Annotated in this window: 53 protein-coding genes, 1 tRNA gene and 1 pseudogene (2 of these 55 only partly in view); 37 read left to right on the plus strand and 18 right to left on the minus strand. The window is 71.0% G+C overall.

From position 1 onward, the window contains the following. The 3 genes in view from EDF50_RS06415 to EDF50_RS06425 are tightly spaced (each overlapping or abutting the next) and all read left to right on the plus strand, a layout consistent with a single transcriptional unit that may run on beyond the window. Positions 1-650: the 3' portion of a type III polyketide synthase gene (locus EDF50_RS06415; protein ID WP_123518730.1), read on the plus strand. The gene continues 469 nt to the left of window position 1, outside the view; the window shows 650 of its 1,119 coding nt (coding positions 470-1,119); its start codon lies off the left edge, out of view; it ends in the stop codon at positions 648-650. After that, the gene (locus tag EDF50_RS06420) at positions 647-1,438 is read left to right on the plus strand and encodes a class I SAM-dependent methyltransferase (RefSeq protein ID WP_233570381.1); all 792 of its coding nucleotides are present in this window, start codon (positions 647-649) and stop codon (positions 1,436-1,438) included. The genes EDF50_RS06415 and EDF50_RS06420 overlap by 4 nt, the downstream gene beginning before the upstream one ends. Beyond that, a complete protein-coding gene (locus EDF50_RS06425) occupies positions 1,425-2,588 on the plus strand; it encodes an NAD(P)/FAD-dependent oxidoreductase (protein ID WP_123518985.1) in 1,164 nt (387 codons plus the stop codon). The genes EDF50_RS06420 and EDF50_RS06425 overlap by 14 nt, the downstream gene beginning before the upstream one ends. 68 nt (positions 2,589-2,656) lie before the next feature. Here EDF50_RS06425 and EDF50_RS06430 read toward each other — a convergent pair whose 3' ends face one another. Then, the gene (locus tag EDF50_RS06430; protein ID WP_233570425.1) at positions 2,657-3,505 is read right to left on the minus strand and encodes a UbiA family prenyltransferase; all 849 of its coding nucleotides are present in this window, start codon (positions 3,503-3,505) and stop codon (positions 2,657-2,659) included. A gap of 352 nt (positions 3,506-3,857) precedes the next feature. Then, positions 3,858-4,073: pseudogene (locus EDF50_RS16935) on the minus strand (DUF3072 domain-containing protein); the annotation flags it as partial. Between the two features lie 218 nt (positions 4,074-4,291). On the opposite strand from EDF50_RS16935, the gene EDF50_RS06440 reads away from it, so the two are divergent. The 3 genes from EDF50_RS06440 to EDF50_RS06450 are packed head-to-tail and all read left to right on the plus strand — an operon-like array spanning position 4,292 to position 6,266. Next, positions 4,292-4,750: a MaoC family dehydratase N-terminal domain-containing protein gene (locus tag EDF50_RS06440; protein ID WP_123518733.1), complete on the plus strand. Its 459-nt coding sequence runs from the start codon at positions 4,292-4,294 to the stop codon at positions 4,748-4,750. Further along, entirely contained in the window at positions 4,747-5,178 is a 432-nt protein-coding gene (locus EDF50_RS06445) for a MaoC/PaaZ C-terminal domain-containing protein (protein ID WP_123518734.1), read from the plus strand. Before EDF50_RS06440 ends, EDF50_RS06445 begins: the two co-directional genes overlap by 4 nt. Continuing rightward, complete coding sequence (locus tag EDF50_RS06450; protein ID WP_255410048.1) at positions 5,175-6,266, plus strand: UDP-N-acetylmuramate dehydrogenase; 1,092 nt, start codon at positions 5,175-5,177, stop codon at positions 6,264-6,266. Before EDF50_RS06445 ends, EDF50_RS06450 begins: the two co-directional genes overlap by 4 nt. Before the next feature lie 87 nt (positions 6,267-6,353). On the opposite strand, the gene EDF50_RS06455 is transcribed toward EDF50_RS06450, so the two are convergent. The 5 genes from EDF50_RS06455 to EDF50_RS06475 all read right to left on the minus strand — a co-directional run bounded on the left by EDF50_RS06455 (position 6,354) and on the right by EDF50_RS06475 (position 11,364). After that, positions 6,354-7,007, minus strand: coding sequence for a response regulator transcription factor (locus EDF50_RS06455; protein WP_123518987.1), 654 nt, complete (start codon positions 7,005-7,007; stop codon positions 6,354-6,356). A 53-nt stretch (positions 7,008-7,060) separates the two neighbouring features. Beyond that, positions 7,061-8,278 (minus strand): sensor histidine kinase, encoded by a 1,218-nt coding sequence (locus EDF50_RS06460; protein WP_148076773.1) that lies wholly within the window; start codon positions 8,276-8,278, stop codon positions 7,061-7,063. Between the two features lie 56 nt (positions 8,279-8,334). Further along, positions 8,335-9,144: an ABC transporter permease gene (locus EDF50_RS06465; protein WP_123518736.1), complete on the minus strand. Its 810-nt coding sequence runs from the start codon at positions 9,142-9,144 to the stop codon at positions 8,335-8,337. Then, complete coding sequence (locus EDF50_RS06470) at positions 9,141-10,061, minus strand: ABC transporter ATP-binding protein (protein WP_123518737.1); 921 nt, start codon at positions 10,059-10,061, stop codon at positions 9,141-9,143. Before EDF50_RS06470 ends, EDF50_RS06465 begins: the two co-directional genes overlap by 4 nt. A gap of 100 nt (positions 10,062-10,161) precedes the next feature. Then, positions 10,162-11,364, minus strand: coding sequence for a pyridoxal phosphate-dependent aminotransferase (locus EDF50_RS06475; protein ID WP_233570383.1), 1,203 nt, complete (start codon positions 11,362-11,364; stop codon positions 10,162-10,164). A 233-nt stretch (positions 11,365-11,597) separates the two neighbouring features. Here EDF50_RS06475 and EDF50_RS06480 point away from each other — a divergent pair. The 6 genes from EDF50_RS06480 to EDF50_RS06505 all read left to right on the plus strand — a co-directional run bounded on the left by EDF50_RS06480 (position 11,598) and on the right by EDF50_RS06505 (position 15,211). Next, positions 11,598-11,670: transfer RNA gene (locus EDF50_RS06480), tRNA-Trp, on the plus strand. 84 nt (positions 11,671-11,754) lie between these two features. After that, a complete protein-coding gene (gene secE, locus EDF50_RS06485; RefSeq protein WP_043592949.1) occupies positions 11,755-12,036 on the plus strand; it encodes a preprotein translocase subunit SecE in 282 nt (93 codons plus the stop codon). 95 nt (positions 12,037-12,131) lie between these two features. After that, positions 12,132-13,226, plus strand: a complete 1,095-nt coding sequence (gene nusG / locus EDF50_RS06490; protein ID WP_123518738.1) for a transcription termination/antitermination protein NusG — start codon at positions 12,132-12,134, stop codon at positions 13,224-13,226. Positions 13,227-13,331: 105 nt separating this feature from the next. Beyond that, positions 13,332-13,763 (plus strand): 50S ribosomal protein L11, encoded by a 432-nt coding sequence (gene rplK, locus EDF50_RS06495; protein ID WP_043592945.1) that lies wholly within the window; start codon positions 13,332-13,334, stop codon positions 13,761-13,763. A 100-nt stretch (positions 13,764-13,863) separates the two neighbouring features. Continuing rightward, positions 13,864-14,553: a 50S ribosomal protein L1 gene (rplA, locus tag EDF50_RS06500; protein ID WP_043592944.1), complete on the plus strand. Its 690-nt coding sequence runs from the start codon at positions 13,864-13,866 to the stop codon at positions 14,551-14,553. Positions 14,554-14,674: 121 nt separating this feature from the next. Continuing rightward, positions 14,675-15,211, plus strand: a complete 537-nt coding sequence (locus tag EDF50_RS06505) for an N-acetyltransferase (RefSeq protein ID WP_123518739.1) — start codon at positions 14,675-14,677, stop codon at positions 15,209-15,211. Between the two features lie 47 nt (positions 15,212-15,258). Here the strand turns inward: EDF50_RS06505 and EDF50_RS06510 are convergent, their stop codons facing one another. Beyond that, the gene (locus tag EDF50_RS06510) at positions 15,259-16,212 is read right to left on the minus strand and encodes an NADP-dependent oxidoreductase (RefSeq protein WP_370453976.1); all 954 of its coding nucleotides are present in this window, start codon (positions 16,210-16,212) and stop codon (positions 15,259-15,261) included. Positions 16,213-16,371: 159 nt separating this feature from the next. Here EDF50_RS06510 and EDF50_RS06515 point away from each other — a divergent pair, with 159 nt between their 5' ends. Further along, positions 16,372-17,013, plus strand: a complete 642-nt coding sequence (locus tag EDF50_RS06515) for a Pr6Pr family membrane protein (protein WP_123518740.1) — start codon at positions 16,372-16,374, stop codon at positions 17,011-17,013. On the opposite strand, the gene EDF50_RS06520 is transcribed toward EDF50_RS06515, so the two are convergent. Further along, positions 16,995-17,729 carry a YqaJ viral recombinase family protein gene (locus EDF50_RS06520; RefSeq protein ID WP_370453977.1) on the minus strand — a complete coding sequence of 245 codons (735 nt, stop codon included), beginning with the start codon at positions 17,727-17,729 and terminating at the stop codon, positions 16,995-16,997. The two genes, EDF50_RS06515 and EDF50_RS06520, sit on opposite strands and share 19 nt — an antisense overlap. A gap of 88 nt (positions 17,730-17,817) precedes the next feature. Next, complete coding sequence (locus EDF50_RS06525; protein WP_123518741.1) at positions 17,818-19,008, minus strand: ROK family transcriptional regulator; 1,191 nt, start codon at positions 19,006-19,008, stop codon at positions 17,818-17,820. Positions 19,009-19,225: 217 nt separating this feature from the next. On the opposite strand from EDF50_RS06525, the gene EDF50_RS06530 reads away from it, so the two are divergent. The 8 genes from EDF50_RS06530 (at position 19,226) to EDF50_RS06565 (ending at position 27,753) form a co-directional block, all read left to right on the plus strand. Next, positions 19,226-19,969: a sugar phosphate isomerase/epimerase gene (locus EDF50_RS06530; protein WP_123518742.1), complete on the plus strand. Its 744-nt coding sequence runs from the start codon at positions 19,226-19,228 to the stop codon at positions 19,967-19,969. Then, positions 19,966-21,114, plus strand: a complete 1,149-nt coding sequence (locus tag EDF50_RS06535) for a Gfo/Idh/MocA family protein (protein WP_123518743.1) — start codon at positions 19,966-19,968, stop codon at positions 21,112-21,114. Before EDF50_RS06530 ends, EDF50_RS06535 begins: the two co-directional genes overlap by 4 nt. Before the next feature lie 123 nt (positions 21,115-21,237). Further along, positions 21,238-22,602, plus strand: coding sequence for a sugar ABC transporter substrate-binding protein (locus tag EDF50_RS06540; RefSeq protein ID WP_233570385.1), 1,365 nt, complete (start codon positions 21,238-21,240; stop codon positions 22,600-22,602). A 76-nt stretch (positions 22,603-22,678) separates the two neighbouring features. Then, complete coding sequence (locus tag EDF50_RS06545; RefSeq protein WP_123518745.1) at positions 22,679-23,674, plus strand: carbohydrate ABC transporter permease; 996 nt, start codon at positions 22,679-22,681, stop codon at positions 23,672-23,674. Beyond that, positions 23,667-24,506: a carbohydrate ABC transporter permease gene (locus tag EDF50_RS06550; RefSeq protein ID WP_123518746.1), complete on the plus strand. Its 840-nt coding sequence runs from the start codon at positions 23,667-23,669 to the stop codon at positions 24,504-24,506. The genes EDF50_RS06545 and EDF50_RS06550 overlap by 8 nt, the downstream gene beginning before the upstream one ends. An 86-nt stretch (positions 24,507-24,592) precedes the next feature. Continuing rightward, the gene (locus EDF50_RS06555; RefSeq protein ID WP_370453980.1) at positions 24,593-25,675 is read left to right on the plus strand and encodes a Gfo/Idh/MocA family protein; all 1,083 of its coding nucleotides are present in this window, start codon (positions 24,593-24,595) and stop codon (positions 25,673-25,675) included. An 83-nt stretch (positions 25,676-25,758) separates the two neighbouring features. Continuing rightward, positions 25,759-26,772, plus strand: coding sequence for a sugar phosphate isomerase/epimerase (locus EDF50_RS06560; RefSeq protein ID WP_123518747.1), 1,014 nt, complete (start codon positions 25,759-25,761; stop codon positions 26,770-26,772). Between the two features lie 15 nt (positions 26,773-26,787). Continuing rightward, on the plus strand, positions 26,788-27,753 hold the full coding sequence (locus EDF50_RS06565) for a PD40 domain-containing protein (RefSeq protein ID WP_123518748.1): 966 nt from the start codon (positions 26,788-26,790) through the stop codon (positions 27,751-27,753). 48 nt (positions 27,754-27,801) lie between these two features. Here the strand turns inward: EDF50_RS06565 and EDF50_RS06570 are convergent, their stop codons facing one another. Beyond that, positions 27,802-28,470 (minus strand): ABC transporter ATP-binding protein, encoded by a 669-nt coding sequence (locus tag EDF50_RS06570; RefSeq protein WP_123518992.1) that lies wholly within the window; start codon positions 28,468-28,470, stop codon positions 27,802-27,804. 110 nt (positions 28,471-28,580) lie between these two features. Continuing rightward, on the minus strand, positions 28,581-30,140 hold the full coding sequence (locus EDF50_RS06575) for an FtsX-like permease family protein (RefSeq protein WP_123518749.1): 1,560 nt from the start codon (positions 30,138-30,140) through the stop codon (positions 28,581-28,583). A 166-nt stretch (positions 30,141-30,306) separates the two neighbouring features. Here EDF50_RS06575 and EDF50_RS06580 point away from each other — a divergent pair, with 166 nt between their 5' ends. The 4 genes from EDF50_RS06580 to rplL all read left to right on the plus strand — a co-directional run bounded on the left by EDF50_RS06580 (position 30,307) and on the right by rplL (position 33,863). After that, positions 30,307-31,065, plus strand: coding sequence for a response regulator transcription factor (locus EDF50_RS06580; protein ID WP_370453981.1), 759 nt, complete (start codon positions 30,307-30,309; stop codon positions 31,063-31,065). Continuing rightward, positions 31,062-32,669: a HAMP domain-containing sensor histidine kinase gene (locus EDF50_RS06585; protein WP_123518751.1), complete on the plus strand. Its 1,608-nt coding sequence runs from the start codon at positions 31,062-31,064 to the stop codon at positions 32,667-32,669. The genes EDF50_RS06580 and EDF50_RS06585 overlap by 4 nt, the downstream gene beginning before the upstream one ends. A 246-nt stretch (positions 32,670-32,915) precedes the next feature. Further along, entirely contained in the window at positions 32,916-33,431 is a 516-nt protein-coding gene (rplJ, locus tag EDF50_RS06590) for a 50S ribosomal protein L10 (protein ID WP_123518752.1), read from the plus strand. 48 nt (positions 33,432-33,479) lie between these two features. Further along, positions 33,480-33,863 (plus strand): 50S ribosomal protein L7/L12, encoded by a 384-nt coding sequence (gene rplL, locus EDF50_RS06595; RefSeq protein ID WP_123518753.1) that lies wholly within the window; start codon positions 33,480-33,482, stop codon positions 33,861-33,863. Between the two features lie 238 nt (positions 33,864-34,101). On the opposite strand, the gene EDF50_RS06600 is transcribed toward rplL, so the two are convergent. Both EDF50_RS06600 and EDF50_RS06605 read right to left on the minus strand, forming a co-directional pair. Continuing rightward, complete coding sequence (locus EDF50_RS06600; protein ID WP_123518754.1) at positions 34,102-35,544, minus strand: APC family permease; 1,443 nt, start codon at positions 35,542-35,544, stop codon at positions 34,102-34,104. A 42-nt stretch (positions 35,545-35,586) separates the two neighbouring features. Further along, on the minus strand, positions 35,587-37,182 hold the full coding sequence (locus EDF50_RS06605) for a LuxR C-terminal-related transcriptional regulator (protein WP_123518755.1): 1,596 nt from the start codon (positions 37,180-37,182) through the stop codon (positions 35,587-35,589). A gap of 268 nt (positions 37,183-37,450) precedes the next feature. Here EDF50_RS06605 and EDF50_RS06610 point away from each other — a divergent pair, with 268 nt between their 5' ends. Next, the gene (locus EDF50_RS06610) at positions 37,451-39,325 is read left to right on the plus strand and encodes an ABC transporter ATP-binding protein (RefSeq protein WP_370453978.1); all 1,875 of its coding nucleotides are present in this window, start codon (positions 37,451-37,453) and stop codon (positions 39,323-39,325) included. A 17-nt stretch (positions 39,326-39,342) separates the two neighbouring features. On the opposite strand, the gene EDF50_RS06615 is transcribed toward EDF50_RS06610, so the two are convergent. Both EDF50_RS06615 and EDF50_RS06620 read right to left on the minus strand, forming a co-directional pair. After that, entirely contained in the window at positions 39,343-40,080 is a 738-nt protein-coding gene (locus tag EDF50_RS06615) for a DUF305 domain-containing protein (protein WP_233570391.1), read from the minus strand. Next, on the minus strand, positions 40,077-40,751 hold the full coding sequence (locus EDF50_RS06620) for a DUF3105 domain-containing protein (RefSeq protein ID WP_199738659.1): 675 nt from the start codon (positions 40,749-40,751) through the stop codon (positions 40,077-40,079). The genes EDF50_RS06615 and EDF50_RS06620 overlap by 4 nt, the downstream gene beginning before the upstream one ends. 245 nt (positions 40,752-40,996) lie before the next feature. Here EDF50_RS06620 and EDF50_RS06625 point away from each other — a divergent pair, with 245 nt between their 5' ends. The 7 genes from EDF50_RS06625 to EDF50_RS06655 all read left to right on the plus strand — a co-directional run bounded on the left by EDF50_RS06625 (position 40,997) and on the right by EDF50_RS06655 (position 50,756). Further along, positions 40,997-42,361 (plus strand): cystathionine beta-synthase, encoded by a 1,365-nt coding sequence (locus tag EDF50_RS06625; protein WP_123518757.1) that lies wholly within the window; start codon positions 40,997-40,999, stop codon positions 42,359-42,361. A gap of 95 nt (positions 42,362-42,456) precedes the next feature. After that, positions 42,457-43,611 carry a cystathionine gamma-synthase gene (locus EDF50_RS06630; RefSeq protein WP_123518758.1) on the plus strand — a complete coding sequence of 385 codons (1,155 nt, stop codon included), beginning with the start codon at positions 42,457-42,459 and terminating at the stop codon, positions 43,609-43,611. 109 nt (positions 43,612-43,720) lie between these two features. Continuing rightward, the gene (locus EDF50_RS06635; protein ID WP_123518759.1) at positions 43,721-45,100 is read left to right on the plus strand and encodes an MFS transporter; all 1,380 of its coding nucleotides are present in this window, start codon (positions 43,721-43,723) and stop codon (positions 45,098-45,100) included. Between the two features lie 178 nt (positions 45,101-45,278). Next, entirely contained in the window at positions 45,279-46,298 is a 1,020-nt protein-coding gene (locus EDF50_RS06640; protein ID WP_233570393.1) for a LacI family DNA-binding transcriptional regulator, read from the plus strand. Positions 46,299-46,633: 335 nt separating this feature from the next. Continuing rightward, positions 46,634-48,184 (plus strand): multiple monosaccharide ABC transporter ATP-binding protein, encoded by a 1,551-nt coding sequence (mmsA, locus tag EDF50_RS06645; RefSeq protein WP_123518760.1) that lies wholly within the window; start codon positions 46,634-46,636, stop codon positions 48,182-48,184. A gap of 5 nt (positions 48,185-48,189) precedes the next feature. Beyond that, positions 48,190-49,548: a multiple monosaccharide ABC transporter permease gene (gene mmsB / locus EDF50_RS06650; RefSeq protein WP_199738673.1), complete on the plus strand. Its 1,359-nt coding sequence runs from the start codon at positions 48,190-48,192 to the stop codon at positions 49,546-49,548. A 110-nt stretch (positions 49,549-49,658) separates the two neighbouring features. Beyond that, positions 49,659-50,756 carry a sugar-binding protein gene (locus EDF50_RS06655; protein WP_123518762.1) on the plus strand — a complete coding sequence of 366 codons (1,098 nt, stop codon included), beginning with the start codon at positions 49,659-49,661 and terminating at the stop codon, positions 50,754-50,756. A 95-nt stretch (positions 50,757-50,851) separates the two neighbouring features. Here the strand turns inward: EDF50_RS06655 and EDF50_RS06660 are convergent, their stop codons facing one another. Continuing rightward, on the minus strand, positions 50,852-51,262 hold the full coding sequence (locus EDF50_RS06660) for a hypothetical protein (protein ID WP_148076774.1): 411 nt from the start codon (positions 51,260-51,262) through the stop codon (positions 50,852-50,854). A 175-nt stretch (positions 51,263-51,437) separates the two neighbouring features. Here EDF50_RS06660 and EDF50_RS06665 point away from each other — a divergent pair, with 175 nt between their 5' ends. Next, positions 51,438-51,992: an MOSC domain-containing protein gene (locus EDF50_RS06665; RefSeq protein WP_233570395.1), complete on the plus strand. Its 555-nt coding sequence runs from the start codon at positions 51,438-51,440 to the stop codon at positions 51,990-51,992. A 40-nt stretch (positions 51,993-52,032) separates the two neighbouring features. Here the strand turns inward: EDF50_RS06665 and EDF50_RS06670 are convergent, their stop codons facing one another. Beyond that, a complete protein-coding gene (locus EDF50_RS06670) occupies positions 52,033-52,599 on the minus strand; it encodes a TetR/AcrR family transcriptional regulator (RefSeq protein WP_123518765.1) in 567 nt (188 codons plus the stop codon). 310 nt (positions 52,600-52,909) lie between these two features. On the opposite strand from EDF50_RS06670, the gene EDF50_RS06675 reads away from it, so the two are divergent. The 3 genes from EDF50_RS06675 to EDF50_RS06685 all read left to right on the plus strand — a co-directional run. Continuing rightward, positions 52,910-54,139 (plus strand): multidrug effflux MFS transporter, encoded by a 1,230-nt coding sequence (locus EDF50_RS06675; RefSeq protein WP_123518766.1) that lies wholly within the window; start codon positions 52,910-52,912, stop codon positions 54,137-54,139. Positions 54,140-54,165: 26 nt separating this feature from the next. Next, complete coding sequence (locus EDF50_RS06680; protein WP_123518767.1) at positions 54,166-54,876, plus strand: phosphatase PAP2 family protein; 711 nt, start codon at positions 54,166-54,168, stop codon at positions 54,874-54,876. Positions 54,877-54,991: 115 nt separating this feature from the next. Continuing rightward, positions 54,992-56,959, plus strand: partial view of a helicase HerA-like domain-containing protein gene (locus EDF50_RS06685; protein WP_123518768.1) — the 5' portion only. Its footprint extends 54 nt past the window's final position; 1,968 of the gene's 2,022 nt are visible here — the first part of the coding sequence; it begins with the start codon at positions 54,992-54,994; its stop codon lies beyond the right edge, outside the window.

A 56,959-nucleotide genomic window follows, 5' to 3' on the forward strand; every position in this document is an offset into this window, starting at 1 on the left:
GTTACGGGGCCTTCCCCGCCCTCGCGGCGGCCCGGGACTTCTGCCTCGCCGACCCGGACGCGGTCGTGCTCGTCGTCTGCGCCGAACTCTGCACGCTGCACCTGCGGAGCTCCGACGACCCCGACTCGATCGTGGCCTCGTCCGTGTTCGCCGACGGAGCGGCCGCCGCGGTGGTGACCGCCCGTCCGGCACCGTCGGGTTCCGTGGTGCTCGACCTCGACGTGCTCGAGACGGTCCTCACCCCGGTCGGCGAGACCGACATGGCGTGGACCATCGGCGACCTGGGCTTCGACATGGTGCTGAGCAGCTACGTGCCGCAGATCATCGAGCTGCACATCGACTCGGCCCTGGCGCCGCTCCTCGAGGCCGGCGGCGTCGGCGTGGGTGACGTCGACCTCTGGGCCGTGCACCCGGGCGGGCGCAGCATCCTCGACCGGGTGCAACAACAACTCGGGCTCACCGACGCCCAGCTCGCGCCCTCGCGCGGGGTGCTGCGCGACTACGGCAACATGTCGAGCGCGACCGTCCTCTTCATCCTCGGCGAACTGCTCTCCGGACCCGCCGCCGCACCCCGACGTGTGGGCGCCATGGCGTTCGGCCCCGGGTTGACCGTCGAGACCGCGCTGATGACGCGACGCGCGGTCTCGTGAGCACGACCCGCGCCTCCTCGGCTCCGTCGATCGCGGCGCGGCCGCCCTGGTGGCCCGACCTGTCGCGACGGGGTGTCGACCTCGTCGAGCTGATGGACGACCCGGGGTGCGACCTCGGGCTCCTGAACGCCACCTACCGGGCGTTCCCCGTCGTGAACGGTCTCGTCGCGGGGTGGCGTCGGGTGTACCTCCGCCGCCTGCGCCCGCTGCTGTCGGCGGAGAGCATGACGCGGCTGCTCGACGTCGGGTCGGGCGGCGGCGACCTGGCCCGGGCGATGGCGGGCTGGGCGCGTGGCGACGGTCTGCTGCTCGAGGTGGTGGCCGTCGACCCCGACGAGCGGGCCCACGACTTCGCGGCGTCGCGTCCCGCTCCGGCCGGTGTGGAGTTCCGACGGGCGTCGAGCGCAGAGCTCGTCGCGGCCGGTGAGACCTTCGACGTGGTCGTGTCGAACCACGTTCTGCACCACCTCGACGACCGGTCCCGGGAGGCCTTTCTCGACGACAGCGCCCGACTGGCCACGCGTCTCGTGCTCCACGCCGACATCGAGCGGGCCCGCGGGGCGTACCTCGCCTACCGGGCGTCGACCTGGCCGTGGCGGACCCGCTCGTTCGTCCACGTCGACGGGCTGCTGTCGATCCGTCGCAGCTTCACGCCGGCGGAGCTGATCGACGTGGCCCCCCGCGGCTGGCGCGTCGTGCGGCAGTGGCCGTTCCGCCTGCTGCTCGTCCGCGAGGTGGGCGCCGGCCCCGTCGACGCCCCCGGAGGCGGTGGCCGTGCGGACGCATGACGTCCTGATCGTGGGCGGCGGACCGGTCGGCGTGATGCTCGCCGCGGCGCTGGCCGACCGTGGCCTCGACGCCGTCGTCTGGGAGGCGCGGGTCGACGATCCGGCGCACTCTCGCGCCCTCGGCGTGCACCCGCCCTCGATGGACCTTTTCGACCGTCTCGGGCTCGCGGACGAGCTGCTGGCCGACGCCGTCCGCATCAGACGCGGGATCGCCCGGCGGGGCACCCGGACGGTCGGCGTCGTGCCGTTCGACCGGGCGTCGTCCCGGTGGCCGTTCGTCGTCGCCGTGCCGCAGGACCGCACCGAGGCCGTGTTGCGAGCGGGGCTCGCGGCGCGGCGGGACGACGCGTTGCGCCGGGGCGTGCGGTTCGTCGGGCTCGAGCAACGCGACGAGGACGTGGTCGTCCGGGGGGCCGACGACGAGGGCCCGGTGGTCGTCGCCGCCCGGTTCGTCGTCGGGGCCGACGGCACGCGCAGCGCCGTCCGTGCCGCCCTGGGCGTCGACACCAGGGCGCTTGACCTGCCCGACCGCTACGTGATGGGTGACTTCACGGACGCCACAGACCACGGGTCCGACGCCGTGATCCACCTGGAGCGCACCGGGGTGGTCGAATCGTTCCCCCTGCCCGCCGGGCGACGTCGGTTCGTGGTGCACGCCGGTTCGGCGCGCGGGCCGGCCGCCACCGTGACCGCGGACGACGTGGCCGGGCTCGTGTCCGACCGCACCGGGTCGCCCGTCGACCCGACGACCTCGACCATGACGAGCGCGTTCGGCGTCCGGCGCCGACTGGCCACCCGGACGGTCGTCGGCCGCGTCGTGCTGATCGGTGACGCCGCCCACGAGATCAGCCCCATCGGGGGCCAGGGCATGAACCTCGGCTGGCTCGACGGACACGCGCTCGAGGCCGTGCTCGCGGCGGCGGTGAAGCGGAGGGGTGGCCGGGTGCTCGAGCCGACGGCCTTCGGTCGGTTCGAGGCCGACCGTGCTCATGCCGCGGTCCGCGCCGCCCGTCAGGCCGAGTGGAACACCGCGCTCGGCCGGCCCGTCGGCGGGGGTACCGCCCGGGCCCGTGACCTGGCGCTCGCGGCCGTTCTCCGTGCGCCGAGCCGACACCTGCTCGCCTCGGTCTACGCGATGCGCTGGGCCTGAGGGCCCCGCGCCGTCCGCCCGGCGTGACGCGACGCCACCCGTGTGCGACGCGACTTCGTGTCACGCCGTCAGGCGACGATCGTGCCGCCGCTGAGGGCCAGCTGCACCACGAGCAGCACGGCCGCGACCATGATCAACCGGAAGAGGGTGCGGTCGACGCGCCCCGCGATCACGAGCCGCACGCCGACGAGGGCGATGCCGAGCGTCACGACGGTGCCGACCACCGCCGCGACGAGGCCGGGTGTCGACGCGTCGCCGCCGAGCTGCCCCGAGAGCAACAGGACCGCCGCGACGGCCAACGCGGCGAAGGCCGTGACGCCCGAGCGGGTGCGCCCGAGGCGGTGCGGCAGCCCCGCGATGCCGGTCCGGGCGTCGTCCTCGAGGTCGGGCAGCACGTTGGTGAAGTGGATCGCGACACCGAAGACGGCTCCGACCGCCACGGCCCAGGCGGCGGGCGGTGCGGGCGGGGCGGCGGCGAGGGTGGCGACCGCGGGGAGGAGGCCGAAGCTCACGACGAACGGCACGACGGAGGCCGGCGTGCGCTTGAGTCCCAGGTCGTAGGCCCACCCCGATGCCACGAGCACGAGGTGCGCCGTACCGGCCGCCGGCCCCAGCGCGTACGACGGCACGAGCATCAGCGCCGCGGAGGCGACCGCGGCGGTACGGACGGCCGCCACGCTCACGCGGCCCTGGGCGACCGGCTTGTCGGTCCGGCCCACGGCACGGTCGCGTCCGGCGTCGAGCCAGTCGTTGGCGAAACCGATCGAGGCCTGACCGAGCAGGACCGCGAGGGCGAGCAGCACGAGTCGATCGAGGGGCAGCCCCGAGGAGGCGCCCAGCACGACCGCGAGCAGGGTCACCACGACCGTCGGCCCCGGATGGGTCGAGCCCAGCAGGGCGGTGACCCGGGCAGCCAGCGTGTCGGGCCGCCGGGTGCCGTGAGGCGTGCCGCGAGACGTGCCGTGAGGCCCGGGGGAGGTCATCCGCTCACCCTAGACGGCGACGGCGGGCGGCCCGGATGCCGGGCTGGGTCGCGCTGGGCCCGACGCGGAGAGGTGCACCCGAGTCGGGGGAGGACTCGGGTGCACCTTGTCGCACCCTCGGCGCTCGAGGTGCAGGTGGATCAGTACCGGCACGCGCCCGATGAGGGTGCCCACGTCGAGTTACCATCCCAGACGTGCCTGGAGTGTACGACGGCGCCGGGTGGATGGGAAGGGGCCCGGCGCCGGTCTTCGCGGATCGGCCCGGGCCCCGTCGGGCGGTGGGGCGTCAGGCGCCTCGGCCGGTCTTCTGCTGCAGACGGTCGATGTGCTCGCTGGCCTCGGCCTTGGTCATGTCGGCGGGCAGCTCTTCGCCGGCCTCGCGGGCCAGGGTGTCGAGGTAGCTCTTCTGCGGGCCGGTGATCGGCTCGTCGCCGGTGACCCAGTCGTCGGGGTCCTTCGAGGCCGTGCTGCCGGCGTCGGGCCGTGCGCCGCCGAGGGTCTCGCCGTGTGCGGGCGACGAGTTCTCGTCGCGGGCCGTGGCGGCCTGGTCGGTCTGCTCGGTGGTCGTCGTGTCGGTGGTCGTCGTCTCGTCGGACTCGGCCGCTGCCGGGTCGACGGGGGTGATGTCGGGGTCGATGTTCGCGTCGCTCATGCCGTGACCGTACGCCGTGCCCCCGACACCGGGCCGGGTGTCGTACCCCGCTGGTTAGACTCGTCCGCGTGTCCGTGAACCCTGATCTGCAAGGGCGGGTCTTCCCGCCGGCTCCCTCCTACCTGGTGGGTCGAGAGAAGGTGCGCGAGTTCGCCCGTGCCACCGGCTCGACGAGCCCCTTGTCGCTCGACGTCGAGGCGGCCCGCGCGGCCGGCCACGCGGACGTCGTCGCCCCGCCGACCTTCGCCGTCGTCGTGCAAGAGGCGACCCTCGCCCAACTGCTCGCCGAGCCCGACGCGGGCATCGACTTCTCGCGCGTCGTCCACGGCGAGCAGCGCTTCTCGCTCTCGCGACCCATCGTCGCGGGCGATCAGCTCACGGCGACCCTGACCGTCACGAGCGTCAAGACCCTGGGGGGCAACGCGATGGTCACGGCCTCCTCCGACATGCGCGACGTCGACGGGCAGCACGTGGTCACGGCCGTGTCGACGCTCGTCGTCCGCGGCGACGACGGCGCAGCCGCATGAGCGCGCTCGAGGTCGGCCAGGTCGTGGCCGAGAAGACGTACCCCCTGACACGCGACTCGCTGGTGCGGTACGCGGGCGCCTCGGGTGACTTCAACCCCATCCACTACCGCGACGACGTGGCGGCCGAGGTCGGGCTGCCCGGCGTCCTGGCCCACGGCATGCTGACGATGGGTACCGCCGTGCAGCCCGTCGTCGAGTGGCTCGAGGGTGCGGGCGACGACGCCGGCGTGCTCGGCTGGGTGTCCGACTACCAGGTGCGCTTCACGCGCCCCGTCGTGGTCGACGCCGCCGCCGGCGCCGAGATCGCCGTCGTCGCGAAGGTCGGCAAGCTCGACGACGAGGCGGGCACGGCGCGCATCGACCTGACCGTCACGGCGGGTGGCCAGACCGTGCTCGGCAAGGCCCAGGTCGTGGTGACGCTGGCGTGACGACCTTCGCCGAGCTCACGACGATGCAGGTGGGTGGCGAACCCGCCCGCCTGGTCGAGGCGACGACGACGGACGGGCTGCTGGCGGCCGTCCGCGAGGCGTCACTCGGCGACGATCCCTGGTTCGTGCTGGGCGGCGGGTCGAACACGGTCGCCTCCGACGAGCCCTTCGAGGGCACAGTCGTCCGCGTGGCCACCCGCGGTGTCGAGCGCGTGGACGCCGAGGGCGACCGCGTCCACGTGCGCGTCGCCGCCGGCGAGCCCTGGGACGACCTCGTGGCGTACACGGTCGAGCAGGGGTGGTCGGGGCTCGAGGCGCTCAGCGGCATCCCCGGCTCCACGGGCGCCTCGCCGATCCAGAACATCGGGGCCTACGGTCAAGAGGTCGCATCGACCCTCGTGGCCGTCGACTTCCTCGACGACGACTCGGGTGAATTCGTCCGCATCCCGGCGGCCAACCTCGACCTGGGCTACCGCACGAGCGTGTTCAAGAAGGGGCGGCGGGGGGTCGTCACGGCGGTCGAGTTCGCCCTGTCCGACGACGGAGGCGCGAGCGAGCAGGTCGCGTACCCGCAGCTCGCGAAGGCCCTCGGTGTCGAGCTCGGGTCTCGTGTCTCGGTGGCCGACGTGCGGTCGAGCGTGCTCGCCCTGCGGGCGGCGAAGGGCATGGTGCTCGACCCCGACGACCGCGACACCGCGTCGAGCGGCTCGTTCTTCACGAACCCCGTCGTGTCGCGGGCCGACGCGTCGAGCCTGCCTGCCGACGCCCCGCGCTGGCCGACCGGTCCCGAGCCCGAGCGTCGCGTCGTGCCACTCGGCGAAGAACCGGCCGCCCCGGCTCCACGAGCACCGGCCGAGGTCAAGCTCAGTGCGGCCTGGCTCATCGAGCACGCCGGTGTCGCCAAGGGCTTCCGTCTGCCCGGCTCGCGAGCCGCCGTCTCATCCAAGCACACCCTGGCCCTCACCAACCGCGGTGGTGCGACGGGCGACGAGGTCGCCGAGCTCGCCCGCTACGTGCAACACCGCGTGCAGTCCGAGTTCGGGGTGCTGTTGCACCCCGAGCCGGTCCTTCTCGGCCTCTCGCTCTGAGGCCGAGGCCCGCTCGACACTGCGTCTCGGGCACGGCATCGCGACCGGTCGGGGTGCGGTGCACGAGACGCGGTGCGGTGGCGGCCGTCAGACTCGCGGCAGAAGTCCGCGCTCGAGCGCCAGTGTGACGGCGCGCGTCCGGTCGTTCACCCCGAGCTTCTCGAAGACGTGCAGCAGGTGTGTCTTGACCGTCGCCTCGCCGACGAAGAGCCGACGTCCGATCTCGCGGTTCGAACACCCCTCGGCCACGAGGGCGAGCACCTCGGTCTCGCGAGGGCTCAACGGGCTCGCGGGGCGGACGGAGCCGCCACCGGTCCGAGCACGACCGACGAGTCGGGCGGCCATCGCAGGGGCCAGGGCCACCTGCCCCGCGACCACGGCTCGCAGGCCGGCCAGGAGCTCGTCCTCGGGCGAGGCCTTGAGCAGGTAGCCGCTCGCTCCGACCTCGATCGCTCGAAGGATGCTGTCGTCCGACTCGTAGGTGGTGAGGACGACGACGCGGGTGGACGGGTGTCGCGCCAGGACGGCCTCCGTCGCGCCGACCCCGTCGAGGCCCGGCATCCGGAGGTCCATCACGATCAGGTCGGGTCCGAGCGACTCCGCGAGGGCGACGGCCTCGTGGCCGTCGCTCGCCTGGCCGACGACGGCGAAGTCGTCGGTCGTCGCGAGCAGCGCGGCGATGCCCTGTCGCACGATCGGGTGGTCGTCGGCCACGAGGGTGCGGTGGACGGACGACGTCACCGGCGTCGTCCGGGCGTCGGTCGGGGCCGTGCCCTCGCCGGTCGCCGGGACGGTCACGGGGTCACCGCCACGAGCAGTGGCACGCGTGCGGCGACGGTCGTGCCGCCGACCCCCGATGCGAGCTCGAGACGGCCGCCCGACAGCTCGAGCCGCTCGCGCAGTCCGTCGAGACCGAAGCCGGTCGACGCGACGGTCGGGTCGAACCCGGTGCCGTCGTCGGTCACGACCAGCACGGCCGAGCCACCCGAGGTCGTGAGCGCCACCCGCGCCGCCGTCGAGGCGCTGTGCTTGCGGACGTTGGCCAGCGCCTCCTGGGTGCACCGCACCAGTACGACCTGCAGGTCGCGGGGGAGCGCGACCTCGGCCGCGTGGACCGTCACCTCGATGCCGCTCTCGCGCTCGAACCGCTCGCCGAGGCGACGCAGGGCCGCTGCGACGTCGGTGCCGGCCGGGCCGGACGACGCGGTCGCCGCGACGAGGGTGCGGGCCTCGGTCAGAGCCTCTCGGGCAGCGGCCTCGATCACGTCGAGCCGCTCGAGGGTCGTTGCGACGTCCCCGGAGGCGAGGGCGCCCCGGGTCTGCTGGGTGAGCATGACGACCCCGGTCAGGCTCTGGGCGATCGTGTCGTGGATCTCGCGGGCCAGCCGCTCGCGTTCGGCGCTCGTGCCGGCGTCGCGATGGCGGGCGGCGAGCTCGGCCTGGGCTTCGCGCAACTCGTCGAGCAGGCGGCCGCGCTCGGCGCCGACGCGGGCGATGGTGGTGATCCACAGCCCGAGCGCGATGCTGAAGACGAGCGAGAGGCCCTCGCTGGTGGCGGCGGTCGCGACGGCCTCGGCAGACCAGCCGAGGCTGACGACGAACCCGACCGAGATGGCGAGGCAGAGCGCGACGTTGGCCACGATCGCGGAGCGGGGAGTCGGCAGCAGGGTCCAGAGCAACGGCATGAGGAAGGCCTGGACGACGGCGAGCTCGGGGGTGGCCCCGACGGCGACGCCACCGACGACCACGAGGGCGACCACGGCCCCGACGGCCTGGAGCGACACGAGGCCGTCGTCGCGACGGACGACGGGCCGGGCGAGACCGAACCAGACGAGCAGCAGCGATCCGACGGCGACGAACGAGGCCGTGACGCGTCCGCTCGAGGACGTCGTCGCCAGCACCACCAGCACCACCACCGTGCTGACGAGGCCGGCGTCCCACCAGCGCATCGAGATCGCGGTGCCCGACCCGGTGGGCGCCTCGGCCGGGGACCGGTCTCGGGGTTCGTCCATGCCGATCACGCTAGCGGCCGTCGTCGGACGGCGGGGGACCGGTGATCGTCCATGGCTCAGGTGTCCTTCCTGATCCAGCGGAAGGTCAGCGACGACGCGACGGCCCCGGCGACCAGCCAGACCGTCAGCCAGAGGGCCACGCCGGGCAGGTCCCACGAGCCACCGGCCTCGGCGGCCGAGAACGTGTCGGGCAGGAACACGCTGCGCATGCCCTGGGCCAGCCACTTCAAGGGGAAGACCGAGGCCACGGATCGCAGCCAGTCGGGTAGCTGGGTGAAGGGCAGGTAGACCCCCGAGATGAACTGCAGGACCAGCGTGATCGGGACGATGACGGCCGTGGCGCTCTTGCCGCTGCGGGGCACACGGGACAGGGCGATGCCGACCAACGACGAGGTCGCGATGCCGAGCAGGTAGACCCAGACGAGCGTCAGCCACGACCCGGCGTCGGTCGGCAACGGCACGCCGAAGACCACCCGCGCCACCAGCACGAGCAGGGCCACCTGCAGCAGGCTCGTGACGAGCACCTGCCCGAACTTTCCCACGAAGTACGACCCGACCGGCAGGGGAGTGCCCGAAAGCCGCTTCAGGGTGCCGTCGCCGCGTTCGAGGGCGATGTCGACGGCGAGGTTCTGCACGCCCGAGAGCAGGATGCCGGCCGCGATCATGCCCGGGAGGTAGAACGCGGCGGCCCCCACCTCGGAGCCGTCCGGCCGGGTGCCGAACGAGCCCGACGCGCTGAACGCCGTCGAGAAGATCGCCAGCATCACGACCGGGAACAAGAACGTGAAGAACACCGTGTCTCCTGCCCGGAAGTATCCCCGGACCTCGTACCGGGTGCGGCTCAGCCCGAGTGCCAGCGTCCTCACGAGAGCGCTCCGGACGAGGAGGCGCGGTGCCCGTCCCCGGTGCTCGTCGCGTCGGCCGTCCCGTCCGCCGCCTGCTCGACGGTCGCGACCAGCCCGAGGTACACGTCCTCCAGCGACGGCCGGATGACCTCGAGCGAGCGGGGCTCGCCTCCGCGGGCGTGCAGGTCGGCGACCAGGGCGCCCGGTTCGGAGGTGCGGACGTCGTGCCGTCCGTGCTCGTCGATCCAGGTGACGCGAGGCGTGCGCGCCTCCTCGTCCCCGAGCTCGTCGGGTCGCCCCTGGGCGACGAGCCGGCCTCGCGCGATCACCGCGACGCGGTCGCTCAGCTGCGCCGCCTCGTCGAGGTAGTGCGTCGTGAGGACGATGCTCGTGCCGTCCTCCGACAGCGACCGGATCAGCTGCCAGAACCGTCGCCGGGCCTCGGGGTCGAAGCCCGTGGTCGGTTCGTCGAGGAAGAGCAGCTCGGGGCGGCCCACGACGCCCAGTGCCACGTCGACGCGACGCCGTTGCCCACCGGAGAGCGACCGGATTCGTGCGCCCGCCTTCGCCTCGAGTCCGACGGCCGCGATCACCTCGTCGACGTCGCGCGGGTCGGGGTAGAAGCCGGCGAAGTGGGCGAGCTGCTCACGGACCGTGGCCGTCCCCTGTTCGCCGGACGTCTGCAGCACGATGCCGAGGCGTGCCTTCCAGTCGAGACCGCCGTGCTGCGGGTCGGTGCCGAGCACCGAGACCTCGCCGCCGGACCGGTCGCGGTAGCCCTCGAGGATCTCGATGGTGGTCGACTTGCCGGCACCGTTCGGGCCGAGCAGGCCGAGGGTCTCGCCCGCGGCGACCTCGAACGAGATGCCGTGCAGGGCCGTGGCGGTGCCGTAGGTCTTGGTGAGGTCGCGCACTCGCACGACGGGATCGGGGGTCATGGCTCCAGCGTGCGCGTCGGCGGCCCCGCGCACCAGGCCCGACCGGTCGAGGCCGGGTCCACCGATCGGTGGACCCGGCCTCGGGAGGGTGCGGGACGGCTCAGGCGAACAGACGCTGGAGGCGGCGGACGCCCTCGAGCAGCTCGTCGTCGCCGAGGGCGTACGACAGGCGGAGGTACCCGCTGGGGCCGAAGGCCTCACCGGGCACCGTCGCGACGTCGGCCTGCTCGAGGATCAGGTCGGCGAGCTCCAGTGACGTGGTCGGCGTCACGCCACCCCACTCGCGACCGAGCAGGCCCTGCACGTCCGGGTAGACGTAGAAAGCGCCTTCGGGGGTGGGGGTCACGACCCCGTCGATCCGGTTCAGCTCTCGCACGATCGTGCTGCGGCGGGCGTCGAAGGCGACGCGCATGGCCTCGACCTCGTCCTGCGGGCCGCTGAGCGCCGCCAGGGCCGCGCGCTGCGAGACGTTCGAGACGTTCGAGGTGAGGTGGGACTGGAGGTTCGCGGCACCCTTGATCACGTCGGTCGGGCCGATCATCCAGCCGACCCGCCAGCCGGTCATCGCGTAGGTCTTCGCGACGCCGTTGACGAGGATCGTCCGGTCGGCCAGCTCGGGCACGGCCTGCGTGATCGAGGTGGCCGTCACGCCGTCGTAGGTGAGGTTCTGGTAGATCTCGTCGGTGATCACCCAGACGCCGGCGTCGAGGGCCCACCGACCGACGGCCTCGACCTCGTCGGGCGAGTAGACCGCCCCGGTCGGGTTCGACGGAGAGCAGAACAGCAACACCTTGGTGCGCTCGGTGCGGGCGGCCTCGAGCTGGTCGACGGTGACCTTGTAGCCCTGGTCGGCACCGGCGAAGACCTCGACGGTGACGCCGCCGGCCAGGGCGATGGCCTCGGGGTAGGTCGTCCAGTAGGGCGCGGGCAGCAGGACTTCGTCCCCGTCGTCGAGGAGTGCCTGGAAGGCCTGGTAAACGGCCTGCTTGCCACCGTTCGTGACGATCACCTGGGACGTCGACACCGTGGTGCCGCTGTCGCGGAGGGTCTTCGCGACGATGGCCTCGCGCAGCTCGGGCAGGCCGGCCGCGGCCGAGTAGCGGTGGTTGCGCGGGTCACGGGCGGCGGCGACGGCCGCCTCGACGATGTGGTCGGGCGTGGGGAAGTTGGGCTCGCCCGGGCCGTAGCTGATGATCGGCCGGCCCTCGGCCAGTAGGGCCTTGGCCTTCGCGTCGACGGCCAACGTGGCCGATTCGGCGATCGACGAGATACGGGACGAGAGACGGCGCACGGTCGGGGTCACGCGGGTCAGCCTAGCGGGGGTGCCACCGGGCCGGACAGGCCCGGTCCCGGCGTGTGGGTGGGTCGCCGCACGGCCCGGCTTTGCACGCACCCGCCGCTTCGCCTACACTTGACGAGGCGATCGAATGCGCCAAGCTTCAGCGCGCCTCTGCAGTCCGGTTCACCAACAGCCGGCTTCGAGAGGCAGGGCCTCCGGGCCCGACCGAGAGGTCATCTGAAGGGCGTCGATCCCATAGGGCGGTGGCTCAATTGGTAGAGCAGCGGTCTCCAAAACCGCAGGTTGCAGGTTCGAGTCCTGTCCGCCCTGCAGCCCGGCTGTGTTCTTCATGACACGGTGATCACACACAGATACGGACACAGGCCCTCGGGCCGAGCTCGGAAGGTCGGAACAGTGGCGAGAAAAGACGTTGACGTCCCCAGTGAAGACGTCGTCGAGAAGGCGAAGAGCGACGGTGCGACGCGCCGCAGCCCCTTCGCCCGCATCGCGTTGTTCATCCGCCAGGTGATCGCCGAGCTCAAGAAGGTCGTCACGCCGACCCGCAAAGAGCTGCTCAGCTACACCGGCGTCGTGCTGGTCTTCGTGGTCATCATGATGGCCCTCGTCTCCCTGCTCGACCTGGTGTTCGGTACGGGCGTCGGCTACGTCTTCGGCAACGGCCCTACCGGCAGCTGACGCGCCACCCACCGGCCGACTCCCCGAGCATCACGTGAGCGGGTCCCGTGCCATCGAGCACGTGCACCCGACAACCCCGATCGAAAGAAGAACCCTTGCCTGACAACGAGCGCGACGACATCGACCTCGCCACCGCTGCCGAGCAGTCCTCCGAGGTCGAAGAGGCCCAAGAGGGCGGCACGCTGGCCGCCGACGAGGACGCCGTCGAGCCCGCCGAGTCCGAGGCCCTCTCGGTCGTCGACGAGGGCGACTCCGGTTCGACCGACACGAGCGACCTCGACGGTCTGCTCGACACGCTGGCCGAGGCGCGCGACCCCGAGGCCGACGCGATCGTCGACGACGCCCTCGACATCGACGACGCCTTCGAGGCCGAGGCGGCTGTCGAGGCGACCGACGACGAGGCCGACTCCGAGGCCGAGCAGGCCGGCGACGAGGGCGACGCCCCCGCCGCGAACGCCGTCGTCGCCGAGGCCGAGCAGTCCGTCCAGGACGCCGACGCCGAGATCGCGCACGACGACGTCGACGTCGACGTGTCCGCCACCGAGGTCGAGGACGACGAGCCCGCCGAGGTCGACCCCTACGAGGCCTTCCGTTACGAGCTGCGCGGCAAGCCCGGCAAGTGGTACGTCATCCACTCCTACGCCGGCTTCGAGCGTCGCGTGAAGCAGAACATCGAGAACCGCATGGTCTCGATGACCATGGAGGACTACATCTACCAGGTAGAGGTCCCGATGGAAGACGTCGTCGAGATCAAGAACGGGCAGCGCAAGCTCGTCACCCGCGTCCGCATCCCCGGCTACGTGCTCGTGCGTCTCGACCTCAACGAGGACAGCTGGTCCGTCGTCCGTCACACCCCCGGCGTCACCGGCTTCGTGGGCAACGCCCACAACCCCACGCCGCTGCGGTTCGAAGAGGCCTTCAACATGTTGAAGAGCCTCGTCCAGGTCGACACCACCCCGGCCCCCGCCAAGGGCGGTGCCAAGGGCGGCAAGCAGGCTCAGCGGGTCATCCCCGCCGAGGTCGACTTCGAGATCGGCGAGACGATCACGATCAAAGAGGGGTCCTTCGCCGGACTTCCCGGTACGATCAACGAGATCAAGCCCGAGAGCGGCAAGCTCACCGTGCTGGTCTCGCTGTTCGAGCGCGAGACGCCGGTCGAGCTCAGCTTCGACCAGGTCACGAAGCTCTAGCCACACACCCCCAAGTTTTCAGATCACCGGAGTCCGCGCCGCGGGCCACCGGGAGAGCAGCTCGCGACCGCGATCGGCTCGAACCCCACAAGAAGGAAAAGAACAATGGCACCGAAAAAGAAGGTCACGGGTCTGATCAAGCTTCAGATCAACGCCGGCGCCGCGAACCCCGCCCCGCCCATCGGCCCGGCCCTGGGTCAGCACGGCGTGAACATCATGGAGTTCTGCAAGGCGTACAACGCGGCCACCGAGTCGCAGCGCGGCAACGTCGTCCCCGTCGAGATCACCGTCTACGAGGACCGCTCGTTCACGTTCATCTTGAAGACCCCGCCCGCCGCCGAGCTCATCAAGAAGGCCGCCGGCGTCGCCAAGGGTTCGGGCACCCCGCACACCACCAAGGTCGGCAAGCTGACCATGGACCAGGTGCGCGAGATCGCGACGACCAAGCAGGCCGACCTGAACGCCAACGACATCGACGCCGCGGCGAAGATCATCGCCGGCACGGCCCGCTCCATGGGCATCACGGTCGACGCCTAAGCAGCACCCCTCCGTGCAGGCGACCCGCCTGCACGACCCTGACATCAGTGGGAGAGCCGGCCAGGCTCGCAACCACGTCCCCAGTACGAAGAGGTCCAACATGGCTCAGAAGTCCAAGGCGTACCGCGCCGCTGCCGAGAAGATCGAGGCAGGCAAGTTCTACAGCACCAGCGAGGCCGTCGCCGTCGCTCGCGAGACCGGCTCGAAGAAGTTCGACTCGACCGTCGAGGTCGCGTTGAAGCTCGGCGTCGACCCCCGCAAGGCCGACCAGATGGTGCGCGGCACCGTCATCCTGCCGCACGGCACGGGCAAGACCGCCCGCGTCATCGTCTTCGCGACGGGTGCCGCCGCCGAGGCCGCCATCGCGGCCGGTGCCGACGAGGTCGGTGGCGACGAGCTCATCGAGAAGGTCGCCGGCGGCTACACGTCGTTCGACTCGGCCGTCTCGACCCCCGAGCTCATGGGCAAGGTCGGTCGTCTGGGTAAGGTCCTCGGCCCCCGCGGCCTCATGCCCAACCCGAAGACCGGCACCGTGACCCCCAACGTCGCGCAGGCCGTCAACGACATCAAGGGCGGAAAGATCGAATTCCGTGTCGACAAGCACAGCAACGTGCACTTCGTCATCGGCAAGGCCGGCTTCTCGGAAGAGCAGCTCAACACCAACCTCGACGCCGCCCTCGAAGAGGTCGTCCGTCTGAAGCCGTCCTCGTCCAAGGGTCGTTACATCACCAAGGGCACGCTGTCGACGACCTTCGGTCCCGGCATCCCCCTCGACATCAACGTCTTCTAGGTCCATCCGACCCCGAAGACCTCGTGTCGCCCGAAGGCCGTCCCACTCTCGAGTGGGGCGGCCTTCGTCGTCGCCCCGCCCGTGGTCGGGTGAGGAGGTGCGGGTGGGGCACCATGGGCAGATGACCGTCACCGTGCGCCCCGCCCTCCCCTCCGACGCCGCCCTGCTCGCCGAGGTCGCGGCCGTGACCTTCCCGCTCGCCTGCCCGCCCGGGTCCGACCTGGCCGACATCGCCCGGGTCGTCACGACGGTGCTCTCCGAGGAGGCCTTCGCGCGCTACCTGGTCGACGACACCCGCACCGTGCTGCTGGCCGTCGACCCCACGGCCCCAGGGGCTCTGGGGTACAGCATGATGATCGCGGGTGATCCGGTCGACGCCGACGTGGCGGCAGCCGTGTCGTCCCGGCCGACCGTCGAGCTCAGCAAGTTCTACGTCATGCCTCAGGGGCACGGCACCGGGGCGGCCTCGACCCTGATGGCCGCGACCGTCGAGGCAGCCCGCGCGACCGGCGCCTCCTCGGTCTGGCTCGGCGTCAACCAGCAGAACGAGCGCGCACTCCGCTTCTACGCCAAGCACGGTCTCGTCGAGGTCGGCACGAAGGCGTTCGCCCTCGGAGACGACCTGCAGCAGGACTTCGTCCTCGAGCGTCGGATCTAGTCGGACCGGCGCCGAGCCGGGCCCGTCCGTCCGTGCCGAGGGGCCGGTCAGGCGGCCTCGGAATCGTCCGTGACGCTCAGCACGAGTTTGCCGCGGGTGTGCGACCGCTCGAGACGGGTGTGGGCGTCACGAGCGTCGGCCAGGTCGTACACCTCGTCGACGTGGACACGGACGTCGCCCGAGTCGAGCAGGCGCGAGATGATCGCCAACGTGGCGCCGTCGGGTGAGACGGCGAAGCCGGTCGACCGGACGCCGGCCTGCGCCGCCTTCTCGGCGAAGGCGGTGCCCGAGGCGAGCGGGGCGTGGACGGCGAGTCCGCCGGCCCGCAGCAGTCGCAGCGACCGGTCGGCCTCGACGTCCTCGTCGACCAGGTTGATCACGACGTCGACCTGGCGGACGCTGCGGTCGACGTCGGCAGCGCCGTAGTCGACGACCTCGGCGGCGCCGAGCTCGCGGAGCCAGGCCGAGTTGCCCCGTGAGCCGGTCGCGACGACGTGCGCCCCGAAGTACGAGGCGAACTGCACGGCGAAGTGCCCGACCCCGCCGGCACCGGCGTTGATCAGCACGCGCTGGCCCTCGTGCGCCTTGGCGACGTCGACGACCATGCCCCACGCCGTGAGCGCCGCGAGAGGTACGGCGGCGGCCTCCAGGTGCGACAGGGCCGCCGGCTTCCGGGCCACCGACAGCGAGGGCACGCTGATGTACTCGGCGTAGCTGCCACCGGAGCGCGGACACGGGGCCATGCCGTAGACCGCGTCGCCCGGACTCAGCGGATGGGCGGCGTACGGCGTCTCGACGACGACGCCACTGAAGTCGTGGCCGAGCACGGCCGGGAACGAGGGGATCGCGTCACTGTCGCCCCGACCGGCCCGGGTCTCGAGGTCGAAGCGGTTGACCCCGGCGGCGACCACGCGCACGAGCACCTCGGCGTTGACCCGTCGCGGGTAGGGCACGTCCGCGGCGACGAGTTGCTCGGGCCCCCCGGTCCTCTCGATCACCATGGCACGCATCGTCGTGTGCATCGTCCTGTCCATCGTCGGCCCCTGTCGGCTCGTGCGCGCCGTGGTTCGGGCGCGGTGCTGACGCCAGTCAACGGGACGCATGAGTCACCCGTGTTTCGCGGGTGTCACCGACCGGGAAACGATGGGTACGGTGAGCACATGAGAGCATCGGTCGCCGTCCTGCGTACCGCGGCCGCCGTGGCGGTCCTCGTCGCGGTCGTGGCCCAATGGGAGAACAGCCTGCGCGACCCGGGGTACCGGTTCGTCGACTTCTTCGGGTACTTCACGATCCAGAGCAACCTGATCGTGCTCCTCGCCCTGCTGGTCGGGGCGTTCACGGTGCTGCGCAGGACGTCTCCGCCCCGCTGGACGGTCGCGCTCCGGGCCGCCGCCACCACGTACATCGCGCTGACGGGCCTCGTCTTCAACCTGGTCCTGGCGGGCCTGCCCTCGACCGACCCGTACACGGTGGGCTGGGCCAGCGACGTGTTCCACCGGGTGATCCCGTTGTACGTCGTGGTCGACTGGGTCGTGTTCGCCGACCGTGACCGGCAGCCGTGGCGGCGGCTGTGGCAGTTCGTGGTGTTCCCGCTGGTCTGGTTGGTCGTCGTGTTGGCCCGCGGCGCGGACTTCGTGCCGTACCCGTTCCTCGACGTGGCGGCCGTCGGTGGTGGCGTGGTCGCCCTGTGGTGCGTCGCGATCGCCCTGGCGGTGGCCGTGATCGGTGCGCTGATCGTGGTCGCGTCACGACTGCGGTTGCTCGACCCCGACCGGCCCGTGGCTCAGCGCAGCGGGTCGTAGGGCGGGGGCTCGTAGGCCTCGTAGGCGTCCGGTGGCGGCGGGGCCGAGGCCCGGCCACCCGGTGCGAACGGATCGACGGGGGCCTGTCGTGCGAGGGTGTCGAGCACCTGGTCGGCGAGAGCCACGAGCCGGTGGATCTCGTCCTCGTCGCGCTCGACCCAGCGGCACTGCGGATCACCGTGCAGGGGGACGAAGTCGGTGTGTTGCTCCCACACCACGAGGGTGCGTTCGGCGCCCAACACGTACTGCTGCCAGGCGACCTGACGAAGGTACGAGCGGGGGATCGACGACCAGGCCTTCTTGGTGGTCTTGATCTCGCAGAGTTCGACGGTGCCGTCGGCACGGACGGTCACGCCGTCGGGGGTGGCCAGGTGGCGGCGCTGCCCCGCGGCGTGGAAGAGCTTCTGGCTGGACTCGATGCCGTGCCGCTGCAGCACCCACCGGGCGATCTCGGGTTCGCGGGCTCGCCCGTGGTCGGTGTAGGCGTTACCGCCGAATCCGTTGCCGTAGAGCTTGTCGAGCACGACGGCCTGCACGGCCCGCGGGCTCGCGAGCCGGGCGACGTCGGTCGCCGTGATGCCCTGGCTGCGGGCCCGGAGCCACGCGATGCGGTCCGACGAGTCGGCCAGTACCCGGGCCAGGTGCGCAGGAGGCGCGGCGGGGGTGGCCGGTTCGTCGTCGTCCCACAGGGCGAGCATGGGTTGGACGACGGTCATGGTGACCATTGTCCCCCGTGACGGGCGAGAGGACGGCACCCGCGCCTCCTCGTGTCGTGGACGAGGGGCGGACGCCCTGCCGACGCGGTCAGACGGCGGCCGCGAGCTCGTCGATCGCGGCGGGGGAGAGGGCGTGGTGGATCGCGAGCATGCTCGCCCCCATGAGTCCCGCCCGGTCGCCCGCGCGCGACGGCACGATGCTCAGGTGCTCCGTCGCGAGCGGCATCGACCGCTGGTAGACGACCTCGCGGACGCCCGCCAGCAGGTGTTCGCCGGCCTGCGCCATCGAGCCGCCGATGGCGATGACCGAGGGGTTGATCATGTTGACGCAGGCGGTCAGCACCTCGCCGAGGTCACGACCCGCCTGCCGGACGGCCTGCACCGCGTCGACGTTGCCGGCGCGGACGAGCTCGACGACCTGACGGCCCCCTGGGCAGTCGTAGCCGAGCGCCCGGAGCGACCCGGCGAGGGCCGGGCCCGAGGCGACGGCCTCGAGGCAGCCGACGTTGCCGCAGTGGCAGACGACACCGGCCCCCCGGGGGATCTGCACGTGGCCGATGTCGCCCGCGATGCCCTGGGCACCGCGCTGGAGGCGACCACCCGAGATGATCCCCGAGCCGATGCCGGTGGCGACCTTCACGAACAGGAAGTGGTCGGTGCTCGGCCAGGCGTGGTTGCGCTCGCCGAGGGCCATGATGTTGACGTCGTTGTCGACGAGGACGGGGACGTCGAGGTGGCGCCTGACCCATCCCGGCACGTCGAAGCCGTCCCAGCCGGGCATGATCGGCGGATTGACGGGTCGTCCCGTGCTGAACTGCACGGGGCCGGGCAGGCCGACGCCGATGCCGATGAGGTCGTCGCGGGTGCGACCGAGCCGGTCGAGCAGGGCGTCGGCGCCGGTGACCATGCCGGCGAGGGTGGTCTCGGGGCCGTCGGCGATGTCGATCAGGCGACGGTCGCTGGTCAGCTCGACGCCCATCAGGTCGGTCAGGGCGAGGTTGACGTGGCCCGCCCCGAAGTCGGCGGCCAGGACGACACGGGCCGAGGGGACGAGCGCGACGCGCGAGGGTGGGCGACCGCCGGTCGAGACGGCGTCGGCGTAGGGGCCGACGAGACCGAGCTCGGCCAGGACGTCCAGTCTCAGGCCGATGGTGGACCGGGCGAGGCCGGTCATCGCCGCGAGCTCGGCCCGCGTGCGGGGCGCGCCGTCGCGGAGCAGCTGGAAGATCTCGCTGGCCCCGGTGCTGCCGAGGGCAGACGACCGCGTCGTGTCGGACATGGCAGCAGTAAACCACAGGCCGTGACGACCACCGAGAGAACCTCGCCGAGAAAACGACGACTTTTGCTTGCGGGTCGACAGAAGCGGTCCTATGGTGAGTCTCGGTCGACGCCGACCGCCACTCTTCCGGGGGTGACCGGTCGACGGCTCGACAGCTGAGAGTCCCCGGCGGTGCCCGTCACCGTCGCACATCCACTCGGAAGAGGAGACACCCCTGGTGACCACCGCAAGCCCGATCTCGGTCCAGCTCTACACGGTCAGAGACGCCATCGCCGCCGACCTGCCCGGCACCTTGAAGCGCATCGCCGACCTGGGCTACACGCAGGTCGAGCCGTATGCGTTCGTCGATCGCGTCGACGAGTACGCCGAGGCCCTGCCCGCCACCGGGCTCACGGCGCCCAGCGCCCACGTCGGACTGATCGGCAAAGACCTGGAGCCGATCTTCGCCGCCGCCACCCGCCTCGGGATCGGCACGGTCATCGACCCGCACATCGACGAGACCCGCTGGGTCACCCGCGAGGACGTCGAGGCGATCGCGAAGGAGCTGGGCGAGATCGCCGACGCGGCCGCCGCCCACGACCTGACCATCGGTTACCACAACCACGCCTTCGAGCTCGAGAACCTGATCGACGGCACCCCCGCCCTCGAGGTGTTCGCCGCGGCCCTGCCCGCGAACGTCGTGCTCGAGATCGACACCTACTGGGTCGAGGTCGGCGGCGTCGACGCCGCCGAGCTGTTGGCCCGCCTCGGCGACAAGGTGCGGTTCCTGCACGTGAAGGACGGCCCGAAGAACAAGAACGACGTCGAGCAGGTCGCCGTCGGACGCGGCTCGATGCCCGTCCGGGACATCCTGCAGGCGGCCCGCCAGGCCACGCCCGTCGTCGAGCTCGACGACCACGCGGGCGACGTGTTCACCGCGCTCGCCGACAGCCTCGAGTTCCTCCAGGGGGTCCGCGCATGAGCGACGTGACCACGGCCACGCGCCCCGCCGTCGCCTCCGACGGCAAGACCGGACCGGTCGGCGTCGGCGTCATCGGTGCCGGCGTGATCAGCGACCAGTACCTCGGCAACCTCACGCGGTTCCCCGACCTGACGGTGCTCTTCATCGCCGACATCGACCAGGCCCGCGCCGCGGCCCAGGCCGAGAAGTGGGGCGTCCCCGCCAGCGGCACGGTCGACGAGCTGCTCGCCCTCGACGACGTCGAGATCGTCGTCAACCTGACGATCCCTGCGGCCCACGTCGACGTGGCGCTGCAGGCGGTCGCCGCGGGCAAGCACGTCTGGGGCGAGAAGCCCTACGCGCTCGACCGCGAGAGCGGCGCCCGACTGCTGGCTGCCGCGAACGACGCAGGCGTCCGCGTGGCCGTCGCCCCCGACACGTTCCTCGGCGCCGGTCTGCAGACCGGCTTGCGGGTCGTGAGACGTGGTGACATCGGCGCGCCCTTGACCGGTCTCGCGCTCTTCCAGGTGCCCGGCCCCGAGTCGTGGCACCCGAGCCCCGAGTTCCTCTTCGCCCACGGCGCGGGCCCGATGTTCGACGTCGGCCCGTACTACCTGACCACGCTCGTGCAGGTCTTCGGACCCGTCGCGAAGGTCACGGCCACGGCGTCCAAGGCGCGCGACAGCCGCGTCATCGGATCGGGGCCCAAAGCCGGCACGGTGTTCCCGGTCGAGGTGCCGACGCACGTCAGCGCCCTGCTGCAGTTCGAGAGCGGCGCCAGCGCGCAAGCCGTCTTCAGCTTCGACTCGAAGCTCGCGCGGGCCGGCTTCGTCGAGATCGCCGGCACCGAGGGCACGGCCGTGTTCCCCGACCCGAACGAGTTCGAGGGGGCCACGACCGTCCACACCGGCACGGACGAGCCGACGGTCGTCGCGGCCACGGGGTCGACCTTCACCCGCGGCACCGGCGTCGCCGAACTGGCCCAGGCGATCCGCGAGGGCCGCCGCGAGCGGGTACCCGGCGAGCTCGCCTTCCACGTCCTCGACGTCATGGTCTCGCTGGCCGAGTCCGCCGAGCGCGACGAGAGCGTCCGCGTCGACTCGACCCTCGAGCCGACTCCCGAACTGCCCGAGAGCTGGGACCCTTCCGTCCCGACCCTCGGCTGACCCGGTGCGGTGCCGACGCCTCCTCGACGCCGGCACCGCGCCTCCTCACCCACCCACCCCCGAGCGCACCATCCGCACGACCCACAGCACCACGACACCCCGCACCATCCCTTCCCTCACTCGATGAAGAGAAATCTCGAAGAAGAGACACCAGGAGAAGTCATGCAAACCAAGTTCCGTTGGCTCGCCGCACTCGCGGTCGGAGCCCTCTCGGTCGGATCGATGACCGCGTGCAGCGCCTCGGGCGGCAGCGGCGACGCCGACACCATCACCTACTGGGCCAGCAACCAGGCCCCGACGGTCGAGAAGGACGCCGAGATCCTGCAAGAGAGCATCGACCGGTACACGGAGGAGACCGGCGTCAAGGTCGACCTCGAGGTCATCCCGTGGTCCGACCTGTACAACCGCATCCTCACCGCCGTCTCGAGCGGTGAGGGCCCCGACGTCCTCAACATCGGCAACACCTGGGCCGTGTCGCTGCAGTCCAGCGGTGCTTTCGTGCCGTGGGAGGGCGACGCCCTCGACCAGGTCGGCGGCCAGGACCGCTTCGTGCAGTCGAGCTTCGCCACCGGTGGTGCCGAGGGCCAGGCCCCGACGTCGATCCCGCTCTACGGTCTGTCGTACTCGCTGTACTACAACACGAAGATGTTCGAGGCCGCGGGCATCACCACGCCCCCGGCCACCTGGGACGAGTTCGTCGAGGACGCCAAGAAGCTCACGGTCGACACCGACGGCGACGGCACGATCGACCAGTGGGGCGTCACCATGGCCGGGTCGAGCATCTCGAACAACGCCCACCAGGCGTTCGTCCGGGGTCTGCAGAACGGAGGCGCGCTCTACGACGAGGACGGCAAGCCCGACTTCGGCAACGACGGCGTCGTGAAGGGCGTCAAGGAGTGGGTCGACCTGATGGCGGTCGACAAGGTGGTCTCGCCGTCCGACGCCGAGAGCGTGAACGGCTCGGACATGGCAGCGACCTTCGCCGACAACAAGGCCGCGATGTTCTTCGACCAGGCCCCCGACGCGAACCTCGCGGCCCGCGACTTCGCCGACTACGCCGCGGCACCCGTGCCGATGGAGTCCGCCGACGCGACCGGCCTGCTGGGCACCCAGAGCCACGTCGCCGGCATCAACATCAGCGTCTTCGAGAACAGCGGCAACAAGGACGCGGCGATCGACTTCGTCAAGCACCTGACGAGCGACTCCGAGCAGGTGTACCTGAACAAGTCGTTCAGCTCGCTGCCCGTGGTCACGAGCGCGTACGACGACCCGGCGTTCCAGTCGGACACCATCAAGCTGAAGCAGGTCACGCTCGCCGACCACGCCCAGCCCATGCCCCTCTACCCCTCCGAGGGGCAGATGGAGACCTTGGTCGGCACCGCGATCAAGAACCTCCTCGCCACCGCAGCCCAGGGCGGTTCCGTCAGCGAGTCCGACGTCGAGTCGGCCCTCGAGGACGCGAACAGTCAGATGAGCTCGGGTCAGTAGCCCGTCCCACCGCTACCGGTGGGGGCGGTCGGTCACCGCGACCGGCCGCCCCCGCCGAGGCCCCGAGAGGACCCTCATGACCGTCAACGTCCTGCCCCCCGCCACCACCGAGAAAGACCTCCCGCCGGACCCGCACCAGCAGGCCCCGCTCGAGCCCGCGAAGCGCAAGAGACACCGCTCGCCGCTCGCCTACGTCCTCGTGGCCCCGGCCGCCCTCGCCGAACTGCTCGTCCACATCGTCCCGATGGTGCTGGGTGTGTGGATCGCCTTCATCACGCTGAACCAGCTCAGCATCGCCAACTGGGTCAACGCGCCCTTCGTCGGGCTGCAGAACTTCGTCACGGCGCTCGACCCGAGTTCGCCGATCGCCGGACAGCTCTACGGCGCCCTCGGCCGTACGGTGCTTTTCACCGTGATCGTCGTGGCGATCGCCTGGAGCATGGGCATGCTGGGCGCCGTCCTGCTGACCAGCTCGTTCAAGGGTCGTGGCATCCTGCGCACGCTCTTCCTCGTGCCCTACGCCCTGCCGTCGTACGTCGGCACCATCGCCTGGGCCTTCATGTTCAACCAGCGCGACGGGGCCATCAACCGCTTCCTGGTGGACGACCTCGGCATCCTGCAGGACCGCCCCTTCTGGCTCCTCGGCGGGAACTCGTTCTGGGCCATCGTCATCGTCACGGCATGGCAGTTCTGGCCCTTCGCCTTCCTGATGCTGCTCGCCGCCCTGCAGAACATCCCCGGCGACGTCTACGAGGCCGCCAGCCTCGACGGCGCCAGCCTCTGGAAGCAGTTCACCCAGATCACCCTGCCCATGGTCAAGCCGGCCAACGCCGTGCTGCTGTTGATCATGAGCCTGTGGATCTTCAACCAGTTCAACGTGCCCTACGTGCTCTTCGGTCCGGCCTCACCCGAGCAGGCGACGCTCATCTCGCCGCTGATCTACCAGCAGTCGTTCAACAACTGGAACTTCGGCCTCGGCGGCGCCATGAGCGTGATGCTCCTGGTCGTGCTGTTGATCGCGTCGGCGTTCTACATCCGCATGGTTCTGCCGAAGGGACAACACGATGATTGAGACCCGTGGGTTCAAGGTCTTCCGCTTCTTCGGGCTGGCCTTCCTGTCGCTCGTGGTGGTCATCCCGCTCTACGTGGTGCTGACGACCTCGATCAAGCCGCTCGCCGACGTGCAAGGTCTGTTCACGTGGATTCCCAGCCGGGTGACGCTCGAGCCGTACGTGCAGATCTGGCAGACGGTGCCGTTGGCGTCGTACTTCAAGAACAGCCTCATCGTCACGATCTCGGCGACGGTGCTCTCGGTGGCGATGGCCGTGCTCGCCGCCTACTCGCTGGCCCGCCTGCGGTTCCGGGGGCAGCGCAGCTTCAGCCTGGTCGTCCTCTCGACGCAGATGTTCCCGGGCATCCTGTTCCTGCTGCCGCTGTTCCTGATCTTCGTGCAGATCCAGCGCACGATCGGGGTGCAGCTGACCGGCAGCTACCTCGGCCTGATCATCACGTACATGACGTTCTCGTTGCCGTTCTCGATCTGGATGCTGACGGGGTACTTCGCGTCGATCCCGAAAGAGCTCGAAGAGGCCTCGATGATCGACGGCACGGGACGCCTCGGCGCCTTGTTCCGTGTCGTGATCCCCGTCGCGAAGCCCGGCATCATCGCGGTCGCGGTCTACGCCTTCATCACGGCCTGGGGAGAGGTGCTCTTCGCCTCGGTGCTCACGAGCAAGGACACGCGGACGCTCTCGATCGGTCTGCGGGCCTACGCCTCGCAACAGGACGTGTACTGGAACCAGCTCATGGCCGCCTCGGTCGTCGTCTCGCTGCCCGTGCTCATAGGCTTCATGCTCGTGCAGAAACACTTGATCACCGGACTGTCGTCGGGGGCCGTGAAGTGACCGAACCGGCCGTGGCCACGGCGGTGGGGCCGGTGGGCGTCACCGCCGGCCCGGCCGGCGACGTCGAGTCGAGCCGAGGAGGCGCGGTGCCGGTCGAGCCGCTGCGCGTCGGCATCGTGGGCGGCGGCTTCATGGCGCGCGTCCACGCCGGTGCCGCGCGGTCGGCTGGTGCCCGGGTGGTCGCCCTGGCCTCGTCGAGCGCGGCCAGTGCGGCCCGGGCGGCGGCCTCGCTCGGCGTCGACACGGCGCACGAGACCGTCGACGACCTCGTGACCGACCCCGGTATCGATGTCGTGCACGTCTGCTCACCGAACGCCTCCCACGCGTCCGTCGCGCTGGCGGCGCTCGCCGCCGGCAAGCACGTCGTCTGCGAGAAGCCGCTCGCGACCTCGGCCGCCGAGGCCGAGGCCCTGGTCGAGGCCGCCCGTGACGGCCGCCTGGTCGGCGCGGTGCCCTTCGTCTACCGGTATCACCCGATGGTGCGCGAGGCACGGGCCCGGGTCGCCACGGGCGAGGTCGGCCGTGTGCTCAGCGTGCGCGGGTCGTACCTGCAGGACTGGCTGCTCGACAGCGACGACGTCGACTGGCGGGTCGACTCGGCGGCGGGTGGCCCCTCGAGGGCCTTCGCCGACATCGGCAGCCATCTCGTCGACCTCCTCGAGTTCGTCCTGGGCGACCGTCTGGCGCGGTTGACGTCGACGACCACCACGGTGCACGCGCAGCGCGGCGGATCGTCGGTCGACACCGAGGACGAGGCGGCCGTCGTGTTCGAGACGGCCCGAGGTGCCATCGGCACCCTCTTCGTGTCGCAGGTCGCGCCGGGTCGCAAGAACCGCCTCCTGCTCGACCTGTCGGGCACCGCGGAGAGCCTCGAGTTCTCGCAGGAGGAGCCCGAGACGCTCTGGGTCGGTCGTCGGTCGGGCACGCAGCTCGTGGCGAGGGACGCCGCCGTGCTCACGCCGGACGCCGCGCGCCTCTGCACCGTCCCCGCGGGGCACCCGATGGGCTACGTCGACGCCTTCGCGGGGTTCGTCCGCGACGCGCACGACGCCGTCCGTGGCGCCACCCCGGAGGGCCTGCCCACCTTCGCCGACGGCCTGCGCGCCGTGCGGGTGACCGAGGCGGTCCTCGCCTCCGCCGCGGCGCGCACCTGGGTCGACCTGCCCTGACCCCCGTCCGCACCGGCCCCCGTCCGCACCGACCCCCGCCCGCACCCGTCGCCCGCACCCCGTCGCCCCCCGAGAAGGAACCCATGGCCGAGAGCTCCCGCCCCGTCACCCTGTTCACCGGCCAGTGGGCCGACCTGCCGTTCGAGGAGGTCGCGGCACTCGCGGCCGGCTGGGGGTACGACGGCCTCGAGATCGCGGCCTCGGGCGACCACCTCGACCTCGAGCGCGCAGACCAGGACGACGCGTACCTGCGTTCGCGGCTCGACGTGCTCGAACGGCATGGGCTGGGGGTCTGGGCGATCTCGAACCACCTGACGGGTCAGGCGGTCTGCGACGACCCGATCGACTTCCGTCACCAGGCGATCGTGCGACCGTCCACCTGGGGCGACGGCGACCCCGAAGGCGTCCGACAGCGTGCGGCGGACGACATGAAGCGGGCGGCACGCGTCGCCCGCAAGATGGGCGTCGACACCGTCGTCGGCTTCACCGGCTCGAAGATCTGGCCGTACGTCGCGATGTTCCCGCCGGTGCCCGCGAGCGTGATCGACGCCGGCTACCAGGACTTCGCCGACCGATGGAACCCCATCCTCGACGTGTTCGACGCCGAGGGCGTCCGGTTCGCCCACGAGGTGCATCCGAGCGAGATCGCCTACGACCACTGGACGAGCGTCCGAGCCCTCGAGGCCATCGAGCACCGCTCGGCGTTCGGCTTCAACTGGGACCCCTCGCACATGCTCTGGCAGGGCGTCGACACCGTGTCGTTCATCACCGACTTCGCCGACCGGATCCTCCACGTCGACTGCAAGGACACCCGCATCAAGCCGCCCACCGGGCGGTCGGGCGTGCTCGGCTCGCACCTGCCCTGGGGCGACCCCCGCCGCGGCTGGGACTTCGTCTCGACCGGGCACGGCGACATGGACTGGGAGGACGCCTTCCGCGCCCTCGACGCCATCGGCTACGACGGCCCGATCTCGATCGAGTGGGAGGACGCCGGCATGGACCGGCTGCACGGCGCCCCCGAGGCCTTGGCCTACATCCGATCGCTGCTCTGGAAACGGCCGAGCGCCTCCTTCGACGCCGCGTTCTCGAACCAGTGACGGCAGACTGAACCCATGCCCCGAACCCTGTCGACCGGCCAACGGAGCCGCCTGCTCGTCGTCGACCCCGCGACCGGTGCCACCGAGGTCGTCCTCGAGAGCACCCGCCTGCTGGTCGAGGCCCCGAACTGGAGCCCCGACGGCCGCTGGCTCGTCGTGAACGGCGACGGCCTGCTCTGGCGCCTGCCCGCCGAGGCGCGAGGCGTCGACGAGACGGCCCTCGAGCCGGTGCCGATGGGCGACGTCCCCGAGATCAACAACGACCACGTCATCGCCCCCGACCAGGGCGCCGTCGTCGTGAGCGCCCGCGACGGCCACCTGTACGAGGTGCCGTGGGACGGCGTCTCGCCGGGCGGCACCGCCCGCCGCGTGACGCGCGACCACCCCGTCGGTCGAAACCACAAGAACTACCTGCACGGCGTCTCGCCCGACGGCGCGACGCTCAGCGTGATCGTCGGTGCGCTTCCGGGGCCGGTCGACGACCCGGACGACCAGGAGGCGCGGGCCGGCTGGCGCACGAACGTCGCCCTGGTCTCGCTCGCCGACGGCGCGACCACGCCGGTGACCGACGACGAGCATCCCGACGACGGGGCCGAGATCTCTCCCGACGGCGCCTGGTTGTGGTCGAACTCGGAGCGCGCCTCCTCGGGGGTCGCCGGTCACGCCCAGCTCTTCCGCAGCCGGCTCGACGGCGACGACGTGGTGCAGGTGACCGACGACGAGCGCGTCAACTGGTTCCCGCACGTGTCGCCCGACTCGTCGACCCTGCTCTGGGTGTCGTTCGAGCCCGGCACGCGCGGCCATCCAGAGGACCGCGAGGTCGTGCTGCGCACCCTGCCGTTGGGCCCCGACGGCCTGCCCGTGCCGGGCTCGACGCCGCAGGACGTCCTCGCCCTGTTCGGCGGCCAGGGCACGATCAACGTGCCCTGCTGGGCCCCCGACTCGACCCGCTTCGCCTGCGCCGACTACCCGCTCGCCTGACGCGGGGGACCACGCCGGGCAGGCGCTCCGCCCGCGCCGGGCGGACGGTCAGATCTCGGTCACCCGGCCGCCCTCGAGGCGCAGCCGACGCTCGGCGCGCCTCGCCACGGCCGAGTCGTGCGTGACGACGACGAGGGTCAGTCCGCGCTCGCGCCAGACGCCTTCGAGCAGGTCCATGATCTCGTCGCGGGTCGCCTCGTCGAGCGAGCCCGTGGGCTCGTCGGCCAGCAGCACGGTGGGCTCTTTCACCAGGGCGCGCGCGATCGCGACGCGCTGCTGCTGCCCGCCCGAGAGCTCGACCGGCAGGTGGTCGGCGCGCTCGGCCAGGCCGACGGACGCGAGCGCCGCCGCCGCACGACGTCGCCGCTCGTCGCGCGGCACGGAGCCGTCGGCGAACGCCGTCTCGACGTTCTCGGCCGCGGTCAGCGTCGGGATCAGGTTGAACCCCTGGAACACGAAGCCGATCTCGCGACCCCTGGCGGCGGCGAGGGCGTGGTCGCCGGCCCCCGAGAGATCCGTCTCGCCGAGCCGCACGGTGCCGCTCGTCGGCCGGTCGAGGGCGCCGAGCATCTGCAGCAGCGTCGACTTGCCGCCGCCGGTCGGCCCCTGGATCGCGACCATCTGGCCGGCCGGGATCTCGAGCGTGACGCCGGCCAGCGCGGTCACGGTCTTCTTCTTCTGCGAGTACGTCTTGACGACGTCGGTGAGGCTGTACATCGGTCGGGGCCCTTCGGGTGCGTGCGGCGCGGTGGGGGAGTGCTGGTCGGAGGGGGACGAGGAGGCGCGGGTCGCGTCGACCACGTCGGTCGCCGCCCCCTCGACACGGCTCACGCGACGCTCCGCAGGGCCTCGGCCGGACGCAACCGCGAGGCGCGCCAACCGCCGATCGCCCCGGCGAGGAGGCCGCCGAGGACGGCGAGTCCCACGGCGATCAAGATGATCGGGAGCGTGACCGGGACGTGCAGGGCGATGTCGGTCGTGGCCTGGGCCACCTGTTGACCGAAGCCTCCGCCGGTGCCCGCGGCCGCGCCTCCGTCGATCGCCGAGCCCGCCGCCGCCGTCGCGGCACCGCCGGGCAGGCCGCCGGGACCACCGGCCCCGGGGCCCGACGAGGTCGCGGCCGAAGCCGAGAGGGTCGGGGCGATCGCGTTGACGACCACGATGCCGAGCAGGCCGACGGCCACGCCGGCGACGCCGCCGATCACGCCCTGCACGAGCGACTCGCCGGCCACCTGGCGGGTGATGCGGGCGTTGCTCCAGCCGATGGCCTTGAGCGTGCCGAACTCGCGGGTGCGGCGGCCGACGCCCGAGACGGTGAACAGGGTCGCGATGGCGAACGCCGCGACCAGCACGATGACCGAGAGCCAGGTGCCGAGGTTCGAGACCAGGCCCGAAGCGGTCGACAGCGAGCCCGAGACGCTCGACGCGAGGTCGGACTGCGTGCTGACGGTCGCGTCGGGCAGGGCGGCCCCGAGGTCGGTCTTCAGCGACTCGACGTCGCTCGCGCTCGCGGCCGTGACGTAGACGCTGCTGATCTGGTCGGTCAGGCCGCTGACGGTCTGCGCCGTGTCGAGCGGGACGTACGTGTCGCTCGCGGTCGCCGCGTCGGACGAGGTGGACGCCACGATGCCGATCACGGTGAAGTCGGTGCCGCCGATGGCGAGGGTGTCGCCGGTGGAGAGGTCGGCGCTCGTGGCGTAGGACCGGTCGAGCACGACCACGTCCTCGCCGGCGTCGTCGGCGGTGAAGGTGCGGCCGTCGGCCAACGTGACGCTGGTGAGCGGACCGACCGCGTCCGCGGCCACGTCGATGCCCTCGACCGCGAACTGGTCGACGTCGAACGAGCTGCCGCCCGCGCCGTCGGCTCCGCCGCTGGGCGGGGCCTGCTCTGCGGTGCCCGTGTCGGTTCCGGTACCTGAGCCGGGGGCCGTGCCCGCGCCTCCGGAACCGCCCTGGGCGACGTCCGGCAACGTGCCCGAGAAGCTGGAGGCCTGCAGGCTGAGGGTCGCGGTCGCGGCGGAGACGCCGTCGACTCCCTCGACCGTGGCGAGCGTCGAGGCAGCGAAGGTGGCCGTGCCGCGCGCGGCCGAGAGCGTGCTCTGCGAGACCTCGGTGCTGCCGCCTTCCGTGCTGCCGTCGCCCGAGCCGAAGGCGAACTGCCGGCCGGGGCCGCCTCCGTCGGTTCCGGGCTCGGCGGACTGCGTGATGGTCACGTCGGTGCCGACGCCGTAGACGGACTCGAGCACGGACGACTGGGCGTTCCGCACGCCGGCGGCGACACCGTTGACGATGATGACGAGAGCGATCGCGAGCGCCATGCCGATGGCGATGACGACGGTCTGCTTGCGCCTGTTGCCGAGTTCTCGGCGCAGGTAGGTGAAGAACATGGGTGGGGGTCTCCTTGGCTGGGGCGGTGCCGGGCCGTCGGGCCTGCCGCCGGAGCGAACCTAGGGACGGCCCCGATGAGGCCCCGATCGATCGGCTATGAAGCGTCGATGAGACATGTGCAGCCCGCTCATCGGTCGAACACAGTCGATTCATAGGAATGCCTCGATACTAGGAAAGGTGACCACAACGACCCCCGCCACCGCCTCGGCCCCGCGCCTCACCCGCGCCGACGGAACACCCCTGCGCGTCCTCGTCGTCGACGACGAGAACAGCCTCACCGACCTGCTCTCGATGGCCCTGCGCTACGAGGGCTGGGACGTCAAGGCCGCCTCCGACGGCCAGGCGGCGCTCGCCACGGCCCGCGAGTTCAAGCCCGACGCGATCGTGCTCGACTGGATGCTGCCCGACATCGACGGCATCCAGGTGCTGGGCCGGCTGCGGTCGAGCGGCGACGACACCCCGATCCTGTTCCTCACCGCCAAGGACAGCGTCGAAGACCGCGTGTCGGGCCTCACCGCAGGCGGCGACGATTACGTCACCAAGCCGTTCTCGCTCGAAGAGGTCGTCGCCCGACTGCGCGGTCTGATCCGCCGGTCGGCCTCGGCCGTCAGCGAGGCGGGCGACTCGCGCATCGTCGTCGGCGACCTCGTGCTCGACGAGGAGAGCTACGAGGTGACCCGCTCCGGTCGCGAGATCGAGCTGACCGCGACCGAGTTCGAGTTGTTGCGCTTCCTGATGCGCAACCCGCGCCGGGTATTGAGCAAGGCGCAGATCCTCGACCGGGTCTGGAGCTACGACTTCGGCGGCAAGTCGAGCGTCGTCGAGATCTACATCTCGTACCTGCGCAAGAAGATCGACGTCGGCGAGGAGCCGATGATCCACACCGTGCGCGGCGTGGGTTACGTCATCAAGCCCACGTCGTGAGCGATGCCCTGCCCGCCCGGGTGGGCTCGCGCCTCCGTGGTCTCGTCAGACGGGCGCCCGGGCTCGCCGGGCCGCTCACGCTGCGCAACCGCCTGATCCTCAGCATCGTCGCACTCGTCGTGCTGCTGACCATCGTGATCGGTTCGGTGAGCGTGTTCGTCCTGCAGGCGTCGTTGATGCGTCAGCTCGACGACGAACTCCAGGGGGCGACCGGTCGCTCGGTGCCCATGGTGAACGCGCAGGGCTCGACGTCGAGGCCGAACCTGACCCCCGACGACGACGACCTGTCGGGGCCGCGGCAGTCACCCGGCACCTTCACGGCCGTCGTCGTCAACGGGATCGTGGTCGACGCCTACCGGGTCGAGCAGTCGGGGCAGGTCGTGACCCCGCGCCTGACCGACGAGCTGACCTCGGCCGTGACGACGGTGGCCGGGTCGACCGAGCCCGAGACCGTCTCGCTGGGGACGGCTCTGGGCTCGTACCGGGTGGAGTCGCTCGCGGTCGGCTATCGGCAGCCCACCACGTCGGGGTCGTTCACGACGACGCCGGCCTACCTCGTGGTCGGTCTGCCGACGAGCAGCGTCGACCGCACCATCACGGTCATGGTGATCACGATCCTCGCCGTGACCCTCATCGGCCTCGCCATCGCCATCGCCGTGGCCTACGGCGTCGTGCGCAGCGCCCTGCGTCCCCTCGAGCGCATGTCCGACACGGCCCTGCGGGTCGCCGAACTGCCCCTCGATCGCGGCGAGGTCGCGCTGGCGGAACGCGTCCACGAGGCCGACGCCGACACCCGCACCGAGGTCGGCCGCGTCGGCGCCTCGCTCAACCGCATGCTGGGGCACGTGGCGGCTGCCCTCGAAGCCCGTCAGCAGAGCGAGAACAAGGTACGGCAGTTCGTCGCCGACGCCTCGCACGAGCTGCGCACACCGCTCGCGTCGGTGCGCGGCTACGCCGAACTCACCCGCCGCATGAACACCGGTCTGCCCGACGACGTGGTCTACGCCATGGGCCGCATCGAGTCGGAGTCGCTGCGGATGACCTCGCTCGTCGAGGACCTCCTGCTGCTCGCCCGCCTCGACGAAGGACGCGACCTCGTCACGGGCGACGTCGACCTCACGCGGGTCGTGCTCGACACGGTCAACGACGCCCACGTTGCCGGGCCGACGCACGACGTCGACGTCTACGTGCCCGACGAGCCCGTGACGGTGTCGGGTGACGCGATGCGCCTGCACCAGATCGTCGCGAACCTGTTGACGAACGCACGCACCCACACGCCCGACGGCACGCACGTGCACGTCTCGCTCACGGTCGACGACGCCTCGGGGCGGGCCGTCGTCTCGGTCGCCGACGACGGGCCGGGGATCGACCCGACCGTGCTGCCGGTGCTCTTCGAGCGGTTCGCCCGCGCCGACAGCTCACGGTCACGAACGGTCGGCTCGACCGGTCTCGGCCTGGCGATCGTCCAGGCCGTCGTCCAGTCCCACGGCGGGACCGTCGACGTCGAGAGCTCGACCGAGGGGGCGACCTTCACGGTCCGCCTGCCGCTGACGGCTCCCGTCGACGTGGCCGCTCGAGGAGGCGAGGAGGCGCGACTTGCGTGAGCGCGCCTCCTGCGTCTACTCTGTACGAAGCCCAAGACCGCCGGTTGTGCTCGTCTGCTCGCAGACGGGTGCCGAAGGTTCTCGAGAGAGAGCGACCAGCGCAGGTGTGTGAAGTCGTTCCTCTTCTCGAAGAGATCCAGCTCCGTGCGCTTGCGCCGGAGCTTTTTTCATTGGTGCGGCATCGGTCTCGGTGCGGCCGAGTCGAGCGCCAGGGGGCTGCCGGCACACCCACGTTTTAGGAGAGCCATGGCGAACAAGGAAGCATCGGTCGCCGAGCTCACGGGGAACTTCCGTGACTCGAACGCCGTTCTGCTCACCGAGTACCGCGGTCTCACTGTTGCCGAGCTGAAAGAGCTCCGCAAGTCCATCAGTGCAGACGCGACGTACGCCGTGGTGAAGAACACGCTCAGCAAGATCGCGGCGAACAACGCCGGAATCAGCTCGTTCGACGACGAACTCGTCGGACCGTCTGCGATCGCCTTCGTGCACGGTGACCCTGTCGCCGTCGCCAAGGGCCTGCGTGACTTCGCCAAGGCACACCCCGCTCTGATCGTGAAGAACGGTTACTTCGACGGTAACCCTCTCTCGGCAGACGAGGTCAACAAGCTCGCCGATCTCGAGTCCCGAGAGGTGCTGCTGGGCAAACTGGCCGGCGCCTTCAAGGCCTCGCTGTTCGGTGCTGCCTACCTGTTCCAGGCTCCGCTCTCGCAGGCCGTCCGCACGGTCGAAGCGCTGCGCGCGAAGCAGGACGCCGACAGCTAGCAGCTGTCGCACCAACCCCCACTTCAGCTACACAACAAGGAGAAAATCATGGCGAAGCTCACGCAGGACGAACTGATCGAGGCTTTCAAGGAGCTCACGCTCATCGAGCTCAGCGAGTTCGTGAAGAAGTTCGAAGAGGTCTTCGAGGTCACCGCTGCTGCCCCCGTGGCCGCCGCCGGTGCCGCCGGCCCCGCCGCCCCCGCCGAAGAGGTCGAGGAGAAGGACTCCTTCGACGTCGTCCTCGAGGCTGCCGGCGACAAGAAGATCCAGGTCATCAAAGAGGTCCGTGCGCTCACCAGCCTCGGCCTGGGCGAGGCCAAGGCCGTCGTCGACGGTGCCCCCAGCACCGTCCTCGAGGGTGCGAACAAGGAAGCCGCCGAGAAGGCCAAGGCTCAGCTCGAGGCCGCCGGCGCCACGATCACCCTCAAGTAGTCGGCGGGCCCTCGCGGCCCTCTGCGCTTGAGCGGCTCGTCCGCTCAGCTCCACACGGAAGGCGCCACCCCTCGGGGTGGCGCCTTTCGTCGTTCACGCGCGTGTCCTGCCGAGGTGCGTCGCCGGTCCGTCGTGCGCCGCGCCTCCTCGGGTGTTCGGCGGGTTCCCGTCGTCGGTGGCGGGTCGGCGCCGACCCGCCGGGGGAGACGCGAACCCGCCGACCACGCGATGGCGGTGGTCAGGAGGCGCGGGCCAGGACCGAGTGCCGGCGTCCGTATCCGAGGTACACCGCGGTGCCCACGGCCATCCAGACGGCGAAGGCCGCCCAGGTGACCCAGCCGAGCGTCACCATCAGCAGGACGCAGAAGGCGCAGCCGAGGATCGGCGTCAGCGGGTACAGGGGCACCTTGTAGGTGCGCTCGAGTTCGGGCCGGTTGCGCCGCAGCCAGATGACCGAGACGTTGACCAGGGCGAACGCGAAGAGCGTGCCGATGCTCGTCGCGTCGGCCAGGGCGCCCAGGGGGACCACCGCGGCGGCCGCGGCCACCACACCACCGACGATCAGGGTGCCGGCGACCGGGGTCTGCGTCCGCTTCGAGACCCGGCCGAGGACACGGGGCACGAGGCCGTCGCGGGCCATCGAGACGAAGATGCGTGTCTGGCCGTAGAGCACCGTCAGCACGACGCTGGCGATCGCCGCCACGGCCGTGACGGCGAACAGGAAGGCGACCCACGGCTGGCCGGTGATGTCGGCGACGATCGTGACGAGTGTCGCCTCGCCGTCGGTGAAGGCCGTCCAGGGGCGTGCGCCGACGGCCGCGACGGCGACGAGGATGTACAGCACCGTGATGATCACGATCGACGCGATGATGGCGCGTGGCAGGTCGCGCTTCGCGTCGCGGGCCTCCTCGCCGGCCGTCGACGCCGCGTCGAAGCCGATGTACGAGAAGAACAGCCGGGACGCGGCGGCCGAGACCCCTGCCGCGCCCATCGGCGCGAGCGGCTCGAAGTTGCCGACGCTGAACGCCGTGAAGGCGACGGCGACGAAGAACACGAGCAGGGCCACCTTGACGACGACGAGCAGCGTGTTGACCCAGGCGCTCCCGCGCGCCCCCGGCACGAGGACGAGGGTGGCGAGCAGGACGAGCACCGCCGCGGGCAGGTTCAGCACGCCACCGGCGCCGGGCGGCTCGGCGATCGCCGCGGGCAGGGCGAGCCCGAACACGTCGAGGGCCTCGTTCACGTACTGGCCCGCGCCCACGGCGACCGCCGCGACCGAGACGGCGTACTCGAGCACGAGGCACCATCCGCAGACCCAGGCGACGCCCTCACCGAGCGTGGCGTACGCGTACGAGTAGCTCGAGCCCGACACGGGCACGCTGCCCGCCATCTCGGCGTACGACAGGGCCGACAACAGGGCCGCGACGCCGGCGAGGACGAACGAGATCCAGACCGCGGGACCGGCCAGCGGGACGGCCGTGCCGAGCACGACCAGGATGCCCGTGCCGAGCGTCGCGCCGATGCTGATGGCCGTGAGGTGCCATACGCCCAGGGTGCGCCGCAGACGTGGCCCGCCGTCGGCGGAGGCCTCGCTCTCGGCGACGTAGGCCTCGAGGGGTTTGCGCGCCCTCAGCTGGGCGACGAGGGGCGGGCGGGACGTGACGCGGGACTCGTGGGGCACCGCGAGAGGCTACCGTACGGCCGACACCGCGCCTCCTCGCCGCTACTCGTCGAGGTCGAGTCCGAGCTGTCGGACGCGCGTCATCGCCTCGCGGCGCGACGACGCCTGCAGCTTGCGATAGATGCTGCGGACGTGGCTCTTCACGGTGTTGACCGAGATGAACAGCTGGCTGCCGATCTGGCCGAGGGTCTGACCGGTGGCCAGGTGGCGGACGATGACGAGCTCGCGGTCGCTCAGCGGTTCGGCGAGCTGCGGCACGACGTCCACCGAGGTACCACGCAGGCGGTCGAGCACCCCGACGATGGCGGGTGGCTGGCGACGGCCGACGGCCCGCTGCACGAGGTGCTCGAGGACATCCTCGGGCAGGGTGGCGAAGAGCCAGATCGACCCGTTGTGGCCGGAGCTCAGCAGGGCCTGGTCGAACGCGATGTCGCTGTGCGACGCGTCGCCGAGGGCGAGGTGGGCGGCGGCCTTGATCGCGTGCACCTGGCCCATCGTGCGCTCGCTGTGCAGGTCGCCGATGGCGAGGCACGGCTCGAGCGCCTCGAGGGCGGCCTCGGGTTCACGGGCGGCGAGGTGCACGAGGGCGAGCACTCGGCCGGGACAGCGGACGTGGTGGTGCGACGGGGCGACCGACGACGCCAACCGACGGGCCTCGTGCGGCTGGCCGAGCAGGCGCATCGTCTCGGCGCGCATGACGGTGGCCGACTCGGTCAGTGCACTGTGTCCGGTGAAGCCGTCGATGGTGCGGGTGATCCGGGCCAGCAGGTCGAGCACCTCGATGTAGCGGCTCTCGGACAGCAGGACGTGTGCCTCGGCGAACAGGCCGAGCGCCTCCCAGTCGCTGCCGCGCGACGCCTGGCGGACGTCGGCGAGCAGGCCCTCGTGGCCGCCCACGGCCTCGCCGCGTTCGAGGGCGAGGTGCACGCGCGTGATCTGGGTCAGGGCACCGAACGAGCTGCCCAGCAGGTCGGTGCCGTCGGCGAGCTCGCGGGCGAGGTCGACGTGCCGGTCGGCGAGGTCGAAGTCGCCGATCAACATCGCGACGAAGGCCAGGGCCGAGAGGCATTCGACGCGCTCGGCGGTGCTGAGGTGGTCCTCGCCGAGGCCGTTCGCGAGGCTGAGGGCGAAGCGGGCCTGGTCGATCTCGCCGTAATGCAGGCGGATCAAGCCCAGTTGCAGCGAGAACGAGGCGCTCAGCGAGATGCGCACGCTGATCGACTCGGCCAGGTCGTTCTCGATCAGGGTCCGGGCGACCTCGAGGTGCTCGTGGGCCACGACGAAGTTGCCGAGGGTGCGCAGGGACGCCCCGAGGTGGACGTGGTACCCCGCCCGGATGTCCAGCGGCAGCTCGGGGTCGGCGTCGAGCGCCTTGGCGACACCGCGGAACCAGGGCAGGGCCGCGCTGCGCGAGCGGGACCCGACCGAGCGATGGCTCGCGGCCAGGGCGAGCAGGATGCGCGGTCGACCGCGCCATTCCTCTTCGGGTGTCGAGCGGATCGCCTCGCGCAGGCGCGCTCCCTGCAAGGGGGCGATCTGGGTCCAGCCCTGTTCGATGGCATCGAGAGCGGCCCGGTGGTCGGCGGGCTGCAGTTCGGCGCTGGGGGGTTCGACGGCCGTGGGGTTCGATGTGTTCACGATGGTCCTTGCTCCGCCGCTTCGGGAGGCTCGCCCGTCGGGTAGGGAGAGCGCGGCTGCCGGAGCCAGGTCAGGTGCACCGACACCGCCATACTAAACTGAGAGATCATTCCGTCGTATGGTCTGTCGGCCATTGCGCCCACAACTGGGGGACGACCGGTCGTTCTACGGCGTGTCGGCGTCGCCGCCGAGGCCGGTTCTCCGCAGGGATCGAGGCGATGCCCGGCCCCGAGCCACGGGTGACGGAGGTCGGGCCTACGCTGGCCGCATGAGCTCGATGCACCCGCCTGCCGGTGGTCCCCGTGGTGGCGGTCGACCTGGCGGTTCGGCTCGGGTGTCGGGCGGCGACGCCGACGCCCAGCGTGCGGCGAACGCCACGGCCCCCCGCATCCCCGACCTCGTCGGGCGCATCCGCGGTCTGTTCTCTCCCCACAAGCGGGCCCTCGTCGTCACGGTGGTGCTCGTCCTGATCGGGGCGGCCGTCAGCGTCGCGCCGCCGTTGCTCACCAAGCAGGCGTTCGACCGGGGGCTGTTCCCGCCGGGTGGCCCCGACGTACCCGTGCTGCTCGAGCTGGTCGGCGCCATGGTGGGGCTCTGGGTGCTGTCGGCGGGCATCGGCGTCTGGCAGACCTACCTGACGGCCACGGTCGGCAACAAGGTCATGGGTGCGTTGCGCATCCGCCTCTTCGGGCACCTCCAACGCATGGAGCTCGCGTTCTTCACCCGGACCAAGACGGGTGTCATCCAGTCCCGGCTGCAGAACGACGTCGGGGGCGTGGCCAACGTGCTCAGCAACACCATCTCGAGCGTGCTCGGCAACACCGTCACGGTGATCGCGGCATTCGTGTCGATGCTCGTCCTCAGCTGGCAGATGACCGTCGTGACGGTGATCCTGCTGCCGCTGCTCGTCGTGGCCCAACGTCGGGTCGGCCAGGTGCGTGCTCGCATCGCCACCAAGACGCAGGAGTCCCTCAGCGACATGACCGCGATCACCCAAGAGGCCCTGAGCGTCAGCGGCATCCTGCTGGCCAAGAGCTTCAACCAGCAGCACGCCGAGGTCGAGCGCTACTCGGCCGAGAACCGCACTCAGATCGGGCTGCAGGTGCGGCAGCAGATGAGCGGTCAATGGTTCTTCGCCGTCGTCCAGATCTTCCTCTCGGTCATCCCTGCCATCATCTACCTGGTCGCGGCCTGGCTGATCCTGCGCGACGTCCCCGTGACCGCGGGCACGATCGTGGCCTTCACGACGGTGCAGGCCCGGTTGACCTTCCCCCTGATGGGTCTGCTGCGGGTGGCCCTCGACCTGCAGACCTCGGGGGCGCTCTTCGCCCGCATCTTCGAGTACCTCGACCTGCACCCGGCGATCACGAACGACCCGTCGGCCGAGGCCGTCGACGACACGCAGCTCGGCCGGGTCGAGTTCGACGACGTCTCGTTCTCGTATCCCGACGCCGAGCCAGGGCAGAAGACCCTCGACGGGGTCTCGTTCGACATCGCCCCCGGGCAGTTCGCCGCCTTCGTCGGCCCGAGCGGCGCCGGCAAGACGACCGTCTCGTACCTCATCCCGCGGTTCTACGAGGCCAGTGGTGGCTCGGTCCGCTTCGCGGGCACCGACGTCCGGCGCCTCGACCAAGAATCGCTCGTCGGCCACATCGGCATCGTCAGCCAAGAGACCTACCTCTTCCACGCCAGCATCGGCGACAACCTGCGGTATGCCCGGCCCGACGCGACCGACGAGCAGCTGGTCGACGCGGCCCGGCAGGCCAACATCCACGAGACCATCGTGTCGTTCCCCGACGGGTACGACACGATCGTCGGCGAGCGGGGCTACCGCCTGTCGGGTGGCGAGAAACAGCGCATCGCGATCGCCCGGGTGCTTCTCAAGGACCCCGCGGTCATGGTCCTCGACGAGGCGACCAGCGCGCTCGACACGGTGTCCGAGCGGGTCGTGCAAGAGGCCCTCGACACGGCGACCCGCGGCCGGACGACGATCGCCATCGCACACCGGCTCTCGACGGTCCGCGATGCCGACGTCGTGTTCGTCGTCGTGGCGGGCCGGGTCGTCGAGCGCGGCACGCACGACGAGCTACTCGCCCGGGGCGGGGTCTACGCCGAACTCTACGGGCAACAGGTGTCGACGTAGCGACGACGCCCCTCGGGTCAGCCGCGTTCGGCGAGCATCGCCTGCATGGCGTCGACCTCGCTCTGCTGCGTCTGCACCATGCCCGAGGCGAAGGCGCGCACCTGCGGCACCTCGCTGCGGGCCAGGATCGCGTCGGCCATCTCGATGCCGCCCTCGTGGTGGGCGATCATCAGCGTCAGGAACACCCGCTCGGCCTCGACCCCGCGGGCTGAGTCGAGCGAGGCGAGCTGCTCGTCGGTGGCCAGCCCCGGCATGCGGCCGCCGGGTTCGTGGGTGGCGACCGGCGTCGCCGAACCGGTCGCGCCTCCGTCGCCCGTCATGTGGTGACTGCCGTAGTCACCGTCGAGCGTGGGCCGGGTCATCCAGGTCATGGTCGGCTCGGACGGCGCCTGGGGTACGCGCCACAGCTCGAGCCAGGCGTACATCTGCCCGGCCTGCTGCGACTGGGTGAGGGCCATGTCGTACGCCAGCGAGCGGATGTCGGGGTCGTCGGTGCGGTCGCGGACCATCATGGCCATCTGCACGGCCTGCTCGTGGTGCACCTGCATGTCGCGCGAGAACCCCGCCTCGACGCTGTCGGTGCCGGGCGTGACCGGGTTGGGTGAGCTCAGTCGGCCGAGGGCGACACCCCCGAGCAGCACGATCGCGACCGTCAGGACCCCCGCGATCACGAGCCGCAGCCGACGACCCGAGGAGGCGCGGCCCGGCCTCGCCTCGTCGGTCACGTCGACGTCGTCACGCCCCGGTGCGGTCACGCGATCTTGCCGGTGCCGTCCACGCCACCGGTGCAGGGGGCACCCGGCTCGGGGGCGTTCGTGGACTTCCAGTACTTGGTGACGAAGTCCGACAGGGTGGCCTCGTCGTCGGCCACGTTCGAGAACGGCAGCTGCGCTCCCCAGGCCGACACGTACATCGGTGAGTCGAGGCCCTCGTAGGGCGAGACGACCGCGTAGGTGTCGGGGGCGAAGTCGCGCAGGGCCTCGATCTCGTTCTCGTCGACCTGTTCGGGGTCGTAGGTGAACCAGATCGCCCCGTGCTCGAGGTCGTGGACGGCGTTCTCGTTCGGCACCGGCTCGGTGTAGACGCCGCAGTTCAGCCAGATCTGGTTGTGGTCGCCGCCGGCGGGCGGGGTCATCGCGTAGTCGACGCTGCCGCCCACGTGGTTGGCGGTGAGGTCGGAGTAGGTCTTGACGCCGTCCACCTCGATGGCCTGGGGATCTTGCCGGGGCTGCCCGCTCGTCACGACGAAGGTGACGACGAGGGCGATCGCCGCGGCGCCGGCGACCGAGGCGGTGACGATGCCGATGGTGCGGTTGCGCTTCGCCCGGGCCTGCTGCCGTTTGAGCTCGGCCACCTTCTCTTGGCGTCGGGCGTCACGCTGCTGCTTGACGGTGGGCTTGTCGGTCGGCTTGTCGCTGCTGGCCACGGGGGTCCTCTGGGTCGGGGAGGTGGTCGGGACGCACCAGATCGTAGATGCGTCATCCATTTTCTCTCACGACTGCCTGGGAGGCGAGTGCCAGTCGGGCGAGCCCCGTCACACGACCGTCACACGACCGCACCCCCTCGTTAGACTCGACGGACGGGTTCGGCGGGGACGCACCGACCGTCCCGCCCACCCGAGTCGTCGACCTGCGCGCGCCCCACGAAGGCCCCGCGAGAACCGGAGCACCCGTGAAGTACGCCGAGACCGTCCTCGACCTGATCGGCGACACGCCGCTGGTGAAGCTGAACAAGGTGACCGAGGGCATCACGGCGACCGTGCTCGTCAAGGTCGAGTACGTCAACCCGGGCGGCTCGTCGAAGGACCGCATCGCGACGCGTATCGTCGACGCGGCCGAGCGCGACGGGCTGCTGCTGCCGGGCGGCACCATCGTCGAGCCCACCAGTGGCAACACCGGCGTGGGTCTCGCCCTGGTCGCCCAGCAGCGCGGCTACCGATGCGTCTTCGTCCTGCCCGACAAGGTGGGCGAGGACAAGCGCAACGTGCTCAAGGCCTACGGTGCCGAGATCGTCGTCACGCCCACCGCGGTCGAGCCGACCAGCCCCGAGTCCTACTACAGCGTCTCCGACCGTCTGGCGCGAGAGATCCCCGGCGCCTTCAAACCGAACCAGTACGCAAACCCCAACGGCCCGCTCAGCCACTACGAGACGACGGGCCCCGAGATCTGGCGCGACACCGACGGTCGCATCACGCACTTCGTCGCGGGCGTGGGGACCGGCGGCACCATCAGCGGCACGGGCCGCTACCTCAAAGAGGTGTCGGGAGGCGCGGTGCAGATCATCGGCGCCGATCCCGAGGGCAGCGTCTACAGCGGGGGAACCGGCCGCCCCTACCTGCTCGAGGGCGTCGGCGAGGACTTCTGGCCCGCCGCCTACGATCCGTCGGTCGTCGACCGCATCATCGCCGCGGACGACGCCCGCTCGTTCGAGTTGACCCGCCGTCTCGCCCGTGAAGAGGGGCTCCTGGTCGGCGGCTCGTCGGGCCTCGCGGTCGCGGCCGCCCTCGACGTCGCCCGTGAGCTCGGCCCCGACGACGTCGTGGTCGCCCTGCTGCCCGACAGCGGGCGGGGTTACCTCGGCAAGATCTTCAACGATTCGTGGATGCGCTCCTACGGCTTCGGCGTCAGCCACGACGAACGGACGGTCCGCGACCTCATCGCCTCCAAGACCGGACAGCTGCCCGACCTCGTGCACGCGCACCCGTCCGACACCGTCCACGACGTGATCGGCATCATGACGACCTACGGCGTCTCGCAGATGCCCGTGCTCTCGGCCGAGCCCCCGGTCGTGATCGGCGAGGTCGTCGGCGCGATCGAGGAGAAGGCCCTGCTCGACGCCGTCTTCAGCGGCGGCGCGACCATGGCCGACGCCGTCTCGGCCTACCTCGGCGAGCCGCTGCCGCTGATCGGCGTCAACGAGCCCGTCTCGGCGGCACGCACCGCCCTCGAGTCCGTCGACGCCCTGCTCGTCACCGACGACGGGCGGCCCGTCGGCGTCGTCACCCGGCAGGACGTGCTGGCCTTCCTGTCGTCGTGAGGGGCCGGCCGGGGCGACCCGGCCTGGCTCCCCGGCCCGCGCCTCCCACCCTTCCCCCCGCATCGCAGCACGCGTCCCCCTCGAAAGGACACCCCATGACCCACGGTTTCTCGACCCGCGCCATCCACGCCGGCCAGGAGTTCGACCCCACGACCGGCGCGGTCGTGCCGCCGATCTACCAGTCGTCCACCTTCGTGCAGGACGGCATCGGGGGGTTCCGCGGCGGCTACGAGTACGCCCGCTCGGCGAACCCCACCCGGGACTCGCTGCAGACCCTGCTCGCCGATCTCGAGGGCGGCGCCGCCGCGTTCAGCTTCGCCTCGGGGCTCTCGGCCGAGGACGCGCTGCTGCGTTCGGTCCTGGCGCCGGGGACGCGCATCGTCATGGGCAACGACGTCTACGGCGGCACCCACCGCCTGGTGAACCGGGTCTGGGTGCCCTGGGGCGTCACCCTCGACACCGTCGAGATGAGCGACCTCGACGCCGTGCGCGCGGCCGTGCAGGCCGCCCCGACGGCCGTGCTCTGGGTCGAGACGCCCAGCAACCCGCTGATGAAGATCAGCGACATCGCGGCGCTCGCCGAGATCGGCCACGCGGCGGGCGCGGTCGTGGTCGTCGACAACACCTTCGCCTCGCCCTACCTGCAGCAGCCCCTCGCCCTCGGGGCCGACGCGGTCGTCCACTCGACGACGAAGTACATCGGCGGTCACTCGGACGTCGTCGGCGGGGCCGTGGTCGTCCGCGACGACGAACTCGCGTCGAAGGTCGGCTTCGTCCAGTTCGGCGTGGGGGCCGTGTCGGCGCCGATGGAGGCCTGGCTGACGGTGCGGGGCATCAAGACCCTCGGCGTCCGCGTCGACCGCCACTCGTCCAACGCGTTGGCCATCGCCCGTGCCCTCGAGGGGCACGCGGCCGTCGAGCGCGTCTACTACCCGGGGCTCGAGTCGCACCCGGGGCACGAGCTCGCCGCCCGGCAGATGCGGGCGTTCGGCGGCATGCTCTCGGTGCAGCTGAGCGCGGGCGCGGCCGCGGCGCGGCGGTTCGCCGAGTCGACCGAGCTGTTCCAGCTGGCCGAGTCGCTCGGCGGCGTCGAGTCGTTGATCGGCTACCCGAGCGAGATGACCCACGCCTCGGTGCGCGGCACCGAGCTCGAGGTGCCGGACTCGATCGTGCGGCTGTCGGTCGGCATCGAGGACCTCGACGACCTGCTCGGAGACGTCACGCAGGCGCTCACGCGCCTCGACGCCTAGGCGTCGCCGCGAAGCCCGAGGAGGCGCGGTGCGGGAGAGTCCTGCACCGCGCCTCCCGAGGTCGTCCCGTCCGCGACGCGGTGTCGGCGGCTCGGCCTAGGCTCATCGCATGTCCGCCGCTGCCGTGAGCACCCGCCCCGAGGGCGTGCTCAGCGGCCGGTACCGCCTGGCCACGCTGGGCATGTGCGCGTTGATCGGCATCGCGGCCTTCGAGTCGCTCGCGGTCTCCACGATCATGCCGATCGTCAGCCGCGAGCTCGACGGCGAGGCGCTCTACTCGCTCAGCTTCGCCGCGCCCCTCGCCTCGGGCCTGGTCGGCATGGTGGTGGCGGGCAACTGGGCCGACCGTAGCGGGCCGCGCGTCGTGGTCATCGCCTCGATGCTGCTGTTCGCCGTCGGGCTGCTCGTCGTCGGCACCGCCCCCGACATGGTCGTGCTGCTGCTCGGCCGTCTGGTGCAGGGGGTCGGCTCGGGGGCCGTCATCGTCGGGCTCTACGTGATGGTCGCGAGGCTCTACCCGCCCGGCCTGCACCCGTCGATCTTCGCCGGCTTCGCCGCGGCCTGGGTCGTGCCGGGGCTCGTCGGGCCGCTGGTCGCGGGCGTCGTGGCCGAGACGGTGGGCTGGCACTGGGTCTTCCTCGGGGCGCTCGGCCTCGCCGTGCCCGCGTTCTTCGCCGTCCTGCCGAGCCTGCGCCGCGTCCCGCCTCCCGAGGTGGCCGAGGGTGGGCAGCGTGTCGCCTGGAGCATCGGTCGCATCGTCTGGTCGGTCGGCGCGGCCCTCGGCGTGCTGGCCCTGAACCTGGTCGGCGAGTTCCCGACCTGGCTCACCGTCGTCGTCATCGCCGTGGCGGTCGCCGTACTCGCCGTGGCCCTCCGTCCCCTCCTGCCGCAGGGGACCCTGCGGGCCGCCCCGGGCCTGCCCACCCTCGTGTTGTTGCGAGGCCTCGTCGGGGCGGCGTTCCTCGGCAGCGAGGTCTACATCCCGTACATGCTCTCGGCCGAATACGACTTCAGCGCCTCGGCGTCGGGCGTCACCCTGACCCTCGGGGCGCTCGGCTGGGCGTTCGCCAGCTGGGTGCAGGGGCGGCTCGGCGACCGGGTGCACCACCGCGTGGGCATCCGCATCGGCATCGTCCTGGTGCTGCTCGGCGTCCTCGTCGCCGCGTCGACCCCCTTGTTCCACCTGCCCCCGGCCTTCCTCATCGCGACCTGGGCCGTCGCCGGGTTCGGCATGGGGTTCATGTACCCCCGATTCTCGGTGCTCGTCCTTGCGCTGTCGACCGATTCCGAGCGGGGGTTCAACAGTTCGGCGCTGACCATCGCCGACTCCACCGGTTCGGCCGTCGCGCTGGCCTTGACCGGCGCCGCGTTCGGGGTGCTCGGCGGGGCGTCCAGCCCCCTCGCCTTCGTCGCCTGCTTCGCCGTCGGCACGGGCGTCGCGGTGCTCGCGCTCGCCCTGAGCGGCCGCGCGGTGCCCCGGGGGCGGTGACCGCGCCTCCTACCCGCCGATGGTGCCGCCGCTCCGCCGATGCCGGCGCCGGCGCCGGGTGTCGCGACGGGGCGGTGACCCTCGTCCGGGACGTCGGCGACCTCCGGGGAATGCATAATGGTCTCCGGACGACGATGTGTACGGTCACATCGCCTGGTCACAGAGCGACGGAGCGACGGTGAAGCCTGACATCGACAAGGTGCGTGCTCCCAACATCCGCGACGTGGCCGCTCTCGCGGGCGTCTCGTACCAGACCGTCTCGCGCGTGCTCAACGACAGCCCGAGCATCCGGCCGACGACGCGGCAGAAGGTGCTCGACGTCATCGACGAGATCGGCTACCGGCCGAACCAGGCCGCACGGGCGCTGGTCACCAGTCGGTCGAAGGCCATCGGCGTGCTCACCCTGCAGAACGTCCACTTCGGGCCGCAGACGATCGTCAACGCCATCGAGGGAGAGGCCCGGACGGCTGGCTACCGGTTGAGCATCGCCAGCACGACCACGGCGTCCGACGACGTCCGGGCGAGCCTGCAACTGCTCACCAACCAGGCGGTCGAGGCGATCATCGTCATCGCGCCCCAACGCAAGTTCTTCGACGTGATCGACGAACTCGACCTCGACGTGCCCATCGTCGCCCTCGACTCGACGCAGCGCGCCCGGGCGCACAGCCTCTCGGTCGACCAGTTCGAGGGCGCACGTCTCGCCACCCGACATCTGATCGATCTGGGTCACCGTCACATCGTGCACGTCGCCGGCCCACAGGACTGGATCGAGGCCGACGAGCGCATGCAGGGCTTCCTCTTCGAGATGGGCGAGGCCGACCTCTCGATCGAGCCGCCGATCCTGGGCGACCTCACCGCCGACTTCGGCTACACGGCCGGCCAAGAGCTCTTGCGTCGCCGCGACTTCACCGCGGTGTTCTCGGCGAACGACCTGATGGCCGTGGGGCTGCTGCACGCCTTTCGCGAGGCCGACGTCGACGTGCCGCGCGAGGTCAGCGTCGTCGGATTCGACGACTCGCCGACCGCGCCGCATCTGTGGCCGCCACTCACGACCGTGCGCCAGGACTTCGCCCTGATCGGTCGGCGCGCCGTCGAGTTGGTCGTCGCCGAGCTCGACGGCGGCACGGTCGTCGACCGCACGTTGATCCCGCCGGAGCTGGTCGTCCGGGGGTCGACCTCGCGCCCCTGGTTCCTCTGACCGGTCCGCTGAGGCACGGTGTGTCGGGCCGTCAGGAGGCGCGGCGGGGGTCGGTGGGGCCGGGTTCGATAACGGATCGGCATCGGCATTTGACAGCACCCCCGCACGGGATTAGCTTTGCTCCAGTCGCAGTGTGAACGGTCACATTGTGCGGGTCGGGCAACGTTGTCCCTTCCCGCCGAACGTGCCGCGGACGGCGACACCGAACAGCAGGAAGCCCGCCCGAGCACGTCTCCGGCGGACGACGACGAGGTCGAAGGTCGAGGACGACGTGCCCAGTGCCGTGACGCAGAGCGAACAGCTCGCGAGCAGCCACATCCCCGGGGGTGCCCCGCATGGGCGTTGATTCTCCCGTCATCCTCGAGATGCGCTCCATCACGAAGGAGTTCCCGGGCGTCAAGGCGCTCGACGACGTGTCGATGCAGGTCCGCGCCGGTGAGGTGCACGCCATCTGCGGCGAGAACGGCGCCGGCAAGTCGACGCTGATGAAGGTGCTCTCGGGCGTCTACCCGTACGGCACGTACTCCGGCGACATCGTCTACCAGGGCGACGTGATGCGCTTCCGCGACATCCGTTCGAGCGAGTCGCAGGGCATCGTCATCATCCACCAGGAGCTGGCGCTGATCCCCGAGCTCTCGATCACCGAGAACATCTTCCTCGGCAACGAGCCGACCCGCTTCGGGGCCATCGACTGGCGCGCCGCCAAGACCACGGCGATCGACCTGCTCGCTCGCGTCGGTCTGAAGGACGACCCCGACACCGCCATCAAGAACCTCGGTGTGGGCAAGCAGCAACTGGTCGAGATCGCGAAGGCGCTGAACAAGAACGTCAAGCTGCTGATCCTCGACGAGCCGACGGCGGCCCTGAACGAGGCCGACTCCCAGCACCTGCTCGACCTGATCCGTGGGCTCAAGGGCCGCGGCATCTCGTCGATCATGATCAGCCACAAGCTCAACGAGATCGAGGCGATCGCCGACTCGATCACCATCATCCGCGACGGCCGCACCATCGAGACCCTCGACGTGCAGGCCGACGGCGTCAACGAGGACCGGATCATCCGCGGCATGGTCGGTCGCAACCTGGCCAGCCGCTTCCCCGACCGCACGCCCAAGATCGGCGAGGTCTTCTTCGAGGTCAAGGACTGGTGGGTCCGCCACCCGCAGACCGCCGAGCGCTTCGTCTGCAAGGGCTCGAACATCACGGTCCGCAAGGGTGAGATCGTCGGCCTGGCAGGTCTGATGGGTGCGGGTCGGACCGAGCTCGCCATGAGCATCTTCGGCCGGTCCTACGGCCAGTTCGTGTCGGGCGAGATCGTCAAGGACGGCGAGACGATCGAGATCAAGAACGTCTCGGACGCCATCGACAACGGTCTGGCCTACGTTTCGGAGGACCGCAAGGTGCTCGGCCTCAACCTGCTCGACGACATCAAGCGTTCGACGGTCGCGGCCAAGCTGTCGAAGATCTCGAAGGCGTCGGTGGTCAACACCTACGAAGAGCACTCGATCGCCGAGGAGTACCGCAAGAGCCTGCGCGTCAAGACCCCGACGGTCGACGAGGGGGTCGCCAAGCTGTCGGGCGGCAACCAGCAGAAGGTCGTCCTGGCCAAGTGGATGTTCACCGACCCCGACCTGCTCATCCTCGACGAACCCACGCGCGGCATCGACGTGGGCGCCAAGTTCGAGATCTACAACATCATCAACCAGCTCGCGGCCCAGGGCAAAGGCGTGATCGTCATCTCGTCCGAGCTGCCCGAGCTGCTGGGGCTCTCCGATCGCATCTACACGATCTTCGAGGGCACCGTCACGAACGAGATCGAGGCCTCCGAGGCCGACGCCGAGACGCTCATGCGAACCATGACCTCGAAGAAGAAGGAGCAAGCCGCATGAGTGGCATCAAAGACCTGAAGAAGGTGTTCGGCGGCAACACGTCGAACGCCCGCCAGTTCGGCATGATCGCGACGCTCGTCGTGGCGATCGTGTTCTTCCAAGTGCTGACCGGTGGCCTGACGCTCGACCCGCCGAACCTGATCGCCCTCGTGAGCCAGTACTCGTACATCCTGATCCTCGCCATCGGCATGGTCATGGTGATCGTCGCCGGGCACATCGACCTCTCGGTCGGCTCGGTCGCCGCCTTCGTCGGCATCATGGTCGCCACCGCCATGAGCAACTGGAACTTCCCGTGGCCGCTCGCCATCGTCTTCGGCCTCGTGGTCGGGGCCGCCATCGGGGCCTGGCACGGCTTCTGGGTCGCGTACGTGGGTGTCCCCGCGTTCATCGTGACCCTCGCGGGCATGCTGCTGTTCCGTGGTGCCAACCAGTTCGTCGGCGATGCCACGACCCTGCCGGTGCCCGAGGCCTTCACGGTCATCGGCGCGGGCTACCTGCCCGAGTTCGGTCCGAACACCGGCTACAACAACGCGACCCTGCTGCTCGGCCTGGTGATCATCGTCGCCGTGGTCTACAACGAGTTCCGCATGCGCCGCATTCAGCAGAAGATGGGTTCCGAACGGGCCCCTCTCTGGGTCAGCCTCGTCAAGCTGGTCGTGCTCGTGGGGATCATCGCCTACGCCGCGACGCTGTTCGGTGGCGGACGCGTCGGCACCTCGTTCCCCGTGTCGGGCATCATCCTCGGCGTCCTCGTGCTCGTCTACGGTTTCGTGACCCAGAACACGATCTTCGGTCGACACATCTACGCGGTCGGCGGCAACTCGCACGCTGCAGAGCTCTCGGGCGTCAAGGCGAAGCGCATCAACTTCTTCGTCATGATGAACATGTCCGTACTGGCCGCGCTGGCCGGCATGATCTACGTCGCCCGGGCCGGCGCCTCCGGCCCCCAGGACGGGGTGAGCTGGGAGCTCGACGCCATCGCCTCCGTCTTCATCGGTGGTGCGGCGGTCGCCGGCGGCATCGGAACGGTGACCGGATCGATCGTCGGTGGATTCGTCATCGCCGTCCTCAACAACGGGCTGCAGCTGCTCGGGGTCGAGTCCGACAAGGTCCAGATGATCAAGGGACTCGTCCTGCTCATCGCCGTCGCCGTCGACGTCTACAACAAGAGCCAGGGTCGGCCTTCGATCACCGGCTTCCTCACCCGGGGCCTGCGCCGCGACAAGAACGGCATCGCCGCCTCGGACGCCACACCGGGCGGCCAGAGTGGCGTCGGCCGCGACGCCGAGACGACCGAGAGCGCCCTCACCCCGAACGGCGACCTCTCGGACGTCCAACGCCCGAAGGCCACGACGCCCAACTAGACCCACCACCCGCGCGCCCGTCCATCGACGGCCGGGCGCGCCTCCACCGGGAGTCCGCACCGCGGGCGACCACACGGCACCACCCCTCACAACGAGAAAGTAGACACAGCATGCGCAAACTCGCGCTGACGACCCTCGCGGTCGCCGCAGCAACGACGCTGATCCTGAGCGGCTGCTCGAACTCGACCCGCACCGACGCGGGTTCGGGTGACGCGGCCGCCGGCTTCGAGTCCGGCTCCCTCATCGGCGTGGCCCTGCCCGCCAAGACCAGCGAGAACTGGGTCCTCGCCGGCGACCTCTTCACCCAGGACATCACCGACGCCGGGTTCAAGCCCGACGTCCAGTACGCTGCCGCGTCCGCCCCCGTGGCGAACCAGCAGGAGATCGTCCAGTCGATGGTCACCAAGGGTGCCAAGGTCATCGTCATCGGTGCCGCCGACGGCGGCCAGCTCGGCACGCAGGTCAAGGCGGCCCACGACGCCGGCGCCGTGGTCATCGCCTACGACCGTCTCATCCTCAACACCGACGACGTCGACTACTACGTGGCGTACGACAACTTCAAGGTCGGCGAGCTCCAGGGCCAGGCCCTGCTCGACGGCATGGCCGCCAAGAAGGCCGAGGGGCCCTACAACATCGAGCTGTTCTCCGGCTCGTCCGACGACGCCAACTCGAAGGTCTTCTTCGACGGCGCGATGAGCGTCCTGCAGCCGAAGATCGACGACGGCACCGTCGTCGTCGCCTCGGGTCAGACCGACATCAAGCAGACGGCGACCGACGGCTGGAAGCCCGAGAACGCCCAGCGTCGCATGGACTCGCTGCTCACGAGCACCTACGGCTCGACCGAGCTCGACGGCGTCCTGAGCCCGAACGACACCCTGGCCCGCGCCATCATCACCTCGGTGAAGCAGGCCGGAAAGGCCATCCCGGTCGTCACCGGTCAGGACTCCGAGGTCGAGTCGGTCAAGTCGATCATGGCCGGCGAGCAGTACTCGACCATCAACAAGGACACCCGCAACCTCGTCAAGCAGGCCGTCGCGATGGTGACCTCGCTGAGCAAGGGTGACAAGGCCGAGACGAACGACGACGAGTCGTACGACAACGGCAACAAGGTCGTCCCGGCGTACCTGCTGCCGCCTCAGATCGTGACGAAGGACAACGCCGCCGAGGCGTACGCCAACGACACGACCCTCGAGCCGCTCACCAAGTAACACGCCTCTGCCGTCGGCGGCGCTTTCGCCGCGACCGACGAACGAACGGAGCCGGTCACCCCGTCAGGGGTGACCGGCTCTCGGCGTTCCAGCCGTCAGGCGGTGCAGGCGCGGTAGGTCCCCAGCCCGCCGAGCGCGAGACCGACGTAGGCCACGGCACCGGCCGTCGTGTACACGGCGATCGCCGTGCCGGCCAGACCGATCGCGCAGTCGATCGTGATGGCGTTGGGGTCGGCCACCTGACCCGGCGCGGCCAGGTTCGCCGAGCTGATCAGCTTCCCGTCGAGGTACTTCTGCAAATACGACCCTCGGCAGGTCTGCAGGGACGTGCCGGCCGGCAAGGTCAGGCTCGAGCCGTCGGGTTGGACGCAGACGTAGTAGTACTGGCCCGCAGGGTCGGCCTGGGCCGCGGTCGAGCCGCCGACCACCAGTGCGGCGGCGGCTGCCATCGTCGTCGCGACCTTGGCGAAGGTCTTCTTCTTCGTGGTGTTCACAGAGGTGTTCATGATGCTGCCTCTCTTTCGTCACGACCTCGCCGCTTTGCGAGGCCGATTACAGGCAAGCACCCGGGATGCCCCGCCGGGACCGTCTCGTCGACATGTGAGCGCTATTCGACAGACGGGTCTACCCTCATGTCCCTCGACGGAGTGTCCCGAGGCACGGGCTCGCTAAGCTCACCTCGTGCCCGAAGGACCGGACGATCGCCCACCCGTCCCGGGTGCCTTGCCCGTCACGGTCGACCTGCTGATCGCCGCACCTCGCTCCCGCTACGTCGGACGCCCCGCCGACGGCCCGGCCCCGGTTCCGACCACGGGCCCCGAGCAGCACGAGACGGTCAGGGTTCGAGCCCACCTCGGCATCGTGGGTGACCGGTACTTCAACGCCCCCGCACACCGCGGCGCCTCGGTGACCCTGTTCGCCGCCGAGCAGCTCGAGCACGTCGCCCGCGAACTCGGCCTCCCCGAGGGCACGATGCTCGACGCCGCCCTGACGCGGCGCAACGTCGTCCTGCGCGGGGCCGACGTCGACGCGCTCGTCGGGCGTGAGTTCGACCTCGACACGGGTGACGGCCCGGTGTCGTTCCGGGCGAACCGGGCGGCGAACCCGTGCGCGTGGATGGACGTGGTCTTCGGCGCGGGGGCGTTCCGCGCCCTGAGGGGGCGCGGCGGGGTCCGGTGCGAACCGCTCACCGACGGAGTGCTGCGCGTGGGGCCGGGACTGCTGCGCGCCTCCTAGACGGAATCGACCGTGACGCCGGTGACACTCGAGCGGCGGGTCAGCCCCACCAGGTGGGCAGCATGAGGCTCATCGTGTCGAGCAGGGCGCGGCGGCTCGTGCGCTTGCCGCAGAGCCAGGCCTCGACGGCGCCGACGAGCCCGTGCGCCAGGTGGCCGGCGGCGATGTGCACCGCGAGCCCCTCGGGCAGGCTGCCCGGGGGCAGCGTGCCGAGGTGCTGCACGCTGGACTCCTCGAAGTGACGGGCCAGAGCCTGGTGGATCGAGGCGTCGAGCGGGTCGGGCAGGGCGAGACGGTAGATCTCGCGATACCGGACGACGTGGTCGACGACCTTCTCCATCGCCCGTCGCGTCGCGTCGGGGCCATCCGCCCGGCCCTCGAGCCGCAGGGCGTGGTCCTCGTCGCGGATCGCGTCGAGCTCGGGGGTGAGCACCGCGGTGAGCAGGCTGCCGGGAGAGGTCGCGTGACTGTAGAACGTGGCGCGGTTGATGCCCGCGGCCCGGGTCACGTCGGCGACCGAGATGCTCGACACGGGCCGGGTCGAGGCGAGCTCGACGACGGCGGCGTGCAGCGCCTTGGTGGTCTGGACGATGCGCGCGTCGACCATGGACGTTCCTCCTCGGATGCTCGGACGGGACGGTCGCGTCCGAGGCAGGTCGAGCCTAGACCGGGCCGGGTGCCGACACGGCACGGCGCCGGGGGGACTGTCGCGGGGGTACGCGACCGGGATAGGCTGAGAGGCGACGGGTGTCGTGCACCGACGCCGTCCCCCTCCCTCATCCCACCCCCTCGAACCACGTGGTGGTCGTGCGCGTCGGCGCGATCGCATCGATTCGACCCGCGAGCCGTCCCGCTCGTCGTGGCCGCGCCTCCTCGTGTGCGTCGACCCGTCACCACCCCCAGACAGGACCTGCCTCGTGACCACCGTCGTCCACCCGGGTGACTCCCTGACCCGCCGCCAACGGCTCGTCTACGTCGTCGTGCTCGGCGCGCTCACCGCGCTCGGGCCGTTCACGATCGACCTCTACCTGCCGGCGTTCCCCGAGCTCAGCCGTGACTTCTCGGTCGACAGCGGGGTCATCCAGCTGACCCTCACGGCGACGACGATCGGTTTCGGCGTGGGGCAGCTGCTGGTCGGGCCGTGGAGCGACAAGGTCGGTCGCCGCACACCCCTGATCGTGGCGACCGCCGTGCACATCCTCGCCAGCATCGGCGCCGCCAGCGCGCCGACCATCGAGTTGCTCGCCGTGTTCCGCGTGTTGCAGGGGATGGGTGCCGCCGCCGGCGGCGTCGTGGCCATGGCGACGGTGCGCGACCTGTTCGGCGGGTTGCCGCTCGTGCGCATGCTGTCGCGCCTCGCGCTGGTCAACGGGCTCGCCCCGATCGTCGCTCCCGTCATCGGCTCGCAGCTGCTCGCGTTCACCAGCTGGCGCGGCATCTTCGTGTTCCTGGTGGCCTACGGCGCGTTCGTCATCATCGCGGCGATCTTCCTCATCGTCGAGACCCTGCCGCCCGCCCGGCGGCACGAAGCCGGGCACACGACCCTGCGGCAGCGCTACAAGGTGCTCTTCAGCGACCGGATCTTCGTCGGCGTCGCCCTGATCGGGGCGATGGTCTTCTCGGGTCTGTTCTCGTACCTCTCGGCGTCGTCGTTCCTCTTCCAAGAGGTCTACGGCCTGAACGCCCAGCAGTACGGATACCTCTTCGCGATCAACTCGCTCGGCATCGTCGCCGGCGTCCAGATCAGCTCACGGTTGGCCCGCCGTGTGGGACCGCAGTGGATCCTCGCCTGCTCGACGATCGTGCTGTTGCTCGCGGCCGCGGCGATCGTCCTGCTCGACTCGCTCGGTGCCGGCCTCGTCGGCATTCTCGTGCCGCTGTGGTTCTTCATCGCGGCCTGTGGTTTCTCGTTCCCGCAGGTGCAGGTGCTCGGGCTCGCCAACCACGGGAAGGAGGCCGGCACGGCGGCGTCGCTGCTCGGGGCCCTCAACTTCGGCCTGGCGGGACTCATCTCGCCGGTGGTCGGGTTCCTCGGCATCGGGTCGGCGGTGCCGATGGGCAGCGTCATGGTCGCCACCTCGTGCGTGGCCATCGCGAGCCTGTGGTTGCTGGTGCGGCCGCGGACGGTGCCGGCGCTCGGTCGCTGACCCGCGCCTCCCGGTACCGTCGGGGGATGCGCACCGACCCGCTCGCTCCGAAGCCCGCCTCCGCGTCCGAGGAGCGGGTCGCCCGTCGCGTGCAGCGTCGGTGGTGGGTGTTCAGCGCGCTCGGTGCCATCGGCGTGGTGCTGCTGCTCGGTGTCGTGATCACGGCCCGGGCGGGGGTGATCGGCGTCGACGAGCGGTTCATGGGCGAACTGGTCGAACACCGCAGCCCGTTCTGGGACGTCCCCTCGTTGATCTTCAACTCGATCGGGGCCGGGGTGATCGGGGTCTTCGTCGTGCCCCTCGGCGTCACCGCGGTGTTCCTGCTGCGGCGTCGGCCCTGGGCCGCGCTCTACTGGATCGCCGCGTGCGCGGTCAGCGCCGGCGTCGTGCAGGCGGTCAAGCACACCTTCGGTCGGGCCCGACCCGAGGACATCCTCGTGGTGAGCGACTACGGTTCGTTCCCCTCGGGGCACACGTCCAACGCCGCCACGCTGGCCGTCGTGCTCGGGGTCATCCTGCGACGCGTCTGGGTGTGGGTCGCCGGTGTGGTCTACACGGTGCTGATGCTGCTCAGTCGCACCTACCTCGGCGCGCACTGGCTGACCGACACGATCGGCGGATTGCTGATCGGTGCCGGGGTCGCGGTGGTCCTCTGGGCCCCGGTGGCGCACCGGTTGCTCGACGAGCAGGAGCGCGTGCGCGGTCGCGGCTGGATCTGGCAGGGTCGAGGCGCCTGATCGAGGTGCTCGCGCGGACGGTCGGGGGCGAGTCCGGCCGAGGCGGGCGTGCGGCGTCGCCCGGTGTCGCCGAACTCGCCCGGACCACCGCCCGCGAGATGCCTAGGCTGGCCGCATGACGGACGCGCTCGAGCAGGCCAGGGCGGAGGCCGCCGCGGCGGTCGCCGCCGCCGAGAAGGCGAAGCAGGACGCGGAGGCGGCGCTCGCGCGAGCCGAGCAGCTCGCGACCGAGGCGGCTGCGTCCGCCGCCGCCACCGAGCATGCTGCCATCGGGCAGGCCGCCGCCGGGCAGGCCGCCGGGCAGGCCGCCGCCGGGCAGGCCGCCGCCGAGGCGGACGTCGCGGACGCCGCGGCAGATGCGGGGCTCACCGAACCCGAGCCCGTCGCGGGCACTCCGGTCGAGGGTCTGCCGACCCCACCCGGCGGACCGCTCGCCGAGTCGGCGGTCGACGTCGTCCGCGCGGGCTACGGCTTCGAGGGTCCCGCGCTCGAGCTCGGCGCCCTCGTGAACGGCGAGGCGCGGGTCGACGTGCCCGTGCGCATCCCGTTGGCGATGCTCAACCGGCACGGACTCGTGGCCGGCGCGACCGGCACGGGCAAGACCAAGACCCTGCAGGTGCTCGCCGAGCAGCTCTCGGCGGCCGGGGTGCCGGTGTTCGCGGCCGACGTCAAGGGCGACCTCTCGGGCATCGCGACGCCCGGCGAGGCGAACGAGAAACTGCTGGCCCGAACCCGGGGGATCGGCCAGGACTGGTCGCCGCAGGCCGCACCGACCGAGTACTTCGCGCTCGGCGGCAAGGGCACCGGCGTGCCCGTCCGGGCCACGGTCAGCGGTTTCGGATCGCTGCTGCTCAGCAAGGTGCTCGGTCTCAACGACACGCAGGAGAGCAGCCTCGGCCTGGTGTTCCACTACGCCGAGCAGGCCGGTCTGCCGCTGCTGGACCTGTCCGACCTGCGGGCCGTGCTGACCTGGTTGACGAGCGACGAGGGCAAGGGCGAGCTCGAGGGGCTCGGCGGGCTGAGCAAGCAGACCGTGGGCGTCATCCTGCGCGAGTTGATCACCTTCGCCGACCGGGGGGCCGACGCGTTCTTCGGCGAGCCGGAGATCGACACCGCCGAGTTCCTCCGCACGGCCGAGGACGGCCGCGGCGTCGTCAGCCTGCTCGAGGTGCCGGGCGTGCACGACCAGCCGGCGCTGTTCTCGACCTTCCTGATGTGGTTGCTCGCCGACCTCTACAACGACCTGCCCGAGGTGGGCGATCTCGACAAGCCCAAGCTCGTCTTCTTCTTCGACGAGGCGCACCTCTTGTTCGCGGACGCCTCGAATGACTTCCTGGCGCAGATCACGCAGACGGTGCGGCTGATCCGCTCGAAGGGCGTCGGCATCGTCTTCGTCACGCAGACCCCCAAGGACGTCCCCGCCGAGGTGCTCGCCCATCTCGGCTCGCGCGTGCAGCACCAGCTGCGTGCGTTCACGCCCGACGACGCGAAGGCCCTGCGGGCGACGGTGTCGACGTACCCGACGAGCGACTACGACCTCGCCGAGGTGCTCACCACCCTGGCCACCGGGGAGGCGGTGGTGACGGTCATGAACGAGAAGGGGGCTCCCAGCCCGGTCGCCTGGACGCGTCTCCGCGCCCCGCGCGGCTCGATGTCGCCGACCCCTGCCGACGTGATGTCCGCGGCGGTCGCGGCGTCGCCGTTGATCGCCGCCTACGGCGCGTCGATCGAGCGGGACTCGGCGCGCGAGATGCTCGCGCGGAAGCTCGAGGCCGCCGCGCTCGACCACCGCGAGCGGACCGAGGCCGTGGCGCGTCAGGCGACGATCGACGCTCAGCTGAAGGAGGCCGCCGCCCGCGAGAAGGCGGACGCGAAGGCGGTCACCGCCGCCGAGCGCGAGCGGAAGGCCGCGCAGGCCGAGTACGAACGTCAGCAGAAGGAGTTCGAGCGCACCGAGCGGGCGGCGGCGAAGGCCCGTGCCGGGCGTGGGACGACGACCCGCGCCTCCTCGGGGTCCCGTTCGCCGCGGGCCGGGTCGACCGGCGGATTGCTCGGTGAGGTCCTCGGGTCGAGCGCCGGCAAG

The sequence above is a fragment of the Frigoribacterium sp. PhB24 genome (genome assembly GCF_003755185.1).
GTDB lineage: Bacteria > Actinomycetota > Actinomycetes > Actinomycetales > Microbacteriaceae > Frigoribacterium.

Bases quoted from the DNA above. Each gene is read 5' to 3' on its own strand.
- EDF50_RS06445 (WP_123518734.1), top strand. From the start codon at position 4,747: ATGAGCGCGCTCGAGGTCGGCCAGGTCGTGGCCGAGAAGACGTACCCC.
- EDF50_RS06460 (WP_148076773.1), bottom strand. From the start codon at position 8,278: ATGGACGAACCCCGAGACCGGTCCCCGGCCGAGGCGCCCACCGGGTCG.
- EDF50_RS06470 (WP_123518737.1), bottom strand. From the start codon at position 10,061: ATGACCCCCGATCCCGTCGTGCGAGTGCGCGACCTCACCAAGACCTAC.
- rplK (WP_043592945.1), top strand. From the start codon at position 13,332: ATGGCACCGAAAAAGAAGGTCACGGGTCTGATCAAGCTTCAGATCAAC.
- rplA (WP_043592944.1), top strand. From the start codon at position 13,864: ATGGCTCAGAAGTCCAAGGCGTACCGCGCCGCTGCCGAGAAGATCGAG.
- EDF50_RS06505 (WP_123518739.1), top strand. From the start codon at position 14,675: ATGACCGTCACCGTGCGCCCCGCCCTCCCCTCCGACGCCGCCCTGCTC.
- EDF50_RS06510 (WP_370453976.1), bottom strand. From the start codon at position 16,212: ATGGTGATCGAGAGGACCGGGGGGCCCGAGCAACTCGTCGCCGCGGAC.
- EDF50_RS06515 (WP_123518740.1), top strand. From the start codon at position 16,372: ATGAGAGCATCGGTCGCCGTCCTGCGTACCGCGGCCGCCGTGGCGGTC.
- EDF50_RS06520 (WP_370453977.1), bottom strand. From the start codon at position 17,729: ATGACCGTCGTCCAACCCATGCTCGCCCTGTGGGACGACGACGAACCG.
- EDF50_RS06525 (WP_123518741.1), bottom strand. From the start codon at position 19,008: ATGTCCGACACGACGCGGTCGTCTGCCCTCGGCAGCACCGGGGCCAGC.
- EDF50_RS06535 (WP_123518743.1), top strand. From the start codon at position 19,966: ATGAGCGACGTGACCACGGCCACGCGCCCCGCCGTCGCCTCCGACGGC.
- EDF50_RS06540 (WP_233570385.1), top strand. From the start codon at position 21,238: ATGAAGAGAAATCTCGAAGAAGAGACACCAGGAGAAGTCATGCAAACC.
- EDF50_RS06545 (WP_123518745.1), top strand. From the start codon at position 22,679: ATGACCGTCAACGTCCTGCCCCCCGCCACCACCGAGAAAGACCTCCCG.
- EDF50_RS06550 (WP_123518746.1), top strand. From the start codon at position 23,667: ATGATTGAGACCCGTGGGTTCAAGGTCTTCCGCTTCTTCGGGCTGGCC.
- EDF50_RS06560 (WP_123518747.1), top strand. From the start codon at position 25,759: ATGGCCGAGAGCTCCCGCCCCGTCACCCTGTTCACCGGCCAGTGGGCC.
- EDF50_RS06565 (WP_123518748.1), top strand. From the start codon at position 26,788: ATGCCCCGAACCCTGTCGACCGGCCAACGGAGCCGCCTGCTCGTCGTC.
- EDF50_RS06570 (WP_123518992.1), bottom strand. From the start codon at position 28,470: ATGTACAGCCTCACCGACGTCGTCAAGACGTACTCGCAGAAGAAGAAG.
- EDF50_RS06575 (WP_123518749.1), bottom strand. From the start codon at position 30,140: ATGTTCTTCACCTACCTGCGCCGAGAACTCGGCAACAGGCGCAAGCAG.
- rplJ (WP_123518752.1), top strand. From the start codon at position 32,916: ATGGCGAACAAGGAAGCATCGGTCGCCGAGCTCACGGGGAACTTCCGT.
- rplL (WP_123518753.1), top strand. From the start codon at position 33,480: ATGGCGAAGCTCACGCAGGACGAACTGATCGAGGCTTTCAAGGAGCTC.
- EDF50_RS06610 (WP_370453978.1), top strand. From the start codon at position 37,451: ATGAGCTCGATGCACCCGCCTGCCGGTGGTCCCCGTGGTGGCGGTCGA.
- EDF50_RS06630 (WP_123518758.1), top strand. From the start codon at position 42,457: ATGACCCACGGTTTCTCGACCCGCGCCATCCACGCCGGCCAGGAGTTC.
- EDF50_RS06635 (WP_123518759.1), top strand. From the start codon at position 43,721: ATGTCCGCCGCTGCCGTGAGCACCCGCCCCGAGGGCGTGCTCAGCGGC.
- mmsA (WP_123518760.1), top strand. From the start codon at position 46,634: ATGGGCGTTGATTCTCCCGTCATCCTCGAGATGCGCTCCATCACGAAG.
- EDF50_RS06655 (WP_123518762.1), top strand. From the start codon at position 49,659: ATGCGCAAACTCGCGCTGACGACCCTCGCGGTCGCCGCAGCAACGACG.
- EDF50_RS06660 (WP_148076774.1), bottom strand. From the start codon at position 51,262: ATGAACACCTCTGTGAACACCACGAAGAAGAAGACCTTCGCCAAGGTC.
- EDF50_RS06670 (WP_123518765.1), bottom strand. From the start codon at position 52,599: ATGGTCGACGCGCGCATCGTCCAGACCACCAAGGCGCTGCACGCCGCC.
- EDF50_RS06680 (WP_123518767.1), top strand. From the start codon at position 54,166: ATGCGCACCGACCCGCTCGCTCCGAAGCCCGCCTCCGCGTCCGAGGAG.